Source organism: Geodermatophilus amargosae (assembly GCF_900116515.1).
Taxonomy (GTDB): domain Bacteria; phylum Actinomycetota; class Actinomycetes; order Mycobacteriales; family Geodermatophilaceae; genus Geodermatophilus; species Geodermatophilus amargosae.
Map to the genome: position 1 here is coordinate 110354 of NZ_FPBA01000002.1, position 57101 is coordinate 167454.

The window sequence follows — 57101 nt, forward strand, 5'->3', positions numbered from 1 at the left end:
CCGCGCTACCATGGGAACAGGCGAGCCGCCAGGTTCGCTGGTATCTGTGCGCTGACGAACGTCGGACGACGCCCCGAGGAGCCCCACTGGGCACCGGGTGCGTCCCCCGGATCCCCTCGGTCCGCTGGCCGTGTCGGCGCTGGAGACGCATCCCGCGACAACCGACCGCGGAGCGCCCGGGCGACGACGCCGTCGCCCCTGGCCGCTCCCCCAGCCACCAGAGGCGAGAGCACTGACCTCCACCGAGAACACCCCTGTTAAGAACGTCCCCACCACGCCCGAGCTCGAGCACGCCGAGACCGGCGCGCCCGCTCCGGAGCAGGTCGAGCAGACCGTCGAGCAGCTCGGCGGCGCGCCGGTCGAGGAGACCGCGCCGCTGTTCAGCGACTTCGACGTGCACCCCGACGTCGTCGCGGCGCTCGCCGATGCCGGCATCACCCGCACCTTCGCCATCCAGGAGCTCACCCTCCCCTTGGCGCTGGCCGGCCACGACCTCATCGGCCAGGCGCGCACCGGCACCGGCAAGACCCTCGGCTTCGGCGTCCCGATGCTGCAGCGCGTCGTCCCGCCGGCCGAGGGCGGCGACGGCGTCCCGCAGGCGCTGGTCGTCGTCCCCACCCGTGAGCTCTGTGTGCAGGTCGCCCGCGACCTCGGCACCGCCGGCGCCCGGCGGGGCACCCGCGTGCAGGCCATCTACGGCGGCCGCGCCTTCGAGCCGCAGGTCGCCGCGCTGCAGGCCGGTGTCGAGATCGTCGTCGGCACCCCCGGCCGGCTGCTCGACCTGGCGCAGCAGGGCCACCTCATCCTGGGCAAGGTCCGCGTCCTGGTCCTCGACGAGGCCGACGAGATGCTCGACCTGGGCTTCCTGCCCGACATCGAGCGGATCCTGACCATGGTCCCGACGCAGCGTCAGACGATGCTGTTCTCGGCTACCATGCCCGGCCCGATCGTCACGCTGTCGCGGTCGTTCATGACCCAGCCGACCCACATCCGGGCGCACGGCAACGACGAGGGCTCGACCGTCCCGCAGACCACCCAGTTCATCTACCGGGCCCACAACCTGGACAAGCCCGAGCTGCTCTCCCGCGTGCTGCAGGCGCGCGGCCGCGGCCTGGCGATGGTCTTCTGCCGCACCAAGCGCACCGCGCAGAAGGTCGCCGACGAGCTGGTCGACCGCGGTTTCGCGGCCGCCGCCGTGCACGGTGACCTCGGCCAGGGCGCCCGCGAGCAGGCGCTGCGCGCCTTCCGCAGCGGCAAGGTCGACGTCCTGGTGGCCACCGACGTCGCCGCGCGCGGCATCGACGTCACCGGCGTCAGCCACGTCGTGAACTACCAGTGCCCCGAGGACGAGAAGACCTACGTGCACCGGATCGGCCGCACCGGCCGCGCCGGCCGCGAGGGCGTCGCCGTCACGCTGGTCGACTGGGACGACATCCCGCGGTGGCAGCTGATCAACAAGGCGCTCGACCTGCCCTTCGCCGACCCGCCGGAGACCTACTCCACCTCGCCGTGGGTCTACACCGACCTCGACGTGCCCGAGGGCGCCAAGGGCCGGCTGCCCCGCTCCCAGCGCACCCGCGAGGGCCTCGACGCCGAGGTGCTCGAGGACCTCGGCGAGACCGGCAAGAGGACGAAGGGCGCCGGCCGTGGGCCCGCCCGCGGCGACTCCGGCCCCGAGGCCCGCACCGAGGAGGAGCGCCCGGCCCGGTCCTCCCGGCCCCGCCGCCGGACCCGTGGGAGCGCGGCCGAGGCCGTCGCCGCCGCGCCCACCGAGTCCACCGAGTCCACCGAGTCCACCGAGTCCACCGAGTCCACCGAGTCCACCGGGAGCGGCACCGAGGGCACCGCGGCTCCGGCCGGGGACGCCGCCGACTCCGGCGAGGGTACGGGCACGCCGCGCCGACGCCGTCGCCGTCGTGGTGGCCGTGGCCGCTCCGGCGCCTCCGCCGGGTCCGACGGGGCCGACTCCGGCCGCGGGGACTCCGACGGCTCGGGCGACGGCGGCGACTCCGAGTCCGCCGCCTGAGCCGGTAGGCCGTGGCGCTGCGTCCCCCGCCGCTGCGGGTGTGGGTCTGGACGGCGGCCACGCTCGCGCTGGTCGTCGTCGCCACCCTCCTGTGGCGGGGGTCGAGCGTCGCGGCCACCGACAGCACCACCGCGCCCGCGCCGGAGGCCCTTCCCGGCACCCCGTCCGGGGACCTGGCGCAGGCCTGGTCGGTCGACACCGGCGTCCCGCTGCCCCCCGGCGTCGTCGAGGGCGGCCGGGTGGTCGTGCCCTCCGCCGACGGCGTGACGGCGCTGGACCCGGCAACCGGCGAGGAGGCGTGGCACTACCGCCGCGCCGACGCCGCGCTGTGCGGCCTGAGCGCCAGCAACGGCCTGGTGGTCGCCGTCTTCCGCGCCGGCGACCGCTGTGACGAGGCGCTGGCGCTCACCGCCACCACCGGGGTGCGCGCCTGGACCCGCAACCTCAGCCTGCGCGGCGACGCGACGATCGCCGGCACCGACCAGGTGGTCCTCGCCAGCAGCGACACCGGGATCGTCGTGATCGACCCGGTCGGTGACAACGTCCGCTGGCGGTCGGCCGCCGAGCCGGGCTGCGCGCTGGTGGACACCGCCGTCGGCAGCGCGGGGGTGGCGGTGCTGCAGCGCTGCGACGGCACGGCCGCCGTACAGCTGCGGCTGTTCGACTCCTTCTCCGGCCAGGCCCGCTGGACCCGCGACCTGACCGTCGCCGACGGCTCCGACGTGCGGCTGGCCGGCGTCGACCGGCTCGTCGACGTCGTCGCCGGCGACGCGCTGCTGGTCCACCGTCCCGACGACGGCGCGCAGCTGCAGGAGCTCGCGCTCCCGGCCGCCACCGACGGCGGCGCGGAGGGCGACCCGGTCCTGCAGGGCGGCGTCGGCGACGTCGCCCTGGTGTGGGCGCGCGGCACCCTCTCGGCGCTGGACGGCACCACCGGGGCGCAGCTGTGGCAGGTGCCCGCACTCGGCCTGCCCACCGCGTCCGCCGTGGGCAAGGGCGAGGTGGGACGGGCCGGCGTGTGGGTCCCCGAGTCCGGCAGCCTGGTCCTGCGCGACCCGGCCACCGGCGCGGAGACCGCCCGGGTGGCGGTCGAGGACGCGCTGGAGCCCGGCGGCCGGGCCGCCGTCGTCGGGCCGGTGCTGGTCTACGCCCTCCCCGACCGGGTGGCCGGCTGGTCCTAGGAGGCCTCCCTGCCCCCCGCCACTCGCGAGCTCGCGGCGGGACCCTGCAGGGTCGCCCGGCGGCGCGGTCCCGACAGGCGGGGTTCACTGGGACCATGGTCCTGCCCGGTACCTCCGACAGCCCCGACCTCGCCATCGCCCCCGACGACCTGCGCCAGCTGGCCGAACACGACGCCTCGCCGCGCACCCTGCCGGGCCGGGCCGGGCCGCTGGCCGCGCTGGACACCGGCGGCGACGGGCGCAGCGGCACGGTGCTGCTGGTCGCCGGCTACACGGGCAGCAAGGAGGACTTCGCCCCGCTGCTCGCGCCGCTGGCCGCCGGGGGCCACCGCGTCGTCGCGATCGACCAGCGCGGGCAGTACGAGTCCCCCGGCCCCGACGACCCGGACGCCTACTCGGTCGCCGAGCTCGCCGCCGACGTCGTCGAGGTGGCGCACCTGCTCCGGGAGGAGACCGGCACCCCGCACCTCCTCGGGCACAGCTTCGGCGGGCTGGTCAGCCGGGCCGCCGTCCTGGCCGACCCCGCTGCCTTCCGGTCGCTGACCCTGCTGGGGTCGGGTCCCTCGAAGCTCGTCGGCCCGCGCGCCGACCTGCTCGAGCACCTCGGCCCGCTGCTGGAGCAGGGCGGCGTCGAACTGGTGCACGCCACGCTCGAGCAGCTGGCCATGACCGACGAGCGCGCCCAGGTGGTGCCCGAGGCCACCCGTGCCTTCTACGCCCGCCGGTTCCTCGCCAACACCGCCGCCGGGCTGCGCGGCATGGCCGACGCCATGACCTCCGAGCCCGACCGGGTCGCCGAGCTGGCCGCCACCGGGATCCCGGTGCTGGTCGCCCACGGCGCCGCCGACGACGCGTGGACGCCGGCCGCGCAGGCGGAGATGGCCCGGCGGCTGGGCGCCCGCCACGAGGTCATCGCCGGCGCGATCCACTCCCCCGCCGTCGAGAACCCACCCCGCACCCTCGAGGTGCTCACGTCGTTCTGGTCGTCGCTGTCGGACGACGCCCGGTGACCGGTGCCCGGATCTCGGCCCGCGACTGGTCGGCCGAGGAGGACCTGCTCGGCTTCTTCGGTCCCGACAGCGTCACCTGGAAGGTGCACGCCGACCCCGTCTACAGCGTCGGCGGGCTGCGCGCGCTGCTGCTGCAGGCGCTGCACCCGGTGGCGATGGACGGCGTCGCCCGCAACTCGACGTTCCGCGAGTCGCCGTGGCAGCGGCTGGTGCGCACCGCCGAGTACGTGGACGTGCTGACCTTCGGTACCCGGCGGGAGGCGGTGCGCGCCGTCCGGCGGGTCCGCGGGCTGCACCGGCCGCTGAGCGGCACCGAGGAGACCACCGGGCGCAGCTACCGCGTCGACGACCCCGACCTGCTGCTGTGGGTGCACAACTGCGAGGTCGACTCGCTGCTCGACGTCGCCCGCCGGGTCGGTGTGGTCACCGACGTCGAGGCCGACCGCTACGTGGCCGAGCAGGTGACCGCCGCCGAGCTGATCGGCGTCGACCGCGCCGACGTCCCGGCGTCGGTGGCGGAGCTGGCGGACTACTTCGAGCGGGTCCGGCCGCAGCTCGCGCTCACCCCGGCCGGGCGGGAGGCCTGGCGCTTCCTCGTCGTCCCGCCGATGCCGCGCTGGGTGCAGTTCCTGACCCCGGCCCGGCCGGCGTGGGGCTCGCTGGCCTCGCTGGGTGTGGCGACGCTGCCGCCGTGGGCGCGGAAGCTGGCCTCGCTGCCCGGCCTGACGCTGACCGACGCCGCGGCGACGGCGGCGCTGCGGGCGTTCCGCACCGGGATGCTGGCGCTGCCCGAGCGGGCGCGGCACTCGCCGACCCGGCGGGCCGGGTTCGAGCGGACGGCGTCCGCGGTGGCGGTGGGCGCCTGAGTCACGGGGCGGGACCGCCCCGGGGACCCACTCAGGCCGAGGGCGTCGCCGCCAGGACGTGGTCGACGACGGTCGTCACGTAGGGGACCTTGAGCAACGCGTTGTGGTCGCAGTCGACCTCCACCACGTCGTGCTCCCCGGTGAGCAGCCGATCCCAGCGGCGGGGGTCGTCGGGGTTCTCGTTGGACAACACAGCGAGTGCGCGACCCGGCCACGGCGTGGGGCGGTGGAAGCGGGCCACCCGGGCGCCGAGCTGGTGGAAGACGTCCTTGCGCTCCTCGGCCGAGTAGGCCACCAGGCCCGCGCCGAGGATGCGCAGCCTGGTACGCCACAGCTGCCGCCGGCTCTGCGGCGAGAACTGCGGACCCATGGGGGCCATGCCCGGCCCGACGGTCTCCCCGGGCAGGTAGGTGTCGAGCAGGGTGAGCAGCTCGACCCGCCGACCGCGCGCCGACAACAGGTGGGCCAGAGCGAGGACGACCAAGCCGCCCATCGAGTGGCCGACGAGCTGCACCGGGCCCTCGGGCGCGATCCGCTCGACCACCCGCAGACAGCGGCGGGCGGCGCGCCCCACTGTCCAGTCGGGGATGCCGCGCCCGTCGAAGCCGTGCGCTTGCAGCGCGTACACCGGCTGGTCGGGCCCGAGGGCCGCGGCGAAGGCCTCGAAGTAGGCCGCCTCACCGCCCGCTCCGGCCAGGCAGAACATCGGCGTGCGCGTCCCGGTGGTTCGCAGCCGCACCAGGTCGGGCACCCGATCGGTGCTCCCCCCACGCCGCGCGAGGACGACCCGCCCGGTGAAGTCGGCCAGCGTCGGGTGCTCGGCGAGATCCCCGGCGACCAGAGCGACACCGAGCTCGGCCTGCAGCCGGGCCAGCATCTCCTCGACGGCCAACGAGTCCCCGCCCAGGGCGGTGAAGCTCTCGTCCCGCCCGACGACGTCCAGGCGCAGCACCACGGCCCAGATGCGAGCCACCTGCCGCTCCGCCTCGCCCGCCGGAGGCACCGGTTCCGGCCGCGGCGGCGGCTCGGGCAGCCCGCGGACGTCGACCTTGCCGCGCTCGCTGCGCGGCAGCACCGGCAACAGCACGACGTCGCGCGGGACCATGTAGTCGGGCAGCACGCGTGCGACCGCGCTGCGCAGCGCCGCCGGGGACGGCGTCCGCCGCGCCGGGTCGGGCACCACCCAGGCGACCAGCCGAACCTGCCCCGCCCCGTCGGTCCGGCCTCGGACCACAGCGTCGGCGACCTCGGGCAGGGAGCGCAGCACCGCCTCGACCTCCGCGGGCTCGACCAGGTAGCCGCGCACCTTCACGGCGTCATCGGCGCGCCCGACCAGGTGCAGCACGCCGTCGGCATCGAGTCGCGCTCTGTCGCCGGTGCGGAACCGCGTCCGGCCGTCGGGCAGCGGGGTGAACACGGCCGCGGTCGCCTCGGGGTCCTTCCAGTAGCCGGCGGACATGTACTCCGAGACCACGTGGAGGACGCCCACCTCACCCGGCGGCACCGGATCGCCGCCGGCATCCAGGACGACGAGCTCGCGCAGGGGCACCGCCCGCCCGGCCGGCACCACGCCGTCGGGCAGCGGGTCGCCTGGGCCGATCGGGTGGATGGTGAGGTCGCAGCTCTCCGAGGAGCCCATCCAGTTGGCGAAGACCGCGTCCTCGCGCAGCCGGGGCCGGAACGCGGCGACATCGGCGCCGTGGACCTTCTCCCCGGCCGTGGTGACGATGCGCACCGAGTCCAGGACAGCACCCTCGGGCAGGGCCTCCCCGATCGACCGCAGCAGCGACGGGGTGCAGTGCAGGGTGGTGACGCGGCTGGTGGCCAGCCAGTCGACGAGGTCGCGCAAGCCGTGTACCCGGGGGTCGCGGGTGACCACCGTGGCGCCGTTGAGCAGCGCCGCGAAGACCAGGATCTGACCAGCCGCGAACGACGCCGGCAGCACGAGCGAGACGCGGTCCCCCGGCACGAGCGCCAGGGCGTCGCGGCAGGTGTGACCGATGCCGAGCACGGTGCGCTGCGTGTACACCACGCCCTTGGGCACGCCGGTGGTGCCCGAGGTGAAGATGATCGACGCCGGCGCGTCCAGGCCGGGAGTGGGCAGGTCGGCGGTGTCCCCCGTCCCCGCGCCGGGTAGCAGGCCGCGCACCGACTCGACCCCGGGCAACCGCGCAGCGAGCGCGGAGCGGGCGTCGTCGGCCAGGACGACCTCGACGCCGGCCCGCTCGGCGATGACGCCGATGCGCTCCTCGGGCAGCGCGACATCGAGGAAGACCGCGGGCCGGCCGGAGACGAGGACGGCGGCGAAGGCCGCGATGCTGTCGGTGCCCTGCTCGGCCAGGACGGCGACGGGGCGCGGCGGCACGTCGGGATCGGCGTCCGGCAGCTCGGCGACGAGGGCACGGATGCGGCTGCCGAGCTCGCGGTAACTGAGCGACCCCTCGGCCGACTCGATGGCGGGGATGTCGCCGAAGGCTGCGACGACCTCCTCGAGGCGCTGGCGGACGTCGGTCCAGTACCCGGGCATCACGAGGGGGGTCAGCGCGCCCACGACCTCGGCGTTCGTCGTCGACATGGGCCGACTCTGGGACGCCGACCCCACGCGGTGCAACGATTCCTGCGGAAAGAACGAGCGTTCACCCTTTCGAGGCACCGACTCGTGCCCTGCGGTGGCCGCCCGGAGCGCTCCGCCTGCCCGGTCACCCCGGAGGTGCGTCCTCAGGAGGTAGGAAGCTCCACGTCTCGCGCGGCGGGGTCGCCGCCTGGCCGGCCGGGCAGCTGGGCCGGAAGTCGCACCAGCCGCACTGCCGGCCGGTGACCGTGGGGAACGCCTCGTCCGGTGGCACGCCGTCCTCGAGCGCCCGGGTGGCGACGGCGATGTCGGCGGCCACGTCCTCGGCGCGGCGCACGTGGTTGGCCAGCGACCGCTCGGTGTGCTCGAAGGAGGCCACCGTGCCGCTGGGCAGGTGGTGCAGCTCGACCCGGCTGCACGGCCGGCGCAGCGTGCGCCGCACGCCGAGCACGTAGGCGGCCAGCGCCGCCGACCCGCGGGCCTCGTCGTCGGTGCTGGGCACCCGGCCGGTCTTGTAGTCGACGACGACCAGCTCGTCGCCGCGCTGGTCGATGCGGTCGACCCGGCCGGTCAGCACGAGCCGCTCGGTGGTGCACGAGACCTGCCGCTCCAGCCCGACCGGCTCCTCGGCGGGGTCCAGCGACTCGACGTAGCCGGTGATCCAGCCGGCCGCCGTGGCGCGCCACCGGGCGGCCTGCTCGTCGTCACGGAAGCCGTTGGCACTCCAGACGCCGTAGAGCAGCTGCCGGGCGGCTCCCGCCGTGCGGCGGGCCCGCGGCTGGTCCCACCAGGAGCGCAGCGCGGCGTGCACCGCCGACCCGACCGAGTTGTGCGCCCACGGCGGGCCCTTGGCTGGCGCCGGCCGGTCGACGTAGGCGTACCGGTAGCGGCGCGGGCAGTCGGCGAAGGTGGCCAGCTTGCTCGGCGTCGCGGGGAAGAGCCGGCGCGGCATGCCGGGCATCTCCAGCTGCGCGCCGTCGGACTGCCTCATCCGGTCACGCTAACCGGCAGCGCCGCCTCGGCCGGCCAGTGGCACGCTGCCCGTGGACGCGGCCACCAGCGCCTCGTACTGGGCGGGGTCGGTGGTGCACGCGCCGATCGGCGTCGCCTTGTTGGCGCCGTGGTAGTCGCTGGACCCGGTCACCAGCAGGCCGAGGTCGCCGGCCAGGCCGCGCAGGTGCGCGCGCTCGGCCGGGCTGTGGTCGGGGTGGTCGACCTCCAGCCCGACCAGCCCGGCGCCGGCCATCGCCGCGATCGCGACGTCGTCGACCACCCGGCCGCGCCGGGTGGCCAGTCCGTGCGCGAACACCGGCACGCCGCCGGCGGCGCGGACCATGCGGATCCCCTCGAGGACGTCGGTGTCGGCCTTGGTCACGTGGAAGGGGCTGCCCTGGTGCAGCAGGGTGGCGAAGGCCTGGTCCACCGAGTCGACGACGCCGGCCTCGACCAGGGCGCGGGCCACGTGCGGGCGCCCCACCACCGCGCCGCCGCTGGCGTCCAGGATCCGCTCCCACTCGACCGGGTAGCCGGCCGCGGCGAGCGCGGCGACGATCCGCTGCCCCCGGTCCAGCCGCTCCTCCCGCAGCCGCCGGCGCTCCTCGGCGAGCTCGGGGTGGTCGGGGTCGAAGAGGTAGGCCAGCAGGTGCACGCTGACCGGCCGGCCCTCGGCGGGGAACCAGCGGGCCGACAGCTCCATGCCGGGGACGACGGTCAGCCCCTCCGGCCGGGCCGCGGCGGCGCTCGCCCACCCGTCGGTGGTGTCGTGGTCGGTGAGGGCGACGACGTCGAGGCCGGCGGCGCGGGCGGCGGCCACCAGGGTGGCCGGGCTGTCGGTGCCGTCGGAGACCGACGAGTGGGTGTGCAGGTCGATGCGCATCGGCCTCCAGCCTCCCCCAGCCCCCCGGCCCGCGCTCAGGCCGCGCCGGGTGCCCCGGGCAGGCGCGGGATCGGCTGGGTGTCGCGCCGCTGCCCGGTGGGGGCGGGGTGTCCGTTCTCCGGGTTGCCCTCGTCGTCGCCGCCCGCGGCTCCTCCCCAGTCGCTGCCGAAGAGGAGCTCGCTCACCTCGCGGTAGAGCAGGTCCGCGCGCGGCAGGAAGGTGATCTGGGACAGCGCCTGCTGCGAGCCGGCCGACTCGAAGCGGAAGGTGCCGTAGCCGAGGACCTGGCCGAGCACGGTCTCCTTCCAGGTCAGGTCGGTGATCCTTCGCAGCGGCAGCAGGGTGACGGTGCGCGCGACGATCCCGGAGGTCAGCAGCACGCGGCGGCGCGTGACGATGAAGTGCCGCATCCACCACTCGCCGGCCCGCAGCGCGAACCAGCCGAGGGCGCCGACGACGACGAGCAGGCCGACGCCGGAGCTGAACCGGTTGTCCGGGTCGAGGGTGAGCACCCACAGGCCGACCAGCAGGACGGCCAGGGCATTCGCGCCCGGCCACAGCAGCACCGCCCAGTGCCGGCGGGTGGCCACGACGGCCTGCTCGCCGGGGAGCAGGTACTTGGCGGCGTCCTTGGCCCACCGCGGCGGGCGGCCGCCGCCCGGGCCGGTCACGGCCGCCTAGACGAGCGAGGTGACGAACGCGGCGATGGAGGAGGCAGCGTCGCCGAGTGCCTCACCGGCGCTCTTCACCATCTGCGCCGAGGACTCCGGCTGCTGGATCACGTAGAAGACGACGAAGGCGACGGCCAGCCAGACGAGGACCTTCTTCAGGTTCACCGCCACCTCCGGGGATCAGTTCGGACCGGCGGGCACGGCGCCCACGCGGGTCGGCCCGGAGGCCGTCACATGGGTAACACAGGCACCAGGGCCCACCCGCCGGACACGCCGGGGAGAACCGGGCCGTTCACTCCCCCGGCAGCAGGTGCTCGCTGGGCGGGCCGAGCGGGAGGTCGGGATAGAGGCGGTCACGCAGGTCGAGCAGGCGCAGCTCCTCGGCCAGCAGCCAGCCCGCAGACATCGGCCACATGACCAGCCACAGCCACACGCCGTAGGCCTCGCCGACGAAGGCCGCCCGGTCGTCGGACGTGGGCACCGCCCACAGGGGTGCGCGCTGGCCGGCCGCCTCGACCGCCGCCGACGAGGGGCCGGTGATGACGTCGCCGGGGTCGAGTCCGGGCAGTCCCGCGTAGCCGCAGCCCACGCCCATCCCGGGCTCCTCGGCGACCAGCACCAGCTCCGCCGCCCCGCCCAGCGGCGCCGGGCCGGCGCAGCCGACGACGATCGCCCGCGCGCCGGGCTCCCCACCCCAGGCCAGGCCGGTCACCGTCCAGCCCGACGGCACGGGGTCGGGCACCCAGGCGGGCACCCGGGCGTCGGCGGTGACCGCCGCGATGGCGTCGTGGGCGATGAGCGCGGTGTGGTGCAGCGGGGTGACCGCGCCGTGCAGGTGGCACCAGGCCACCGCCGAGTCCCCGGGGCGCACCACCAGTGCTTCGCCGCAGCGGGGACAGACCGGGGAGGCGCTCATCGGATGACACCGTCCTGTCACGCGGGGCCGACGTCAAGCGCAGTCGGACGGTGCCGGGTCGCGTCACCGTACCCTGCGGCCGTGGCGCCCTCCTCCCCCGGCGGACCGTTGCCGGTGCAGGCCTGCGTGGGTGCCGTGGTCCTCGACGCGAAGGGGCGGCTGCTGCTCGTCCGGCGTCGCAACGCCCCCGGGCGGGGGCTGTGGTCGGTGCCGGGTGGGCGGGTGGAGCCGGGCGAGACGCTGTCCGCGGCGGTGGTCCGGGAGGTCCGGGAGGAGACGGGGCTGGAGGTCCGGGTCGGCGCCCAGGTCGGGCGGGTGACGATCCCCGGCAACGGCGTCGTCTACGAGGTCGCCGACTTCGTCTGCACGCTCGCCGACCCGTCCGCCGTGCCGTTGTCCGGCGACGACGCCGACGCGGTCACCTTCGCCGACGCCGCCGACCTCGACCGGCTGCCGTGCACGCCGGGGCTGGTAGCGACGCTGCGCGGCTGGGGCGCGCTGCCGTCCTGACCTGCGCCGGCAGCGCGCCCCTCGTCCTCAGGAGCGCGGTTTCGGCTCCGGGCGGCCCGGCTGCTCCCCGCCGCGGGCCTCGCCGTAGGAACGCTTGGGCACCATGACCTTGCGCCGGAAGACGCACACGACCGTGCCGTCCTGCTTGTAGCCGATCGTCTCGACGTGGACGATGCCGCGGTCGTCCTTCGACCTCGACTCCGTCTTGTCCAGCACGGTGGTCTCGCCGTAGACGGTGTCGCCGTGGAACGTCGGCGCCACGTGCCGCAGCGACTCGATCTCCAGGTTGGCGATGGCCTTGCCCGACACGTCGGGCACGCTCATGCCGAGCAGCAGCGAGTAGACGTAGTTGCCGACGACGACGTTCTTCCCGAAGTCCGTGGTCTCCGCCGCGTAGTGCGTGTCCAGGTGCAGCGGGTGGTGGTTCATCGTGATGAGGCAGAACAGGTGGTCGTCGTACTCGGTGACGGTCTTCCCCGGCCAGTGCTTGTAGACCGCACCGACCTCGAACTCCTCGTAGTACCGACCGAACTGCACGGTTGCTCTCCCGACGTCGTCGTGCGGTGGACGGGCGACGCGGCACGCGGACAGGGCCGTCCCGGGCCGGGCAGGCCAGTTGCCCACCACGCGGCGTCGGTGACCCATCTGGACGGCCGCCGATCCTACGATGCCCGCGTGATCCAGCCGTCCCGCGCCGGCGACCCCGCCGAGGCGGACGTCGTCGTGCTCTCCCCCGGCGGGCGCCGCGTCCGGTTCGCCGCCACGCTCGTCACCCTCGCGCTGGTCCTCGCCGGGACGCTGTGGGGCACCGACGCCTCGTTCCCGTTCGGCCCGTTCAAGATGTACTCGACCCGCGCCGACGCGAATGCACCGGTCGTCTCCACCCGCGTCGTCGGCCTCACCGGCGCCGGTGAGGAGGTGCGGCTCTCCGGCGGCGAGGTGGGGCTGCGCCGCGCCGAGTTCGAGGGACAGCTCCCCCGGATGGTCGACGACCCCGCGCTGCTGGTGACGCTCGCCGAGACCCACGCGCGGCGCCACCCGGACGCGCCCTCCCTCGTGGAGGTGCAGGTGGTGCAGCGGCACTTCGAGCTCGACGACGGCCTGCCGACCGGTGAGTGGACCGACCGGGTGCTCGTCGGCCAGGACCTGGAGGCCGGCTCGTGAGCACCCCCGCCGTCGGCTCCACCGCCCCCTCCCCCGGCTCCGTCCTCCGTGGCCTGCGCGGCTTCTGGACCCGACCGGTCCCGCTCGCCCGGATCGCGGTCTTCCGCACCATCGCCTACCTGTTCGTCCCGGTCGACGTCTTCCTCACCACCGCGTGGGTGCGCGCCCACGCCGAGGTGCCGACCGTCTGGTACCAGCCGCTCGAGATCGCCCGGGTGCTGCACCTGCCCACGCCGACGTCGACCGTCGTCCACGTCGTGCAGTGGGCCTTGGTGCTCACCGCCCTGGCCGCGGCCACCGGTCGCGCGCCCCGGCTGCTCGGGACCGCGGTCTTCGTGCTGTACCTCGAGTGGATGGTCATCGCGATGAGCTACGGCAAGGTCGACCACGACCGCATCGCCTACCTCGTCGCCCTCGCGGTCCTCCCCACGATCGGCCGGGTGCACTGGCGCGACCGTCGCCGGTCCGAGGCGGCCGGCTGGGCGATGGCGGCGGTGATGGTGACCGTGATGCTCACCTACTTCCTCGCCGCCTGGGCCAAGATGCGCTTCGGCGGGTGGGACTGGGCGACCGGCTCGACCATCACCCGGGCGGTGATCCGCCGCGGCACCGGCCTGTCGGAGTGGACGCTCGACGTGCCCGGCCTGCTCGTGGCGGTGCAGTGGGCGATGCTCGTGCTGGAGTTCGCCGCCCCGCTGATGCTGCTCGTCCGCTCCGACCGGGCCCGTGTGGCGCTCGTGGTCTTCCTGCTCGGCTTCCACCTGATGGTGTTCGGCGGCCTGCGGATCATCTTCCTGCCGCACTGCGTGGCGATCCTGTCGATCCTCCCCTGGGAGCGTGCGCCCGAGGTCCTGGCCGCGGCACGCAGGCGGCTGCAACCGGGGCGGGCCGCCGCACTGGCCACGGCCCCGCCCGGCTGAGCCCCGGTCAGACGAGCGCACCGATGCGCGCGGCCATCTCGGCCTCGTGCTGCTGGTAGGAGGCCGCGACCGCCGACAGCAGTGCGCCCATCCCGGTCAGCGCGTCGCTCACACCCTGCGCCGAGACCCGCCACTGCTCGTAGAGCGCGCTGAACTGCACCGCGGCCTGGCTGTCGGTCCAGCCGTCGAGCACCGAGCCCGTGACGGTGCTCGACAGCGTCGCGTGCCGGGAGGCGGTCTCGGCCGCCTCGCTCTGGCAGCGCCCGGCCATCGACTGCAGGGTGGCGATGTCGACCTTCATGGCTCCTCCTGTCCGTCCCGGGCACCTCCCGGGGTGGTCGCGGACGCTAGGCCGGACCTCCGCCGGGAGCGCTGCGCCGTCCACAGCGCCGCCTCCCGTCCACAGCCGGGCGCCGCGGCCGCCGGACCGGGGGCCGGCAGCGGGAGCGTCGCGCCCGTGTCCGCCCCTCTCCCCGCAGGTGCCGGGACCCGCTGCTGGACCGTGGTCGGCGCCGAGGGTGCCGTCGACGTCGAGATCCGTGCTGCCGACGACGCCCCGCTCGACGTGGTCCTGAGCGAGCTGGCCGCTGCCCTCGGCACCGCGCCGGCCGGGCTGTGGTCCGGCACCACACGGCTCCCCGGGGACCTGCTGCTGACCGACGACCGGCTCCTGCACGGCGCGGTGCTCGGCCTGGGCCGCCCGGTTCCGCGCTCCGGGGCGCCGGCCGCCAGCCCGCTGGAGCTGCACGTCGTGGGCGGCCCGGCAGCGGGCAGCACCGTGCCGCTGGTCACCGGCCGGCACGTCCTCGGCCGGGGCGCCGGAGCCACGCTGCCCCTCCCCGACCCCGCTGTCTCCCGGCGGCACGTCGCGCTCGAGGTCGGTGCCGGCGGGATCACCGTGTCCGACCTCGGATCCACCAACGGCAGCCGGCTCGACGACGCCGACCTGGGCGGTACCGCGCAGGAGTGGCGGACCGGTGCGGTGCTGCGGCTGGGCGCGAGCTCGGTGACCGTCACCGGTCCGCGGGACGGCCGGGCCGGGTCGCGTCCCGCTCCCGGCGGCCGCCGGCTGGTCCGCCCCGGTACCGCTCCCTCCGCGCACCGCCCGGAGGTGGAGGTGCCGCTGCCCGTCCCGCCCGCGGCGCCTCCCCGGCGCCGGCTGGGCTGGGTGGCCGTGGTGCTGCCCGCCGTCGCCGGTGTCGCGCTCGCGGTGCTGCTGTCCACGCCCACCTTCCTGTTCTTCGCGCTGCTGGGCCCGCTGGTGGCGGTGGGTTCGTGGGCCTCGGACCGGTGGAGCGGGTCCCGAACCGGGCGGCGGGCGGCCGCGGCCCACGCCCAGGAGCTGCGGGCGGCCGGCGCCCGGCTGGCCGACGCCGTGCGGTCCGACGTGCGGGCTGCGCGTGCGGAGGCCCCCGACCTCGCGGCGCTGGCCGCCGCGGCGCGCCGGGGCACGACGCTGCTGTGGTCCCGCCGCGCCGGGGACCCGACCGTCGCGACCGTGCGGATCGGCACCGGCGCGGGGACCACCCGGGTGGTGCGGATCGAGGATGGCCGGCGGGTTCTCGAGCCGGCGGCGGACCTGCCGGTGACCGTGGACCTGCGCCGCACCGGGGGTCTGGGTGTGACCGGTCCTCGGGAGCCGGCGCTGGGAGTGGCGAGGGCGGTGCTCGCGCAGCTGGTGACCCTGGCCGCGCCCGGCGAGGTGGACGTCGCCGTCCTCACCACGGCCGGGCGCCGCGTGGACTGGGCCTGGGCGCGGTGGCTGCCGCACCTGCCGGCCGGCGCCGTCTCCGTGCGGCCGGCGCGGGGACCGGCGGCCGCTGCGGCGGACGGGGCACTGGCGACCTGGCTGGCCGGGGTGGCCGAGGGGCGCGCGCCGTCCGGCCCGGCGGCGGGGGTGCTCGTCCTCGTCGTCGACCGGCCGGTCGATGCGGCGCTCGGGGATCAGCTGCGCGCGTGCCGGGAGCGGGGTGTGGTCCTGCTGGCGCTCGCCCGCCGCGGCGAGGACCTCGGTGGCTGCGTCCACGCGGTCCTCGAGGCGGGTGGCGAGACCGGGGACACCGGGCTGCTCGCCCTCGGGGACGACGCGGCGCCCGGCGAGGTCGTCGTCGACCGGCTGCCGCCGGCGGTCGCCGCCCGTCTGGCCCGCGACCTGGCTCCGCTGGCGCCCGCCCGGCGGGCCGCGGGGCTGCCGCGCACCGTGCGGCTGCTCGACCTCGTCAGGGGCGGTACGGCGGACGTCCCGGTCGCCTGGTCCGGCACGCGGTCGTCGCTGAGCGCCCCGCTGGGGGTCACCGCGGACGGCGTCGCCGAGGTCGACCTGGTGCGCGACGGGCCGCACGCGCTGGTGGCCGGCACGACCGGGTCGGGGAAGTCGGAGCTGCTGCAGACGCTGGTGGCCGGGCTGGCGCTGGCGCACCCACCGGACCGCTGCTCCTTCCTGCTGGTCGACTACAAGGGCGGAGCCGCCTTCGCCGAGGCGGTCGCGCTGCCGCACACCGTGGGGCTGGTGACCGACCTGGACGCCCCGGCCACCGCCCGGGCGCTGCGGTCGCTGACCGCGGAGCTGTCCCGCCGCGAGGCGCTGCTGGCGGCGGCCGGCGTCCCGGACCTCGCGGCTCTGCCGGCGGAGGTCGGGCTCGCGCGGCTGGTGATCGTCGTCGACGAGTTCGCCGGGCTCGCCGAGGAGCTGCCGGAGTTCGTCAGCGGGCTGGTGGGCATCGCCCAGCGCGGCCGCTCCCTCGGCGTGCACCTCGTGCTCGCCACGCAGCGCCCGGGCGGCGTCGTGTCCCCCGAGATCCGGGCCAACTGCTCGCTGCGGCTGTGCCTGCGCACCACCGACGAGTCCGACTCGCGTGACGTGCTCGGCAGCGCGGTCGCCGCGACCGTGCCGGCGGACCGTCCGGGACGCGGGTACGTCCGGATCGGCGGCGGGCGGCCGGTGTCCTTCCAGGCGGCGCGGGTGGCGCTCGGCGCGGACACGTCCTCCGCGGGCCCGGCCGTGACCCGCTGGTCGTGGCCGGGGACACCGGCTCGGGCGCCGACCGGAGCCACCGCCGGACCGACCGACCTGGCCCGGATCACCGCGGCGACCACCGCACGCGCCGGGGCTGCGGGCCTGGACCGGCCGCACCGGCCGTGGCAGCCGCCGCTGCCCGACCGGCTCGACGCTGCTGCCGTTCCCGCCGAGGGCGAGTGGCTGACGACCCGGCTGCCGCTCGGACTGGTCGACCGTCCCGACCGGCAGTCGCGCGAGCCGCTGGTCCTCGACCTCGCCCGCGGCGGAGGATGGCTGGCCGTCGGCGGACCGCGCAGCGGGCGCACCACCCTGCTGCGGACGGTGCTGGCCGAGGCGGTCGAGCGACTGCCGTCGGGGCGGCTGCACGTGCACGTCCTCGACCACGGCGGGGGCGCCCTCGCCGCGGAGGCAGGCGGACTGGCGCACGCCGGCACGGTCGTCGGTGCGGCGGACGCCCTGCGCACCGTCCGGCTGGTCTCCCGGCTGGCCGACAAGGTGGCCGGGCGGCGGGCCGGACCCGACGCGGACGCACCGGCGGTGCTGCTCCTCGTCGACGGCGTGGACGGGCTGCTGGCCCAACTCGACGAGGCGGTGCCGGGGTCGGGGTCCGCCGACTTCCTGCGGCTGGTCCGCGACGGCGGTGCCGCGGGCCTGACCTGCGTGATGACCGCCGACCGGGCGGTCCCCGGCGGGCGGCTGGCCGCGGCGGCGGGCACCCGCCTGGTCCTCCCCCTGCCCGACCGCGCCGACTACGCGGTGGCCGGCGTCCCGGTGCGCGCGATCCCCGGCTCCCGCCCGCCGGGCCGGGCGCTGCTGGGTGAGGAGGCACGGGAGTGCCAGGTCGCGCTGCCCCGGCCGCTGCGGCGGACGGCGCCCGCAGCCGCCCCGGGCAGCCGGGCGCTCACCATCCCCGAGCTGCCCGCGGATCCGGTGCCGGACACGCTCCCGCCCGGGACCGGCGTCGCCGACCTGCTGCGCGGGGTGCCGCTCGGTCCTGGCGGCGACGAGGGCGACGTGCTCCTCGTCGACCTCGCCCGTGCCGGCGGGCTGCTCGTCGTCGGCCCGTCCCGCAGCGGCCGCACCACCACGCTGGCGACCCTCGGGGCCATCCTCACCGGGGCCGGGGTCCCCGTGCTGCGCGTGACCCGCAGCGGCCGCGCCCGCGGAGGCGAGCTCCCGACGACGGCCGCCGACGACGTCCGCGGCTGGCGGGCGTGGTGCGAGGACCTGGGCGGGCGGCCCGGCGTGGTCCTCCTCGACGGCGCGGACCCGCTCGCCGACTCCCCCGTGGGCACGGCCCTGGCGGCCGGCGACCGTGGCGGGGTGGACGGGGGCGTCCTCGTCCTCGCCGCCGGGACGGCGGGTGAGCTGGGTGCCGCCTTCCGGGGCCCGGTCGCCGAGCTGCGCCGCAGCCGCAGCGGCGTGCTGCTCTGCCCGGGTCCCGGGGACGCCGACCTGCTCGGCATCCGGCTGCCCCGGACGCCGGTGCCGGTCCGGCCGGGCTCGGGCTGGCTGGTCACCGCGGGGGTCCCGCAGCGAGTCCAGGTCGCCCGCGCCCGGCAGGCGGCGTCGTGACCGTCCGGTCAGAGCAGGTCGAGCGCCGGGCCGATCTCCTGCGTCGCGTACCAGGCCAGCTCGTGCCCCTCGGCCTGGTCGACGACGAACTGCGCCTCGTCGCTGCCGAGGTCGGCCTCGAGCACCACGGCCACGGCGGCCCGGACGTCGTCCTCGGCCTCGGCGCCGTCGACGTGCGCGCTGGCCACGTCGGCGAGCGGGACGTCGACGGTCACCCGCACCGCACCGGGGTCGGTGTCGGGGTCGTCGACCGGGGTGACCGCCGCGTCCGGCACGTCGGCGGCGAGAACGACCCGGCGGCGGGCGGCGGTGGGGTCGACGTCGACGAGGCGCAGGCTGGCGCGGGCGGCCGTGAGCAGCGCCGCGTACTCCAGCTCCTCGAGGTCGGCCGCCGCGTCGCTGACCGCGTAGTGCTCGCGCAGTTGCGAGGTGACGGCGAAGCCGGTGTGCGGCCCGTGGAGCCGGCCCTCGTCCACCAGCGTGCGCAGCACGCTCGTCGTCGCCGGCAGGTAGATCCGCACCCGGCCGCTCCTCTCCTGTCGGGAAGGGCGACCGTATCCCGCGCGACCGGCCGGAGGGCCGCCGCCGGGTCAGCGCACCGACTCGACGAGCGCCCCGACCTCCTGCTCGACCATGTCCGCGAGGACGTCCACGTCGCCGACGCCGTCCCGGTCGGCGTTGAGCCCGACGTAGACGCGGCCGTCGTAGCTGGTCATCCCGACAGCCAGCCCCTGTCCACCGACCAGCGGCACGACCGGGAACACCTCGAGCATCCGGCTCCCGGCGGCGTAGAGCGGCACCTGCGGGCCCGGCACGTTGGTGACGACCAGGTTGAACAGCCGCCGCGACAGGCCACGGGCCGCGCGGGCGCCGAGCGCGTGCAGCGTCGGCGGGGCGAAGCCGGTCAGCGCGATGAGCGTGTCCGCGCGCACGGAGCGGCCCGAGCCGGTCACCCCGCGCATGGCGTAGCTGAGCCGCGCCAACCGCACCCACGGGTTGGGCTCCCCGACGGGCAGGTCGACCAGGTAGGCGGCGACGCTGCTGCCCGGCGCCTCCTGCTCCTCCCCCTGCACCGACACCGGGACCAGCGCCCGGACCGCGGTCGAGCCGAGGACCGGCTCGCCGCGGGACAGCAACCAGTCGCGCAGCGCGCCGGTCAGCACGGTGAGCAGGACGTCGTTGATCGTGCCGCCGTGCGCCTTGCGGATGGCCTTGAGGTCCTCGAGGTCGGCCCGGGCGACGGCGACCCGCCGCTGGGTGCCGACCGTGCGGTTGAGCGGGCCGTGCGGTGCCGGGAGGACCGCCGAGCCGGCCGCGCGTACCAGTCCCCCGGCCACGCCCCGCACCCGCGACACGGTGGAGCGCAGGTCCCCGACCGCCGCTCGCGCCGTCTCCAGCACCGCCGTCGGCCGCTGCACGTAGTCGACCAGCGCGTCGGCGATCAACTCGGCCCGGCCCGGTACGCGGTGCGGCGCCCACGGGTCGGCCGGCGGCACCGCCGCATCCGGCGACGACTCCAGCAGGACCTGCGCGATGTCGACGGTGCCCAGCCCGTCGACCAGCGCCGGGTGGGTCTTGGTGACCACCGCGACCCGGCCACCCGCCAGCCCCTCGACCAGGTAGACCTCCCACAGCGGCCGGCTCCGGTCCAGGGGGCGCGAGGTCACCCGGGAGACCAGGTCGAGCAGCTGCGTCTCGGTGCCCGGGCGCGGGACCGCCGAGCGCCGGACGTGGTAGGCGACGTCGAAGTCGGGGTCGTCGGCCCACACCGGGTTGGCCAGGTGCCCGGGCACCGGCACGATCCGCTGCCGGTAGCGCGGCACCAGCGGCAACCGGGCCTCCACCAGCGCGGCCAGGGCGTCGAGTCCGCCCTCGACAGGCTCGAGGACCAGCACACCGGAGAGGTGCATCGGCGCCCCGGCGTCCTCGAGGTAGAGGAACGACGCGTCCAGGGTGCTCAGCCGCTCGGCCATCGTCCTCCTCAGGATCAGTGGCCCACCGTACGTGGCGGACCGCAGCGGGTGCACCCGCCGAGGTGGGGACCGACCACCCCCGGTGCCGGCCTCATCCGGCCCTGCGGCGCGCGCGGCCCCGCCGTCGGGCGGCCGGCTCGGGCACCCGTGCCAGTCCCGCGGCCAGCGACCGCAGGGCGGCGCGCAGCGGGGACCCGGGGGCCACCTCCGCCAGCGTCCGACCGGAGGCGAGCGCGGCGTCGGTGGCGCGGCGGTCGGCGGGCAGGAAGGTCCGGACCGCACGTCCGGCGAACCGCTCGAGCGCGCCGGCGATCTCCTCGCGCGGGTCCCCGGGCACCGGCCCGCGGCGCACCTGGTTGACCACGACGGACGGCTCCACCTCCGGCAGCAGGTCGCGCAGCTGGCCGAGGGCGCGGATGGTGCGCTGCAGCGCCACCGGGTCGGCGCCGCTGACGCACAGGACGTCGTCGGCCTGCTCGAGGACGGTCACCGTGGCGCCGTTGCGCCGGGGCGCGGCCGTGTCGAAGGACAGCTCCTCGTCCTCCTCGAGGTTGAAGGCGCAGTCGACGACGACGAGGTCGGCGGTCCGCCGGGCCTCGGTGAGCACCGCGGCGACCGCGCCGGGCCGCAGCTCGGGCCAGCGGTCGGCGCGCGCCAGCCCGGTCAGAACGGCCAGGTGCGGGCGGACCGACCACGCCAGCCGGGTCAGTGCGGCCTCGTCGAGCGTCCCCGCGGCCGCCTGCCGCGCCGCGCCGGCCAGTCCCGGGGACTCGTCGAGCAGCCCGAGCACCTGCGCCACGACGCCGCCGTACACGTCCGCGTCGACGAGCAGCGTCGGCACGCCCATGCGGGCGGCCTCGTCGGCCAGGCCGACCGCGACGGTGGTCCGGCCCGGGGCGCCGGTCGGGCCCCACACCGCCACCACCCGGCCGCGCGGGGAGCGCCGCTCCTCCGCCTCGTCCCCCGACCGGGGCGGGACGGGGAGCGCCGCCCGCGGGTCGGCGACGTCGTGCCCGGCTCCCGGGACGCCGTCGACAGCGTCGCGCAGCGCGCGGACGACGTCCTCGGCGGCGGCGTCGGCCGGCAGGACCGTGAGCACGCCGAGGGCGCGCAGCCGGTCGCCGGCGCGCTCGTCCGCGGGGTCGGCCAGCCCGACGACCGCCACGCCGGCGGCGGTGAGCCGGGCGACGGCGTCGCCGTCGAGCCGGTGCAGGTCGGCGGACAGCAGCGCGGCCTGGGCGGTCCCGGTGGCCGCGGTGGCGAGCAGGTCCGAGGCGTCCACGCACCGCCGCACGACGGTGACGCCGTGGTCGGCGCGGTCGAGCGCGCCGACCAGCGCCGCCTCCCAGGCTGCTCCGGTGACGGCGGTGACGACCTGCAGCGCCATTAGGCGACGGGGGCGGCGGGCACGCCCGCCGCCGGGTCGGCGGGTGGGACCGCGGGGGCGCCCGGCGGGGCGGCGGGGTCGACCGCCACCGGCGGGACCGCGGGCGGACCGGGCTCGACGGGCGGCGGCGCGGTGCTCCGAGCCGGCGACGAGGAGGCGGTGGAGGAGGCCGGTGACGAGGACGCGGCCCCGGGCCGTGGGGCCGACGTCGCCGCGGCGCGCTCGACCGACCCGTGCACCACCACCACGAGCGGACGGCCACCGATCGCGGCCAGCACGTCCGGCGCGTCGGCGGCGGGCACGGCGACCACCACCTGCACGGACGTGGCCGTCGTCGACAGCACGCCTTCGGCCCGGCCACTGACCGCCTGCACCGGCGCAGCACCGACGACGAGCACGACCCCCTCCCCGGTCGTGGTGCCCGCAGGGTCGGTGACGCCGTAGACGTCCACGACCGCACCTCGGGCCAGGCCGGGCGGCACGTGGCCGGCCTGCACCGGCAGGGCCACCTGCACCAGGTCCTCCGGCTCCTCGAGGACGGTGCGCGGCAGGAGCTCACCGGCCCGCACCGCCCGGGCGAGCGTGCGGCCCGCCGGGTCGGTGCCGGTGGAGAGGTACGCGCCCGCGGCGTCGCCGAGCCGCACGTCCACGGCGGCAAGGTCCTCGGGGCCGAGCACCGTGCCGGCGGCGAGGTCGGCGGTCACCGACCAGACCGGCACCGTGGCGTCGGCGGTGGCCAGCACGCGGGCGCCCAGCAGGACCGAGCCCAGGACGAGGAGGACGCCGAGCACCAGGCGCAGGTCCAGCCACCGCGGTGGGCGTACCCGGCGCGGGACCGGGCCGGCCGGCGTCTCCCCGGCCGGCGCCGCCGGCACCGTGCGCGTCGCACCGCTCACCGCAGCGCCCCTCTCTCCGCCGGCCGGGCTCGCCCGGCGGCCCGCCGATCCGGCGGACGTCCGATCCGACCGGCGCAGCGAGGCACGGTCGGACGCAGATGATGCGGTACGGACGCGGATGCGTGCACCGGTTGTCCACACGTTCGGGTGTGGACGGGAGGCGTGCGGGTGAGTGCGTCCTGACAGACTGGCGGGGACCGGACGGAGAGCCCATGCCCACGCCACGTTTCCTGACCCTCGACGACGTCGCCGAGATCCTCAACGTCTCGTGGTCGCAGGCCTACGCGCTGGTCCGGCGGCGGGAGCTGATCGCCATCCAGATCGGCGGCCGCGGGCAGTGGCGGGTCGAGGTCGACGAGCTCGAGCGCTTCATCCAGCAGAAGTACGCCGAGGCCCGCGCCGGCGCGGTGCCCCCACCCGAGGAGCCGGCGGAGGTCCCTGCCGGACCCGCCACCGACGAGGAGGCACCTGCCGAGCCCGCCGCGCGCGGGCGGCGCGGCAGCCGCTGACCTCAGGCGGCGCCGGGCGCCAGCGTCCGCACCACCGCGACCGCCGACAGCCCCACCGCCCGCACGCCGCGCACGGAGCCCGCGCGGCGGAAGTCGTCGGCCGCGTGCTCGGCGAGCTCCACGAAGTCGGCGCCGACCCGATCGACCGTCCCGGTCAGCACCCCGCCGTCGTCGAGGACGACGGTCACCGCGCTGCGGTCGCGCGCGAGCCCGCGCAGCGCCCGGCGCAGGTCCAGCGCGGCCCGTACCGCGGAGGCGGGCCCGGCCGGCACGGTCGTCCGCACCAGCCCCGACACGGCGACGACGGACGGCAGCGCGACCAGCGCCTCGCGTCCCGATCCGTCGTCGAGCAGCGCCCAGTCCGGGCCGGTGTCGGTGAGCACGCCGGCCACCTCGCCGGCGCCGCGGCAGCGCAGCGACACCCGTCCGCCGACCGCGCCGCCGAGCCGGTCGGCCAGCCGGAGGGCACCCAACTCCGCCCGTGACCGGGCCGGGAGCTGAGCCCGCTCCTCGGCGGCCTCGGCCTCCTCGAACTCCGCCTGCAGGTCGGCGAACAGCTGTTGCCAGCGCATGCCGCAGAGCCTAGATGCACAAGGAAACTTGCGTTTGATGGCGTTTGCTTGCTTCAGTACGTCGACGTCAACTCAGAGGAGGGCTCGTGTCGGCACGTCGGCTCGTCGTCACGACTGCGGCCATGGCCGCGGTCGCGGTCGGCCTGCGCGCGCTCACCCCGGACCTCGCCGCGGTGGTGCACGGCCGCGGGGACCTACAGTCCCTCGTCGACACGGCCGGACCCGAGGCGCTGCTGCTCGCCGGGGTCGCCGCCCTCGCGTGGGCGGTCTGGGCCTGGGGCGCGCTCGGCCTGGCGCTCACCGCGCTGTCGGCGCTACCCGGGCTCGCCGGAGCCGCCGCCGGCCTCGTGCTGCGCTGCATCGTCCCCGCGTCCGGGCGGCGGGCGGCTGCCCTGGCCCTCGGGATCGGCCTCGCCACGGCACCGGCCTTGGCCGGCTGCGCGACCACGGCGCCGCCCCCGGCCGTCGTCGTCACGGCCACTGCGGAGACGACGGGGCAGGCGGCGAAGGAGGTCCCGGACTGGCCCGCCGCGGCACCCGCCGACGCCGTACCCGCTGACGCGGCACCCGCCGACGCCGCACCCGCACTGCCCGACTGGCCGGCTCCCGCGCCCGGCGACCACGTCGTCCTGCGCGGCGAGTGCCTTTGGACCATCGCCGCCGCCGACCTGCACACCCGCACCGGCGCCCAGCCGACCGACGCCCAGGTCGCCGCCGCCGTCGGCCGCTGGTGGTCGGCCAACGCGACCGTCATCGGGCCCGACCCCGACCTGCTGCTGCCCGGTCAGGTGCTGCGCCCGCCGCCCTGAGAGCCGGCAGCGCCGTCATCTCGTCCAGCCACACCGCCCAGCCGCACCGCCCAGCCACTCCGCCCGGCCGCTCCCCCGGCCCGCGTCGTCCCCGCCACCGACCCGACCCCGGGAGCTCCTGTGACCGCGTCCCCCCAGCCCACCGCGCCCACTCCGGTGCCCGCTGAGGCCCCCGCTGCTCCGCTCCGGACGCTGCGGCTCAGCATCGTCCCGGCGCTGCACCCGCCCCTGACCGGACCCGCCGTCGCCCTGGTCGACCCCACCACCCCGCCGCCCCGCCCACCGCACCGGCCCGGTCCGCGCCCCGCACCGGAAGGGCGTCGCAGCCGGTCGCAGGACCTGTTCGGCCCCGCGTGGTCGGTGCGGGCCGACCTGCCCGACCCGCGTGCCGCGGGCCGGCTGCTGTTCACCACCGCACTCGAGGCGCTGGCCGGACAGCGGCCGCTGACCCAGGTGCAGCGGCTGACCTCGCCGGGCGTCTACGCCGCGCTGGTGTCCGGACGGCGGCCCGCCTGGTGTGCCGCCGGCACCGGGCCGCTGCTCGTCGGGCCCGTGCACGTGTGCGAGCCGGTCGACGGCGTGGCCGAGGTCGGCACGGTGGCGCGGCGGAGCGGCCGGGCGCACGCGGTGGCCGCCCGCCTCGAGGGCGTCGACGGGCGGTGGCGATGCACCGCGCTCTCCATCGGCTGACGGACCACCGCCCCCTGCCGGGTGGCCGCGACGGCACGGCGCCCCGCCGACCACACGGGTCGGCGGGGCGCCGGGGCGGTGCGACGGAGGTGTCAGCGCGAGGCCGCTCCGTGGCAGACCTTGTACTTCTTGCCCGAGCCGCAGGGGCAGGGGGCGTTGCGCGCCGGCTCCTTGGTGCCGGTGACCGTCGCGGACTTCGCCGCCTTGGCCGGGCCGCTCTCCTTCGGGGAGGCGTCGAGCGAGGGCGCCGAGTAGGTCAGCTCCTCGGCGGGCCGGTGCGGCTCGTCGAGGCCCTTGACCGCCAGCTGCGGCCCGGTGCCCGACGGGGTCGGGGTCTCAAGCTCCGCGGCGGGCGCGGCGGGCGCCGCGTGCCGGGGGCCGGTCTTGCGGGCGGTCGGCCGCCCGGCCGGGGCGCCGGTCGAGGGCCGGGCCCCCGGCCCGCCCGCCGGCTTGGCCATCGACACCGGCGCGGAGCCGTCGCCGGAGACGGGAGCGGGGACGGCGGGAGCGGAGGCGGCGGCGGGAGCCGGGGCGGCAGGAGCGGGCGCAGGAGGAGCCTCGGCGGCCGGCGCCGGGGCGACCGGTGCCGGAGCGGCAGCGGCAGCGGCAGCGGCAGCGGCAGCGGCAGCGGCAGCGGCAGCGGCAGCCTGACGGGCGGCGGCCTCCTGCGCCTTCTGCCGGGCGAGCACCCGAGCGGTGCCCTCCTGCGCGGCGGCCAGCGCCTTGGCCTCGGCCTCGGCCTGCGAGGCCTTGGCCTCGGCCTCCTGCTGCTCCTTGGTCTTGACCTCCAGGTTGAACAGGAAGCCGACCGACTCCTCCTTGATGCCGTCGAGCATCGCGGTGAACATGTCGTAGCCCTCGCGCTGGTACTCCACGACCGGGTCGCGGTTGGCCATCGCGCGCAGGTGGATGCCGGCCCGCAGGTAGTCCATCTCGTAGAGGTGCTCGCGCCACTTGCGGTCGAGCACGCTGAGCAGCACCCGCCGCTCGAGCTCGCGCATGACCTCCGAGCCCAGCGCCGTCTCACGCGCCTCGTAGGCGCGGTGCGCGTCCTCGAGCAGCTCGGTCTTGAGCACGTCGGCGGTCAGCGCGGCCTGCTCGCCGTCGGCCACCCGGTCGAGCAGCTCCGTGCGGTCCAGGCCCACCGGGTAGAGCGCCTTGAGGCCGTTCCACAGCACCTCGAGGTCCCAGTCCTCGGCGTAGCCGGTCTCGGTCGCGCCGTCGACGTAGGCGGCGACGACGTCGTCGAGCATGTGCTGCACCTGCTCGTGCAGGTCCTCGCCGTCGAGGACCTTGCGGCGCTCGTCGTAGATGACGGTGCGCTGCCGGTTGAGGACCTCGTCGTACTTGAGGACGTCCTTGCGGACCTCGAAGTTCTGCTGCTCGACCTGCGTCTGCGCCGAGCGGATGGCCCGGGAGACCATCTTCGACTCGATCGGCTGGTCGTCGGGGACCCGCAGCGTGGTCATCATCGACTCGAGCATCGGGCCGTTGAACCGGCGCATCAGGTCGTCGCCGAGGGAGAGGTAGAACCGCGACTCCCCCGGGTCGCCCTGTCGGCCCGAGCGGCCGCGCAGCTGGTTGTCGATGCGGCGGCTCTCGTGCCGCTCGGTGCCGAGCACGTACAGCCCGCCGGCCTCGGCGACCTCCTCGTGCTCGGCCTTCACCTGCTCCTTCGCGGCGGCGAGCGCCTCGTCCCAGGCGGCCTCGTACTCCTCCGGCGTCTCCGACGGCGACAGCCCGCGGGCGCGCAGCTCCTCGTCGGCGATGAACTCGGGGTTGCCGCCGAGCTGGATGTCGGTGCCGCGGCCGGCCATGTTGGTGGCCACGGTGACCGCGCCGAGCCGCCCGGCCTGGGCGACGATGTGTGCCTCGCGCGCGTGGTTCTTCGCGTTGAGGACCTCGTGCGGGATCCCGCGGCGGAGCAGCAGCTTGGACAGGACCTCGGACTTCTCGACGCTGGCGGTGCCGACGAGGATCGGCTGGCCGGCCTCGTGCCGCTCGGAGATGTCGTCGATGACCGCGTCGAACTTGGCCTTCTCCGTCTTGTAGATGACGTCGGAGCGGTCCTCGCGGACCATCGGCCGGTTGGTCGGGATCGGGACGACGCCCAGCTTGTAGGTCTGCGAAAGCTCGGCCGCCTCCGTCTGGGCGGTGCCGGTCATCCCGGAGAGCTTCTCGTAGAGCCGGAAGTAGTTCTGCAACGTGATCGTGGCGAGGGTCTGGTTCTCGTCCTTGATCTGCACCTTCTCCTTGGCCTCGATGGCCTGGTGCATGCCCTCGTTGTAGCGGCGGCCGGCCAGCACGCGGCCGGTGAACTCGTCGACGATGAGCACCTCGCCGTTGCTGACGATGTACTGCTGGTCGCGGTGGAAGAGCTCCTTGGCCTTCAGCGCGTTGTTCAGGTAGCCGATCAGCGGGGTGTTGACCGCCTCGTAGAGGTTGTCGATGCCGAGCTGGTCCTCGACGAACTCCACGCCCTCCTCGCTGACGGCGACCGTGCGCTTGGCCTCCTCCACCTCGTAGTGCACGTCCCGCCTCATCAGCGGCACGATCCGCGCGAACTCCACGTACCACTTGCCGGCGGACTCGGCCGGGCCGCTGATGATCAGCGGGGTGCGGGCCTCGTCGATGAGGATCGAGTCGACCTCGTCGACGACCGCGAAGTGGTGGCCGCGCTGCACGAGGTCGGCCTTGCTCCAGGCCATGTTGTCGCGCAGGTAGTCGAAGCCGAACTCGTTGTTCGTGCCGTAGGTGATGTCGGCGGCGTACTGCTCGCGGCGGTGCGCCGGCTTCTCGCCGGAGAGGATCGTGCCGACCGACAGGCCCAGGAAGCGGTGCACCCGGCCCATCCACTCGGCGTCGCGCTTGGCCAGGTAGTCGTTGACCGTGATCACGTGCACGCCGTCGCCGGTCAGGGCGTTGAGGTAGGCCGGCAGCACGCCGGTCAGGGTCTTGCCCTCACCGGTGCGCATCTCGGCGATGTTGCCCAGGTGCAGCGCGGCGCCGCCCATGAGCTGCACCCGGAAGTGCCGCTGGCCGAGCGTGCGCGTGGCCGCCTCCCGGACGACGGCGAAGGCCTCCGGCAGCAGCTGGTCGAGCGTCTCGCCGTCGGAGTACCGCTCCTTGAACTCGTCGGTCTTCGCCCGGAGCTCGGCGTCGGTGAGCGGGGAGACGTCGTCCTCGAGGGACTCGATCGCGTTGGCGATCCGGTCCAGTCGTCGGAGGATCTTGCCCTCACCGGCTCGCAGAAGTCTGGAGAACACCACGCCACCAGCGTAGGCGGCGGTGCCAGCACCCCGGGGACGCCGCACGTGCCCGGCCGCAGCCGGGCGGGGTCACCGGACGACGAGCCGCCGTTCCCGCGGGTCGACGACGACCTCGCGCGCGCCCTGCCGCATGCCGTCGAGCACCGCGGACACCACCTCCCCGAGGTCGTGCCCGGCGGGCAGCCGCGGCGGCGTCCCGGCCAGCGCCCGGTCCACCAGGCCGGTGTCCACGTGCGGCGGCCGGACGTCGAGCACGCCGATCGACCGGCCGCGCAGCTCGCGCCGCAGCACCCCGGCCCACGCCGACAGCGCCGCCTTGCTCGCCGAGTACTCCGCCATGCCCAGCGTCGGGGCGTCGGCCACGACCGCCGACAGCAGCACGACCGCGCCGCCGTCGGCCAGGTGCGGCAGCGCGGCGCGGACCAGGCTCATCGGCGCGAGCGTGTTGACGGCGAACAGCTCCTCGGTGACCGCGTCGTCGGCGTCGGCTGCCGGACCGAAGGCCACCACGCCCCACGCGACGACGACGGCGTCGAGCCCGCCCAGCGCCGCGGCCGCGGCGTCGACCGCGGCCCCGACGGAGTCGACGTCGACGGCGTCCGCGGCCGTCGCCGGCACGCCGCCGAGCTCGCCGGCCAGCGCCTGCAGCCGGTCGGCGTCGCGCCCCGACAGCGCCACCCGCGCGCCGGCCGCGGCCAGCGCCCGGGCCAGCGACCCGCCCAGCACGCCCGTCGCACCGGCGACCAGCACCCGCGCACCCGCCAGCTCCACGCGCCGCCGGTGCCCGCCCCGGGAGCGACCTAACCTCGTCGGCGTGGCCCACGACCCGCACGACCTCGCGCCGGAACTGCTCGTCTTCCTCACCGAGCGCCACCTGGCCACGCTGACCACCCTGCGCGCCGACGGCTCGCCGCACGTGGTGCCCGTGGGCGTCACCTACGACCCGGGCACGGGCACCGCCCGCGTCATCACCTCGGGGACCTCGGCCAAGGCCCGCCACGTCCGCGCGGGGCAGGCCCGCGTCGCGGTCTGCCAGGTCGACGGCCGCCGCTGGCTGACCCTGGAGGGGTCGGCGGTGGTCCGCGACGACGCCGCGTCGGTGGCCGACGCCGAGGCGCGCTACGCGCAGCGCTACCGCACACCCCGGGAGAACCCGGCACGGGTCGTCGTCGAGATCTCGGTCGACCGGGTGCTCGGCAACGCCTGAGGATGGATCCGTGGAGCTCCCCGGCACCGACCTGACCACCGAGGTGGTGCGCACCGCCCGCCTGGTCCTGCGGCCCTTCACCGACGACGACGTCGACGCCGTGCACCGGGCGACGCAGGACCCCGAGGCGCAGCGCTGGATCACCGGGGCCCCGGTGCCCTACACGGTCGCCGATGCCCGCGCCTTCGTGGACACGGTCGTCCGGCAGCGCGCGGAGGGCACGGGCCTGTCGGTGGTGGCCGACGCCGGCGACGGACTCGTCGGCACCGGTGGACTGCTCCTGGGCGGCCGGCACCTCGGCCCCGAGATCGGCTACTCGGTGGCGCCGTGGGCCCGGCGCCGCGGGTACGCCACCGAGATCGCCGACGGCCTCGCCGCCTGGGCGTTCGCGCACGGCGCGCCGCGGGTGCACCTGGTGGTCGACGTGGACAACGGCGCCTCGCAGGAGGTGGCCGCGCGCGCCGGGTTCACCCGCGAGGGCGTCGTCCGCGCGGCGCTGCCCCGGCGGGACGGCACCCGCGGCGACGCCGTCCTGTTCGGCCGGCTGGCCACCGACTGAGGACCCGGACCCGCGCGGACACGGCGCAGGGGCCGTGCCGGTGCGGCACGGCCCCTCCCCCGGTACGGGTCAGCGCGGGACGACGGCGGGCTCGGCCGGTGCCTCGCTCTGCTCGTACACGGTCCCCAGAGGCGGCTCGACCAGCCGGATGAGGCCGTAGTCGAAGGCGTGCCGGCGGTAGACGACGGTCGGCTGGCCGGTGTCGGCGCACTGGAACAGGAAGAAGTCGTGCCCTACGAGCTCCATCTCGTGCAGGGCCTGGTCGACGGTCATGGGCACGGCCGGGTGGTGCTTCTCTCGCACGACACGGCCGGGCAGGTGCTCGTCGAGGTCGGTGACCAGGGGTTCCCCGTCGAACTGCTGCTCGACGTCGGGGATGCCCAGCGCCGGGGTCTCCAGCGGCGCGGCGGGGTGGCCGGACACGCGCACGGTGGGCGGGGTCCGCCGGCCGTGGTGCACGCGGCGGCGGTCGTTGGCCCGCCGCAGCCGGTTGTCGAGCTTGGCGCAGGCCAGGTCGAGCGCTGCGTGGAAGTCGGGCGCGCTGGCCTCGGCACGGACCACGGGTCCCTTGCCGCGGAGGGTGATCTCCACGCGCTGACAGTTGGCGGACTGGCGGGGGTTCTTCTCGTGGAACAACTCGACGTCGATGCGGGACAACTTGCCGTCGAACCGTTCGAGCTGGCCGACCTTGTCCTCGACGTGCTGCCGGTAGTGCTCCGGCACCTCCACGTTGCGGCCACGGACCACGATCTCCATAGGACCTCCCGGTCGTCGGGTGTGACCAATGGCACGCTAGTCGCTGTCACGTGGACCGGACAGTCGATCGAGACGCCCCGGCGGAGCACCGCACGGACCCTGCCCTGGACCGCCCGGGGAACGTCCCCGCGCGCCGGGCCGCGGCGTCGCGGCGACCACCGCGGCCAGCACCGGCGTGTCGTGGTCCCGGCGGGTCCCGCCCAGCGCGGCGGCCGCCTCGCTGAGCGTCGCGCCGCTGGTCACGACGTCGTCGACGACCACGAGCAGCGCTCCGGCGGGGAGCGTCCCCGGGCGGACGGCGAAGGTTCCGGCCAGGTTGGCCCGCCGCTGCGCCACCGACAGCCCCGCGGAGTCCCGCACCCGCCCGGCCCGGGTCAGCAGCCGCGCGGAGCCGGCGTCCACCCCGGCCGCGCGCAGGTCCGCGACGGCGACGGCGGCCAGCTCCCGCACGCAGTCGCGGCCGCGCGCCCGCAGCGCCGCCCGCGACGCCGGCACCGGGACCAGCAGCACCGGCCGCCCGGGCAGCAGCACGGCGTGCACCCCGACGGCGAGCGCCAGCGCCGCCCCGAGCGGGCCGGCGAGCTCGGCGCGGCCGTGCTCCTTGAAGGCGGCGACGGCAGGACGTACCGGCCCGGCGTAGGCGCCGGCGGCCACGGTGGGCGGCAGCCCCGGTGGCGGCCGCCGCGGCGTCGCCTCGCGCGGGGACGCGAGCGCGGCGGTGCAGCGCCGGCACAGCGCCGGTCCGGGCACGCCGCACCCGGCGCAGGTGCGCGGCAGCACCAGGTCCACGAGGCTGCCGGCCAGCGCCGCGCCGGGTCCTCGCACCGTCCCAGCCTGCGGCAGGCGCCGGCACACCGGAGCGGCCCGGCCGGATCTGTGGACGGCTACGCGGGGTAGAAGGGCTCGGTGCCCGGCACCGGCGCCTGGCCGCGGATGAGCGTCACCCACGTGCCTCCGGTGAGCCCCCACACCGCCCCGCCGGCGCTGACCAGCGCGTCCTGGCCGGGCGCGGCGGCCAGCGCGGTCGGCGGGCTGGGCAGGCCGGAGGTGGGCACCGTGGACAGCCCCCACCCGTCGACGCCGACGACGTAGGGCACCACGCCGTCCTCCCCGCCGTCGGCGAGCACCATCAGGCTGCCGGCCGTGCGCCAGGCGACGTCCACGACGGCGGGCAGCGACGGCGCCACCTCGCGCAGGTCGCGCAGCGCCACCGGCCCCTCGTCGGAGCGCACCACCGTGCCGACGAGCAGCACCGCGTCGTCCCCGCGGCTGACCACGACGGCGGCGCGCACGCCGTCGGGCGAGAGCTGCAGCACCTCCGTCCGGCCCAGACCGGCGAGGGTCGGGGCGTTCACCGGCTGCGGCGAGCCGGTGGCCGGCACCCGGACGACGGTGCTCTCGTCACGGACCACCCAGAACTCCGGGCGGGTCGCGGCGACCGTCGGGACCGACAACCGGCTCGCGCCGGTCACCGCCGGCGCGAGGTCCCCGTTGTAGGGGCCCAGCAGCAGGGACGCGGTGCCACCGGCGACGGAGACGCCGGCCATCGTGGTCAGCGCGCTGGTCCGCGGGTCGGCCGAGACCGCCGCACTCGTCAGCCCGTACACGCCCTGACCGGCGGGCCCCGGCGCCGGCTGCCCGTCGACGGTCATCAGCCGGCCGGCGTCGAGGTAGTGGCCGGCCGCGTCGGCGGGGACGGAGTCGGGACTGAAGGAGGCCCAGTCGTCGGTGCGCTGGACGGTCGGCACGCCCTCGGTGGTCACCGGCTCGCCGTTGGTGCGGACCTCCACGGAGCTGGTGCCCTCGACCTGGTCGAGGGTGAACACCAGCTGCGCCGACAGCTGCGCGAGCTGCTGCGGCGAGAGGTCGTCGAGACCGGCGAGGTCGACGACGACCGTGGACCCGGAGAGGGTGACCGCACGGGTGAGCGTGACGCCGCCGAGGGCGTTGCCGACACCGGCGGCCAGGGCCGGCGAGGGACCCTCGACCAGCCGCTGCACCAGCGTCGTCGGCTGGGCCTCCCCGGAGATCAGGTAGCGCGGGTCGGGCACGACGCGCGTCTGCAGCGGGTCCACGAAGTAGACGGCGAGGTCGTCGTAGAGGCGCTCGAAGTCGGGCACGAGCATGACCAGCCCGTCGGGCGGGTTGGTGATCCGCCACTCGCCGTCGACCTCGGTCAGCGTGAACTCGTGGGTGAAGACCGTGTCGGTGGCGGCCGTGAAGACGCCGCGCGGGTCCACCGTGCCGACCTGGTCGCCGGTCATGACGACGGCGCCGGAGCCGGTGGCCACCGTGGCGTAGTCCGGGCCCACGAGGGTGATGCCGGCCTCGTCGCTCCAGGTCGCGCCCGCCTCGGGGGTCAGGTGCTCGACGGCGACGGGGTGGCCGTTGACGGAGCTGGCGGCGGCGTCGACGAACCCGCGGACGATCTCCTCCGTCGTCGCACCGGCGCGCGGGCCGAGCGGCTCGATCCCGACGTCGCCGGTGGGCCGGGCCTCGGCGTCGGTGATGGCCTGCGGCGCGGAGCCGGTGGGCACGGTCGAGCACGCGGCAAGCAGGGCCAGCAGGAGGGCGGCCAGCGCCGCGGGCAGCCGCCTCACGGGCGCACCCCGGGACGGCGCACGATCGTCGGCCTCAGCGGCAGCGGGGAGCTGGTGAGGTCGGTGCCCGCCACCAGCGGGACGGTGAGCCGGAACTGCGCACCGAGCCCGGGCTGTCCCCACACCTGCAGCCAGCCGCCGTGCAGGCGGGCGTCCTCCAGGCTGATCGACAAGCCCAGGCCGCTGCCGCCGACGGTGCGCACCCGCGACGGGTCGGCCCGCCAGAACCGGTCGAAGACGTGCTGGGCCTCGGCGGAGGAGAGCCCGACGCCGCGGTCGCGGACGGTGACCGCGGCCGCCGTCCGGTTGGCCGCCAGGGTGACCTCGATCGGCTGCCCGCTGCCGTGCTCGACGGCGTTGCCGACCAGGTTGCGCAGGATCCGCTCCACGCGCCGCGCGTCGACCTCGGCGATCACCGGGTCGGCCGGGCCGGTCACCCGCAACTCGCAGCCGTGCCGCTCGGCCAGCGCGCTCATCCCGTCGACCACCCGCCCGACCAGTGAGCCGAGGTCGGTGGGCGCCCAGTCGAGGACGGCGGCGCCGGCGTCGTAGCGGCTGATCTCCAGCAGGTCCGACAGCAGCCGCTCGAAGCGGTCGAGCTCCTCGTGCAGCAACTCGGCCGAGCGGGCCACGTGCGGCGGGAAGTCCCCGCGCGACTCGTGCAGGACGTCGGCGGCCATCTGCACGGTCGTCAGGGGGGTGCGCGCTCGTGGCTGACGTCGGAGGTGAACCGCTGCTGCAGCTGGGACAGGCCCTCGAGCTGGGTGATCTGCCGCTGCAGGCTGTCGGCCATCGCGTTGAAGCTGGTGGCCAGCCGGGCCAGGTCGTCCTCACCGCGGACGGCCATCCGTTCCTCGAGCTGCCCCTCGGCCAGCCGTTGCGCGGTACCCGCCGCCCGGCGCACCGGGTCCACGACCAGCCGGGTCACGAGCACGCCGATCCCGGCCACGAACAGGGTGAGCGCGATGCCGCTGATCGCCACGGTGCTGCGGATCAGCGAGAGCGTCTCGTCCTCCTGGTCGAGGGGGAAGGCGTAGTACAGCTCGATCTCCTCGGAGGAGGAGACGTCGCCGGGCACCGGGGCACCGACGAGCAGCGTCGGCCGGGGCTCGCCGGCGTCGTCGGGCACCGGCGCGTACTGCGTGTACTGCCCGCCGCCCTGCACGCCGGCGCGCAGCTCGTCGGGCAGCGCCGGGTACACACCCGCCCGGCTGACCGCGGGCGGCCGCTCGGTGTTGCCCGTCCGGTAGACCATGACGACGTCGAAGTCGCCGGCCGAGCCGCCGCGGGTGAGCAGCCCGTTCACGGTGCGCCCGAGGGTGGCGCGGACGCTGGCGGCGTCACCCGCGGCGATGCCCACCACCTCCGACCGGGCGTACACGACGCCGGCCTGCGCCTGGTCGATCGCCGCCTGCTGCTTGACCGACAGCAGCTGCGTGCGGATCTGGCTGAACAGCACCAGGCTGACGATGACGACGACGGTGCCCGCCACGACCATCGTGATCGCGCCGATGCGGACGTGCAGCGACTTCCGCCAGGCCGAGAGCGCCCGGCCGACCAGCCGCCGGGTGCGGATCCGCGCCCGGACCGCACGCCGCCGCAGCCCGCGCCGCACGGTGCGCAGGTCCCGCGGGCGCGGCCGGCGGCGGGCCGGGACGGGGGCGCTCCCCGTCCCGCCCGCGGCCGCGGCCGGCGGCGCCGGGTGGGTGGTGCTCACCGGCGGCCCGCGGCAGGGCTGCCCGCGGTGGTCACGGGGGGCCGGCCTTGTACCCGACCCCGCGGACGGTCAGCACGATCTCCGGCTTCTCGGGGTCGCGCTCGATCTTGGCGCGCAGCCGCTGCACGTGGACGTTGACCAGCCGCGTGTCGGCGGCGTGCCGGTAGCCCCACACCTGCTCGAGCAGCAGCTCGCGGGTGAACACCTGGCGCGGCTTGCGGGCCAGGGCGACCAGCAGGTCGAACTCCAGCGGGGTCAGCGGGATGGGCGTGCCGTCGCGGGTGACCTGGTGGGCCGGGACGTCGATCTGCACGTCGCCGATGGACAGCGACTCGGCCTGGCCGGTCTCGCCGCGGCGCAGCTGCGCGCGCACCCGGGCGACGAGCTCCACGGGCTTGAACGGCTTGGTGACGTAGTCGTCGGCACCGGCCTCGAGCCCCTGGACGACGTCGATCGTGTCGCCCTTGGCGGTGAGCATGACGATCGGGACCGCCGACTGGTTGCGGATGTCCTGGCAGATCTGCAGGCCGTTGCGGCCCGGCAGCATCAGGTCGAGCAACACGAGGTCGGGGCGGGTCTGCTGGAAGACCGACAGCGCCCGGTTGCCGTCGGAGACGAAGGCGGGGTCGTACCCCTCCCGCCGCAGCACGATGCCGAGCATCTCGGCGAGGGCGGCGTCGTCGTCGACGACCAGGACGCGGCCGCGACTGGGCCCGTTGTTCGCTGCGGTCGGAGGCACGTGACCATTCTGCGACGTCACGAGCGGATAACGGTGGCGCCGGACCGGAGAACCCGGTCCGGCGCCCTCTTCTGTCCCAGCTCCACGCCGGAGAGCGACCCTGGCGACGTGCTGGAACGGCCACCCTCCAGGGTCCCGCGCCGAGTGTGCGAGGCGTGGGGGGAAGGGTGGTCCTCCTAGTAGCGGTAGTGCTCGCTCTTGTACGGGCCCTCGACCGGCACGCCGATGTAGTCGGCCTGCACCTTCGACAGCTCGGTGAGCTTCACGCCGAGCGCGTCGAGGTGCAGCCGGGCCACGTGCTCGTCGAGCCGCTTCGGCAGCACGGTGACCGTCGGGGTCTTGCCCTCGTAGGCCGCGCGGTTGCCCCACAGCTCGATCTGGGCGAGCACCTGGTTGGAGAACGAGGCGCTCATGACGAAGCTCGGGTGCCCGGTGGCGTTGCCCAGGTTCAGCAGCCGGCCCTCGGAGAGCAGGATGATCGTGTGGCCGTCGGCGAAGCGCCACTCGTCGACCTGCGGCTTGATCGTCGTCCGCTCGATGCCCGGGGTGCGGGCCAGGCCGGCCACGTCGATCTCGTTGTCGAAGTGGCCGATGTTGCCGATGATCGCCTGGTGCTTGGTCTGACCGAGCTGCTCGGCGCTGATGATGTCGCGGTTGCCGGTGGCCGTGATGATGATGTCGGCCTTGCCGATGACCTCGTCGAGCGTGGTCACCTCGTAGCCGTGCATCGCCGCCTGGAGGGCGTTGATCGGGTCGATCTCGGTGACGATGACCCGGGCGCCCTGGCCGCGCAGCGACTCCGCGCAGCCCTTGCCGACGTCGCCGTAACCGCAGACGACGGCGACCTTGCCGCCGATCATCACGTCGGTGGCGCGGTTGATGCCGTCGATGAGGGAGTGCCGGCAGCCGTAGAGGTTGTCGAACTTGCTCTTGGTCACCGAGTCGTTGACGTTGATCGCCGGGAACAGCAGCCGGCCGTCGCGGGCCAGCTCGTAGAGGCGCATCACGCCGGTGGTGGTCTCCTCGGTGACGCCCTTGATGCCCTGGCCGATGCGGGTCCAGTAGCCGGCGTCGGCGGTCAGCGAGCCGCGCAGGACGTCGAGGATGACGCCGTACTCCTCGGAGTCGGCCTCGGTGGTGTCCGGGACGGCGCCGTCGGCCTCGAAGCGGGTGCCGAGGTGCACCAGCAGCGTGGCGTCACCGCCGTCGTCGAGCAGCGTGTTCGGGCCCACGACGTCGCCGTTCGCGTCGCGGAACTCGAAGAGCCGCTGGGTGCACCACCAGTAGTCCTCGAGGGTCTCGCCCTTCCAGGCGAAGACGGGGACGCCGGCGGGCTCCTCGGGGGTGCCCTCCCCCACGACGATCGCCGCGGCGGCGTGGTCCTGGGTGGAGAAGATGTTGCAGGAGACCCAGCGGACGTCGGCGCCGAGCGCGGTCAGGGTCTCGATGAGGACGGCGGTCTGCACGGTCATGTGCAGCGAGCCGGCGATGCGGGCGCCGGCCAGCGGCTGCGCGTCGCCGTACTCCTCGCGCAGCGCCATCAGGCCGGGCATCTCGTGCTCGGCGAGCCGGATCTCCTTGCGGCCGAACGGGGCCAGGGAGAGGTCGGCGACCTTGAAGTCGGTCTCGCCGTCGGAGGTGGTCAGGGGACGGGTGCCGGTAGAGGCGGTCATGTCGCTCCAGGGTCGATGCCCCTGCCGCGGGCGGCGGGGGCTCGGGGTCACTGAGATGAGCGAGCATGCCGAGGCTTCGGCGGGGCTCGTGCCGTCCTCCAGGATAGCCGTGGGGTGCAATCCGGGGTGCCGGTCCGGGGTCAGCCCTCGCAGCCGTCGCCGTCGCCGTCGCCGTCCAGCGCCGGGTTCCAGCCCGGGTCCCCCTCGCGGATGGGTGCGGCGCCCGCGGCGCGCACCGCCGTGCAGTCCGGATAGGGCGGGACCGGCGCGGGCGGCCCGGTCGTGGGCGGCACGGTCGCGGGCAGCTGCGGGGCCGGCCGCGGGTCGCGGGAGGGCAGCGGCTGGTCGGGGCAGGTGCCGAGCACGCCGGCGACGGCGTCCCGCTCGGCGCGGGTCATCCACAGCTCGTAGGTGACCTTGACCGCGACCTGGCGGGCCACGTAGGCGCACCGGTAGGACCGGGTCGGGGGCAGCCAGGTGGCGGCGTCGGAGTCGCCCTTGGACTGGTTGAGCGGCCCGTCGACGGCGAGCAGGTTGAGCGGGTCGTTGGCGAACTCGGTGCGGCGGTCGGCGTCCCACTGCTGCGCGCCCTTCTGCCACGCGTCCGACAGCGGGACGACGTGGTCGATCTGCACCGCCTCGCTGGTCCCCTCACCGCGGCGGAACTCGATGGTGCGGCCGGAGTAGGGGTCGGCGAGGGTGCCGGCCTCGACGACGCAGTCCCGGGTGCCCGGCGCGAACACCTCGCCGGTGAGGTCGCGCGCCAGCACGTCGTTGCGGGTGTCGCAGCCGTTGTGGTCGGTGTCGACCCACCCGCTGCCGAACTGGTCGCGGGAGTAGCCGGTCTGCGGCGCACGGCCCCGGACCTGCACGGAGTCCAGCGTCTCCAGGGCGCTGCCGGCGGGCGGGACCGGCGGCTGGTCCCCGAGGAGCCCGGCGCAGCCCGCGGTCAGCGCGGCCGCCAGGACGAGCGTCACCGCCGCGCGCAGCGGGGCCGGGCGGAGGGGCACGACCGACGCTACGTCCGCCGTCGCGCCGTCCTCCGCCGCGACACGCGGCCCGCCTCAGCGGAGGTCGGTCACGAGGTCAGCGCAGGTTGGTGGTGGCCCGGTAGAGGACGGCGGGACCGCGGGCGCTGACCGGGGCGCCGGCCGGCACGAAGGCCGACTGACCCTTCTGCAGCCGGACCTCCCCCTCCGCGGACTCGAGGACCGCCTCGCCCTCCGTGCACAGCAGGACCTGCGGGCCGCGCGTGCCGAGGGAACCGGCCAGCTCGTCGAGCTGGCAGCGGGTGAGGTCGAAGTCGTCGACCGGCACCGGGTAGCGCAGGCCGCCGGGACCGAGCACGGGGTGCAGCACCGGGACCTTGCCGTCGGAGAAGTCCAGCACCTCGATGAGCGCGGCGAGGTCGACGTGCTTGTTGGTCAGGCCGCCGCGCAGCACGTTGTCCGAGCTGGCCATGACCTCCACGCCGGCCCCGGACAGGTAGGCGTGCAGGTTCCCGGCCGGCAGGAAGACCGCCTCGCCGGGCGCCAGCTTGAGGTGGTTGCACATCAGCGAGATGACGACGCCGGGGTCGCCCGGGTAGGCCTCGGCCAGCGTCGTGGCCCAGCGGTAGGTGTTGATGAACTCCGGGTCGTGGGCGGCCACGAAGGACGCCGCCTTCTGCGCGACGACCTCGACGAGGTGGGTGCGCCGCTTGCCCGACAGCGCCAGCAGCTGCGGGATGGCCGCCTGGAGACCGCCACGGGCCAGCGCCGCGATCGTCGGCTTGAGCTCGGGCAGCTGCAGCTTGGCCAGGCAGTGCAGCGACTCCTCCACCGGGCGGAAGCCGCACAGCGCCTCGAAGGTGGTCAGCGCCAGCAGCAGCTCCGGCTTGTGCCACGGGTCCTTGAAGGTCCGCGTCGGGTCGTCCTTCGGGACACCGGCGGCCTCCTCGGCGGCGAAGCCGGCCCGGGCCTGCGCCATGGTCGGGTGGGCCTGCAGCGACAGGGGCGCGTCGGCGGCCAGCACCTTCATGAGGAACGGCAGCCGCGCACCGAAGCTCTCGGCCACGTCGGGCCCGAGGAGGTCCGCGGGGCGCTCCGCGATCGCCTTGTCCAGCGGGATGCCGGTGGACAGGACGCTGGGCTGGTCGGGGTGGCCGCCCATCCAGAGCTCGGCGTAGGGCCGGTCGGCGGGGACCGGTTCACCGAGCAGGTCGGGGATGACCGTCCGGGAGCCCCAGGAGTAGTGCCGGACGGCGTTGCTCATCTGCCACATCGCCCCGGAGGCTACCGGCGTGCACGTCGCGGCCGAGCACGTCGTCACCCGGCCGTGGTGGCCGGGACGCGTCAGTGACCAGCGCTCTCGGGCTGGCGCGCCTCCGTCTTGGCCTTGCGGCGGTGCAGTGTGAGGCTCAGCACGAGCACGATCAGCGCGCCGACGACGAGCCCCACGATCGCGCTGGCCACCGTGTTGACCAGCCAGCCCACGACCCCGCCGAGGGCCCCGGTGGCCTCGTGCGCGAGCTCCTCCAGGTGGTGCACGAAGCCGTAGACGGCGTGCAGCCCGAGCTCGTCGCTGCCGACCAGCAGGATGTGGCCGCCGACCCACAGCATCGCGGCGGTCCCGATGATCGTCAGGGCGCTGAGCAGCTTCGGCATGCCCTTGACCAGCCCGCGGCCGAAGGCGGCCACGCCCTTCTTCCCGGTCTGGGACAGCCGCAGGCCGGCGTCGTCCATCTTCACGATGAGGGCGACGACGCCGTAGACGAGGATCGTGATGGCCAGCCCGACGACCGCGAGGATGATTGCGCGGGACCAGAAGCCCTCGCTGGCGACCTCGTTCAGCGAGATCACCATGATCTCCGCCGACAGGATGAAGTCGGTGCGCACGGCCCCGGACACGATGGTCTTCTCGTCCGGCATCGCCGGCTCGGCCGAGGCGTGGTCGTCGTGGTGGCCGCTGAACCGGTGCCAGATCTTCTCGGCGCCCTCGTAGCAGAGGTAGGCGCCGCCGACCATGAGGATCGGGGTGAGCAGCCAGGGCAGGAACTGGCTGAGCAGCAGGATCGCCGGGAGGATGATCAGCAGCTTGTTGCGCAGCGATCCGAGGGCGATCCGCCGGATGATCGGGATCTCGCGGTCGGCGGACAGGCCGCGCACGTACTGCGGCGTGACGGCGGTGTCGTCGACGACGACGCCGGCGGCCTTCACACCCGCCCGCCCCGCGGCGGCCCCGACGTCGTCGATGGAGGCAGCGGCGGCGCGGGCCAGCAGCGCCACGTCGTCGAACAGGGCCACGAGTCCACCGGCCACGGGAGGTCCTTCCAGTCGGTCAGCAGTCGAGTCAGCGCACGGTCGGGTCGGTGCGCCCCGTGCCGGTACCCCGGGCCGGCGCATCGGACACCGGCCACCGGGTCACCGCCGGAGCGCCCTCTCCTGGTCGAGGACCAGCGCCAGGTAGACGGCGCTGAAGTCGGCCACCGCCAGCTGCCGCGCGAGGCGGGGCAGCCGGCCATGACGGTCGGGGTCGCCGTGCTCGGCCAGCCCGCTGACCGGCACGTTGCTGGCCGCCGCGGTGCGCAGGACCTCGGTCATCGCCTCGTGCGCCGAGCGGGGTTCGCGCTCGCCGGCGCCGTCGTGGTGGGCGGCGTCGGTGTCGCGGATGGTGAGCAGCCGAAGCCGGCGGCCCTCGTCCTCGGCGCGGTCGCGGAAGAAGTCGTCGGCCTCGCGCGGCGCCAGCGGGCCACCCAGGACGGCGCAGGCGGCCACCCGCTGGTCGGGCAGCCGGAAGCCGCTGGTGGGGAGGCCGGCGAGGGTGGCGAGCTGGTCGGCGAAGCGGGCCGCCGCGGTGTCGGCCAGGGGCCCCTCGGCGGCGATGACCGGGAAGGCGTCGAGCAGCTCGAGCGCCAGCGTCTTGGCCGGGTTCGTGAACGACTCGCGGGCAGGGCCGCACTCCTCGGCGACCTCGTCGAGGGCCGAGGCGACCGCCTCGAGGTCGGCGGCCTCCGGGCGCAGGAGGCCGAGGTCGGTGGCCAGCCGCAGCAGCGGGGTGAGCAGTGACCACAGCGTGGCGTGCCGGACCCGTGCGCGCGGCAGCGGGACGTAGGGCATCCGCGCGGTGGAGCAGGCCGCCCGCAGCGGTGCGTCCTCGGCGCCGATGCCCAGCAGGGTCACGCCGCGGCGGGCCGCCTCGTAGGCCGGGGTGACCGCGTAGCGGCCGGCGCCGGTCCGGGTGGCGACGACGGCGATGTCGGTCGGGCCGGTCCACACCGGCAGGTCCGGGCCCGGGACGACGTCGACGGTGACCGGGCTGGACGGGCCGAGCAGCGCGCGCAGCACCGATGCGGCCACCGCGCCCTCGCGCCGGGCGACGATGACCAGGCCGCGCGGGCGGCCGCCGCCGGTGACGCGGTCGAGCCCCGCCTCCTCGGTCAGCCGCGCGGTCTCGCGCACCTGCGCACCCGCACCGGCGACCGCGGGCAGCAGGCCGCGCGGGTCGCGGGCGCGCAGCACGTCGAGGTCGTCGAGGACCTCCTCGGCCAGCTCGGGCGAGGTCACGGAGTTGCCGTTCCCGTTCCGCCGCGCTGTCGCGCCTCGTCCAGCAGCAGCACCGGGATGCCGTTCCGGACCGGGAACGCCCGGTCGCAGGTGGTGCACACCAGCTCGCTCGCCGCCTCGTCGACGGTGAGCGGGCTGTGGTGGGTGTCGGGGCAGGCCAGGATCTCCAGCAGCAGCAGGTCCAGCCCCAGCGGTCCCGACGTCGTCCCCTGCGTCATGAGCGCACCATCCCCAGCACCCGGTCCCTGAGCCGTTCCATCCGCGCCTGGTCGGGCGCCTCCACGTTGAGCCGCAGCAGCGGCTCGGTGTTGCTGGCACGCAGGTTGAACCACGACCCGTCGGGCAGGTCGACGGTCAGGCCGTCGACCTCGTCGAACGTCGCGCCCTCGGCCTCGAAGGACCCGCGCACGGCGGCGGTGCTCGCGGCGGCGTCGGCCACCGTGGAGTTGATCTCCCCCGAGGCGGCGTAGCGGCTGTAGGCGGCGGTCAGCTCCGACAGCGTCCGGCTCTGCTCACCGAGGGCCGCCAGCACGTGCATCGCGGCGAGCATGCCGGTGTCGGCCCGCCAGAAGTCACGGAAGTAGTAGTGCGCCGAGTGCTCGCCGCCGAAGACGGCGTCGGTGCGGGCCATCTCGGCCTTGATGTACGAGTGGCCGACCCGGGTGCGCACCGGCTGCCCGCCGTGCTCGCGGACGATCTCGGGCACCGCGCGCGAGGTGATGAGGTTGTGGATGACCGTCGTCCCCCGGCCCTTGGCCAGCTCGCGGACGGCGACCAGCGCGGTGATCGCCGAGGGGCTCACCGGCTCGCCGCGCTCGTCGACGACGAACACCCGGTCGGCGTCACCGTCGAAGGCCAGGCCGATGTCGGCGCCCTCGCGGCGGACCGCCTCCTGCAGGTCGACCAGGTTGGCCGGGTCCAGCGGGTTCGCCTCGTGGTTGGGGAACGTGCCGTCGAGCTCGAAGTACAGCGGGACGACGTCGAGCGGGAGGCCGTCCAGCACGACCGGGACGGTGTGCCCGCCCATGCCGTTGCCGGCGTCGACGACGACCCGGAGCGGGCGGATCGCCGACAGGTCGACCAGCGAGCGCAGGTGGGCGGCGTACGCCGACAGCAGGTCGCGCTGGGCGATCTCGGCAACCCGCGCGGGGGCGCGGTCGTAGCTGTCGCGCTCGGCCCACTCGCGGATGGTGACCAGACCGGACTCCTGCCCCACAGGGGCGGCTCCGGCGCGGCAGAGCTTGATGCCGTTGTACTGCGCCGGGTTGTGGCTGGCGGTGAACATCGCGCCGGGCACGTCGAGGGAGCCGGCGGCGAAGTACAGGAGGTCGGTGGAGCCCAGCCCCGCCTCGACCACGTCGACGCCGCGGGAGAGGACGCCCTCGGCGAAGGCGCGGGACAGGGGCACCGAGGAGGGGCGCATGTCGTGGGCGGTGACCACCGCGGTGGCGCCGCTCTCGACGCTCACGAACTCGGCGAAGGCGGCGCCGATGCGCCGCGCGACGTCCTCGTCCCACTGGTCGGGGACCACGCCCCGGACGTCGTAGGCCTTGATGATCGCCGACAGGTCCGTCACTGCCCACCCTCGCCTGGACTGGCCGGAGGCGGTCCCCCGGTCCGGACGACCCTAACGGCGGGCGCGGGACCCGGCTCCCGGTGGCCCTGCTGCGGGTCCCGCCCCGGGCTTCGAGGGGTGGTGGCAGCGGGTCCTCTACTCGAGGTCGGGCAGGACCCGGAGGTGTCCGCGGCGGGTGCCGCGGCCGTCGTCGGCCGGGGGCCGCGGCGGCTCGGGGCGGGCCGCCTCGCGGACGGCGTCGGCGAGGGCGAGCAGGTCGTCACCGGTCGGGCCGGAGTCCTCGACGTCGATCTCGTGCCGGACGACCTCCCACCCGCGCGGCACGGTGAGCCGCTCGGCGTGGAACTCGCAGAGGTCGTAGCTGTGCGGCTCCGAGTACGTGGCCAACGGACCGACGACCGCGGTCGACTCGGCGTACACGTAGGTCAGGGTCGCCGCAGCCGGTTGCGCGCAGCCGCTGCGACTGCAGCGACGTGACTGCCTCACCACCGGTTCCTCACGCAGGGCACAGTAGCCGCCCCGGGAGTCGGCGACAGACTCACCGAGTGGGAGTCCCTCGGATCCCATCCAACCCGACGTCCCCGCGCGCCCCGTCACCGGGGTGGACGAGCCGCCCGCCTCCGGAGTTCCCGCTGACCGCCTCCCCCGGCGCGCCGTAGGCTCCTCCCGCCATGAGCCGACCCGTCCGCCCCGACCGCTCCGGGCCCGCCCGGTCCCGCCGCGACCGGCACGGCCGGGGACTGCGCGGGCGCCTCGTGCCCGACGAGGTCCCCCTCGCCCGCAGCCGCGCCGAGCAGTTCGACGACCTCGTGCTCGACGTCGTCGAGGACCTCGAGCACCGCTGGGAGCGGGAGCTCGCCGGGGTGGAGTTCGCCGTCGAGGACGTGCCCTGGGTCGACCACACCGACCCCGACGAGGTCGTGCTCGACCCCGACGTGCTCGACGACGGCACCGTGCCGCTGGCGCGGGTGCTGCCGCCCCACCGCGAGGACGGCCGGGAGGTGCCGGCGCGGATCATCGTCTACCGGCGGCCCCTCGAGGTCCGGGCGCACGACCGCGACGACCTCGCCGACCTGGTGCGCGACGTCGTCGTCGACCAGGTGGCGGTGCTGCTCGGCCGCGACCCCGAGGAGATCGACCCGACGGGCTGACGACGGGGGCGGGTCACCTCCGGTCGACCGGGCTGCCGAGCTCGCGGGCCATCGCGCGCGCCTCGTCGAGGCGAGCCCGGGCGAAGGCGGCGTCCAGGCCGTCCCCGCGGTCGGCCCGCGTCAGCCGGGCCACCAGCTGCTCGAGGGCGACGGCGTGCCACAGCAGGCCGACGTCGGGCTCCTCCCAGCCGGCGGTCCGCGACAGCACCACCTCGCCGATCTGCGCGCGGTCCTGCGCGTCGGGGGTCGTGGCCCACAGGGTGAGCAGGTCGCGGTGCCGTGGGGCGGAGCGGACGCCGGACCACTCGAGGACCACCAGCCGCTCCTCGCCGTCGGCGTCCCCGGCGTCGATGACGGCGTTGGCCGCGCGCAGGTCGCCGTGCGCGACCTCGGACAGCGGCAGCTGCGCCGCGGCCGCCCGGACCGCCCGCAGCTCACCGATCCGCACGCCGCCGCGGACGAGCCGGGAGCCGTCCTGCAGCGTCCCCCGGGTCCGGCGCAGTGCCCCGCCGGCCGGGGGCTCCCACGGCTCGCCGGCCGGGGCGGGCAGCGGCGCGATGCGCACCGCGGCCTCGACCGCCGCGGCGGTCCAGCGGGGCCCGCCGGAGGGGGCGGGGTGGACGCGGCGGGACAGCAGCCACCGGCCGTCGTCGGCGGCGGCGACCACCTCGGGCACGCCGACCCGCCGCTCCTCGGCCCAGCGCCGGCCGCGCAGCTCGGCCAGCAGCCGGCCGCGGCCGCTCTCGGTGACCGCGAGGTCCAGGACCCGGTCGGCGAGCACGCCCTGGACCACGCCGAGGCGGGCGGACAGGTCAGCCACGGCGACGACCGGCTCGGCCACCCCCAGTTCGGCGAGCAGCGAGACGACCCGCTCGCCGGCTGCCGCCGCCGTCCCCGACGAGGTCGACCCCGGCCCGTTCTGCATCACCGGGGGATCCTGGCAGGAGCCCCGGCGCGCCGCTCGGAGGTCCCCGGCAGGGCGCCCTGCGATGCTCGTCCGGATGGACTCCGCCGTGCCGCTCGCCGCCTGGGTCGTGCTCGGCGCGGCCCTGCCGGCGCTCGGGGCGGTCGTCGCGGGCCTGCTGCTCACCCGCCGGCGTGGCGGACCCGCGCCGGCCCCGGCACCGCCGGCGCCGGCCCGCTCCCCCGGCCCGCGCTGGGCGGTCGACGACCTGCCCGGCTTCCTCGAGGCGCCCCCGGGCATCCCCGGCCCGCCGCCTCGGGTGGCCGGCCCGCCGCCCGCGCCCCTGGTCCCGGCGGGTCCGGACCCGGCGCCGCGCACCGTCGCCGGACTCGCCGCCGCGGCGCTGGCGCTGGTCGCCGTCCTCGCCGGCCTCGCGCTGGGCGGCGGGGCCCCGGAGCAGGCCGCCGGCGCTCCCCCGGCGGCGACCGCACCGCCGGCGCCGGCCGCCCCGACGACGGCCCGTCCCGACCTCCCACCCGTCCCCGGCGACCCGCTGCCCGGCGAGCGCGGTGCGGGCCTGCTCGCCGCGCGGTCGGTGCCCCTCGGCCGCGACGGTGCCACCGCACGGCTGGCCCTCGGCGGGCTGGTGCTCGAGCAGCGCGCCGTCGGGGTCACCGTCGGCTACCCGTCGGTGAGCGTCAGCGTGGGGACGGACGGGACGGCGCTGGCCCACGTGCGGCTGCCGACCTGGAACTGCCTCGGGACCACCGCGCCGGCCGATCCGCGCGCGGCCGGCTGCAGCCCCGCCGGGACCGAGTACGCCGACCTGCCCTCCCCCGCGCTCCGCGTGACCCGCGACGGCGACGCGCTCCGGCTCACCGGCCGCTTCCCCACCTACGCCCGCCCCTCGGGGACGCCGCCGGCCTACACCGGGCGGGTCTACGAGCTGACCGTCACCGTCGCCCCGGACGGGCCGGCCGTCGACGGCGAGGCACCCGCGGGCGGTGCGCTGTTCCTGGGCACCGAGCGGGCCGAGGCGCTGCCCGACCCGCTGCTCAGCCGGATCCGCGTCGCCGGCTGACCGGCACCGGCGGGACCAGCCGTGCCGCCCGGTCGAGCACCGGCCGTAGCACCCGGCCCCGGCCGGAGACGGTGACGCCGACGAGGGGCGCGCCGCGCACGGTGTCCAGCCCGCCGACCTCCGAGCGGCCCCGCCACGGCAGCCGGTCGGCACCGTCGACCAGCGTGAGCAGCCCGGCGCGCGACCGGCCGCCCGCGCCGACCGTGGCGACCTCGACCTGCCCGAGGGCGGCGTGCAGCCGGGACGCCGCACGGACCAGGTCGCGGGCGCGGACGTCGGGCTCGGCGGCGAGCAGGTACGGCAGCACCCGGTCCAGCACCCGCGGGTCCCGGCTGCGCAGGACCGGTCCGGCGGCGGCGGCGTCGAGGCGGTCGACCAGCAGCAGGCTGCGGGAGGTGGCCACCCGGGCGTCGGGCCGCAGCCGCGCCAGCGCGCGCACCACGGGGTCGCCGAGCGGCAGCCCGGCCAGCCGCAGCCGCCAGGGCCGGCACAGCCCGGCGAGCAGGTCCAGCACGCCCGCGGCGAGCCGATCGGCGGCGTCGTCGTCCCGGGCGAGCAGCCGGGCCGGCGGCCGGCCGCCGGGGACCGGCAGGCCGTCGCCGAGCAGGGTCGCGGTGACGACCGGGCCGGCGGTGGCCAGCGCCAGGAGGGCCAGCGCGTCGGGCCGGCCCGGGCCACGCGGCCCGACGACGACCGCGACGGGCCGCAGCCGGGGCCGGGGACGGGCCGCCTGCACCGAGAGGACGGCGGTCAGCCAGGGCGCCGCGGCGGTCACCGGGGCGGCCAGGTCGCGGGCGAGCGGGACGGCGGCGCGGACCTCGGCGGCGACGCGCGCCCGGCCCAGCGCCGTGCGCGTGTCCCTGTCGCCGGTCACCGGCCCATCCGACCACACGGACCGGCCCGCCCCGGGAACGCCGCAGCCCCCGACGGCGGTGCCGTCGGGGGCTGCGGTGGTGGACTGGGGGGTCGCACGTCGGTGTGCAGGACGTCCCGTCAGGCCCCTGGCGAGGGGCCGTCGTTCAGATGGCGCGGCGGCGCAGGCGGCGGCGCTCCCGCTCCGAGAGACCGCCCCAGATGCCGAAGCGCTCGTCGTTGGCGAGGGCGTACTCGAGGCACTCGGCCTTGACCTCGCAGCCGGTGCAGATCTTCTTCGCCTCGCGCGTGGAACCGCCCTTCTCGGGGAAGAAAGCCTCCGGGTCGGTCTCGGCGCACAGTGCGCGCTCCTGCCAGGACTGCACGTCGTCGGTCAGGCCCGTGCCGAGCATGCCCATCAGCCCCTGGTCGGCCGACCCGCTCCCCCGGGAGACCCGCTCCGACCCGCCGACGTAGTCGCTCAGCCACGAGACCTCTGCCATGACGATGCGTCCCCTCTCGCTCTCGTCCGCGACGCGGATCCCCGGGCCTGCCCCGACGTCATCCGTGCCGTACACCGCCGGAATTACACGCGTGTCGTTGCCCGAGCGTCAACTTCGCCCGGTGTAAGCGGTCGACCACACCGACCCCACGCGTCACACCTCGTTCGTCACATCTCGTGCACTCCCTCGACACGCCCGTCGAACAGTGGACAACTGCCCATGGGGCACGATGAGTTTCGTGGAGATCGTCGTGCTCGCCGGTGGTGTCGGCGGGGCCCGGTTCCTGACCGGTCTGCGGGAGGTCGCACCCCCGTCGTCGGTCACCGCGGTGGTCAACACCGGTGACGACGTGACGATGCACGGGCTGCGCATCTGCCCGGACCTGGACACCGTCGTCTACACCCTCGGCGGCGGCATCGACCCCGAGCGCGGCTGGGGCCGGGCGGGCGAGTCCTGGACGGTCAAGGAGGAACTGGCCGCCTACGGCGCCGAGCCCACGTGGTTCGGCCTCGGCGACCGCGATCTCGCCACGCACCTGGTCCGCACGCGGATGCTCGACGCCGGCTACCCGCTCTCCGACGTCACCGCGGCCCTCGCCGACCGGTGGCAGCCGGGGGTCACGGTGCTGCCGATGAGCGACCAGCGGGTCGAGACGCACGTCGTCGTCGACGACCCAGCCACCGGCCGGCGCACCGCCGTCCACTTCCAGGAGTGGTGGGTCCGCCACCGCGCCGAGCCGCAGGCGCACGCCTTCGTGCAGGTCGGCGCCGAGCAGGCGCGTCCGGCCCCCGGCGTGGTCGAGGCGCTGGCCCGCGCCGACGCCGTCGTGCTCGCGCCGTCGAACCCGGTCGTGTCGGTCGGCACGATCCTCGGCGTGCCCGGCCTGCGCGACGCGCTGCTGGCCACCCCCGGCCGCGTCGTCGGGATCTCCCCCGTCGTGGACGGTGGGGTGGTGCGCGGGATGGCCGACCGCTGCCTGCCGGTGCTCGGCGTCGAGGTCAGCGCCGAGGGCGTCGGCCGGCACTACGGCGCGCGCTCCGACGGCGGCCTGCTCGACGCCTGGCTGGTGCACACCGGCGACCCCGCGCAGGTCCCCGGCGTGGACGTGCGCGCCGTGCCGCTGCTGATGAGCTCCCCCGAGGCCACCGCCGCGATGGCCCGGGCCGCCCTGGACGCCGCCGGTGTCCGCCTCGATGGCTGAGGAAGGGCCCTCCTGCCCCCCGCCGCTCGCGAGCTCGCGGCGGGATCCTGCAGGAGGGCCGGTCGGCGGATTGCACGTGCTCCCCGTGCGGGGGCTGCCGGAGTTCACCGCCGGTGACGACCTGGCCGCGGCCGTCGCCGGGGCCGCGCCGTGGCTGGCCGACGCCGACGTCGTCGTCGTGACCTCCAAGGTCGTGTCCAAGGTCGAGGGCCGCGTCGTGCCGGTGCCGCCGGGCGCCGACCGCGAGGCCGTGCGGCAGCGCGCCATCGACGAGGAGACGGTGCGCGTGGTGGCCCGCCGCGGGCCGCTGAAGATCGTCGAGACGCGGCACGGCTGGGTGGTCGCCGCGGCCGGCATCGACGCCTCCAACGTGCCCGGCGACTCGCTCGTGCTGCTCCCCGCCGACGCCGACGCCTCCGCGCGCGGGCTGCGCGACCGGCTCCGGGAGCTCCTCGGTGTCGAGGTGGCGGTGGTCGTCAGCGACACCTTCGGCCGCACCTGGCGCGAGGGGCTCACCGACGTCGCGGTGGGGTCGGCCGGCATCACGGCACTCACCGACCACCGCGGCGCCGTGGACTCGCACGGGAACCGGCTGGAGACCACCCAGACGGCCGTCGTCGACGAGGTGGCCTCGGCCGCGGACCTGGTGAAGGGCAAGCTCGACGGCGTCCCGGTCGCCGTCGTCCGCGGGCTGCCGTTCGCGGCACCGGCCGAGGACACCGGGACCCGCCCGCTGGTCCGGCTCGGCCCCGGCGACCTGTTCCCCTACGGCAGCCGCGACCTGGTGGCCAGCCGGCAGCCGGCCGCCGACCTGGTCCCCCGCGACGGGGACCGCGAGGCGGTCGCCGAGGCCTTCCGGGTGGCCAGCGCCGCGCTGCCGGAGTTCCCGGTGGTGCTCCGGCACGGTGGCGAGGGCGACGGCGTGGTCGACGTCCACCTGCCGCAGCGCGCCGCCACCACCGGCGAGCGGATCGCCGCCGCGCTCAACCTCGGCGCGCTGCTGGGCGCCGTCGTCGTGCAGCTGCACGCGGAGGGCTGGGCGACCCGCTGGGAGCCGGTCGGCACGCAGGGCGGGTCGTCACTCGTCGGGAGGTTGTGGCTCGGCTCCCCCCGGGACTGAGCGGCCGGGTCTCGGTAGCGTCCGCCCCCATGCGGGGGATCATCCTGGCCGGGGGCACGGGCAGCCGCCTGTTCCCCATCACGCAGGCGGTCAGCAAGCAGCTCATGCCGGTCTACGACAAGCCGATGGTGTACTACCCGCTCTCGACGCTGATGATGGCCGGCGTCCGCGAGGTGCTGGTGATCACCACGCCCGGCGACCAGGCCGCCTTCCGCGCCCTGCTCGGCGACGGGGGCCGGCTCGGGATGCGGATCGAGTACGCCGCGCAGGAGCGGCCCGAGGGCCTGGCGCAGGCGTTCCTCATCGGCGCCGGTTTCGTCGGTGATGAGTCGGTCGCCCTGGTCCTGGGCGACAACATCTTCTACGGCGCGGGGCTCGGGACGGCCCTGGGACGGCTGCCCGACCCCGACGGCGGGCACGTCTTCGCCTACCACGTGGCCAACCCGCAGGACTACGGCGTCGTCGAGTTCGACGGCGCCGGGACGGTCCTCTCCATCGAGGAGAAGCCGGCCTCGCCCAAGAGCTCCTACGCCGTGCCGGGCCTGTACTTCTACGAGTCGTCGGTGGTGGAGGTGGCCCGCGGCATCCGGCCCAGCGCCCGCGGCGAGCTCGAGATCACCGCGGTCAACGAGCACTACCTGCACCAGGGCCGGCTGACCGTCACCGTCCTCGACCGCGGGACGGCGTGGCTCGACACCGGGACGTTCGCCTCGTTGCGTCAGGCGACGGAGTTCGTCTCGGTGGTCGAGGAGCGGCAGGGCCTCAAGATCGGCTGCATCGAGGAGGTCGCCTGGCGGCAGGGCTGGCTCGACGACGACGGCCTGCACCGCGCCGCCGAGCCCCTGGCCAAGAGCGGCTACGGCGACTACCTGCTGGGCCTGCTCGAGGACGGCCGCCGCTAGACGCGGCGGTAGTCGGTCGGCGCGGTCCGCGGGCCGCGCCGGGGCGGCATGCTCCCGCCGAGGTGCAGCAGCCGCACCACCCGCTGACGGTGCCCGTGCCAGGGCTCGAGCAGCTCCATCATCCCGTCGTCGTCGGTCTTGCGGCCGGCGAGCGACCAGCCCACCAGGTTCTTCAGGTGGTAGTCGCCGTAGCTGACGGTGTCCGGGCAGCCGAACGTGCGCTGCACGACCTCCGCGGCCGTCCAGACACCGATGCCGGGCACCGTGCGCAGCTTGCGCTGCAGGGTCGGTGAGTCGCAGTCGACGTCAGGCTCCAGGGCGTGCGCGACCGACGCGACGTGCAGCAGCGCCCGGCGGCGGGCGCCGTCGAGGCCGCAGCGGTGCCACTCCCAGTCGGTGATCCCGCGCAGGCGCCGCGGCGAGGGCAGGACCCGCATGCCCTCGGGCGCGGGGCCGGGCGCGGGGTCGCCGGCCAGCCGCAGCAGCGCCCGCCACACGCGGTGCGCCTCGACCACGGTGACCTTCTGCTCGAGCACCGCGGGGACCAGGGCGTCCCAGGTGCGGCCGGTGCGCCCCAGCCGCAGGTCCGGTGTGCGCCGCGCGATCTCGCCGACCAGGCGGTGGTGTCCCGGCTCGAAGCCGTCGGGGTCGTCGTCGGCGCCCAGCCACCCGGGCACCGCCGTCCCCGCCCACTCCGCCCCGGGGCCCCACGCCTGCACCCGCACCTCGCCGCAGCGGTGGGTGATGCGGACCGTGGCCGGGCCGCACGGGGTGGTCGTCGTCCGCCAGACGGCGTCCCCGTCCCACTGCATCGCCGGGTCCCCGGCGCTGCGCTGGTGCGGCCGCAGCACCGCCTTGAGGTCGAAGCCCCAGTCCGGCCGCCAGCAGTCGGTGAAGTCCGGATCGGTACCCGTGCCCGAGGGTGCCGTGCCCGAGGGTGCCGGGCCCCGGGGGGCCGGGAGCGCGGGTGCCGGCGGGGTCGGGGCCGGCAGTGCAGTGGTCACGCGGGGTCTCCGGGGAAGAGGGAGCCGTCAGGTCGGGAGACGGTCGGGGCAGCAGGCGGTCGGGTCAGCGGGGCGCCATGCGCAGGGCGCCGTCCATCCGGATGACCTCGCCGTTGAGATAGCCGTGCTCGATGATGCCGAGCGCCAGCCGGGCGAAGTCGTCGGGGCGGCCCAGGCGCTTGGGGAACGGGATGCCGTCGGCCAGCGCGGTGCGGGCCTCCTCGGGCAGCGCGCCCAGCAGCGGCGTGTCGACGAGGCCCGGCGCGATCGTGCAGACCCGCACGCCGACGGTGGACAGGTCGCGCGCGGCCGGCAGCGTCATGCCGACGATGCCGCCCTTGGAGGCGCTGTAGGCGACCTGGCCGATCTGGCCGTCGTAGGCGGCGATCGAGGCGGTGTTGACCACCACGCCGCGCTCGCCGTCCTCCTCCGGCTCGGTGGCGGCCATCGCGGCGGCGGACAGGCGCAGCACGTTGAAGGTGCCGACCAGGTTGACCATCACGGTGCGGAGGAACGGGTCCAGGTCGTGCGGGGTGTTGCCCTTGCCCACGGTGCGCTGCGCCCACCCGATGCCGGCGCAGTTGACCGCGATCCGCAGCGGCCGGTCCTTGCCGGTGGCGTCGGCGACCGCGGCGGCCACCTGGTCCTCGTCGGTGACGTCAGTGCGCACGAACGTCGTGTGCCCGCCCAGCTCGGCGGCCAGCGCCTTGCCGCGCTCCTCGTTGAGGTCCAGGACGGTCACCGCGGCACCGCGCGCGGCCAGCGCGCGGGTGGTGGCCTCCCCGAGGCCCGAGGCCCCACCGGACACGACAGCTGCGACGTCGAAGTTCTGCATGAGCGGCATCACACCACGCCCGGCGTCGCGCTCGGCAGACGCCTCCGGGCGCTCAGCCCTGGGAGACCTGCCGCTGGTCGGGCGGGGTCGCCACGGTCGCGCCGGCCGGTGGCAGCAGGACGGCCTCGCGCTGGAGGGCCTCACGCTGGAGGGCCTCACGCTGGTCGGTGCCCCGCTGGTCGGCCCCCCGGTGCCGCGGACCCCGGAAGTCCGGGGTCACCCCGAGCCCGATGCGGGCCTCGGCCTCGGCGAGCGCCACCTGCCGGGACAGTCGCACCAGGCGGGACTCCTGCTCGCGGAACCGGACACTGGTGCTGCCGACCAGGTAGATGAGGACCAGCGCCAGCCCGTAGAGCAGCAGGTCGGTGCCGCGGGTGACGCCGACGGCGTCAGCGGCGTACTGGGTGTAGTCCGGGAAGATCACCGCCAGCACGCCGGCGACGACGGTCAGCCCGGCGAGCAGCTTGCGGCGGGCCTGGCCGCGCAGCGAGGCGCGCGAGCGCAGCGAGGCCCAGACGGCGATGATCAGGGCCGGGACGAGCAGGAACTTGATGATCACGACCGACCTCCGTGGCTGATCCGGTGGGCGATCGTGTCGGCCAGGATGTTGACGCTGTTGAGCAGCGGCTGGCCCTTCGCCCGTGAGTAGTCGGTGTAGAGGATGTGCACCGGGTGCTCGACGACCCGCAGGTCGGGGCTGGTCAGCTGCTCCTCGAGCTCCGAGGCGTAGGCCATGCCGGTGTGCGAGAGGCGGATCCTCGCGGCGACGTCGCGGGTGATCAGCCGCAGGCCGTTGTGCGCGTCGGTGAGCCGGTGGCCGGACCTGCGGTTCATCACCCGGGTCGCCACCCGCAGGATGAACCGGCGCAGCGGGCTCATGTGCGTCCGCGAGTCGAGGAACCGCGAGCCCATGACGACGTCGTAGCCCTCGCGGATGCGCTCGATCATCGACAGCAGGTCCGACAGCTGGTGCTGGCCGTCGGCGTCGAAGCAGCCGATGTAGCGCGCGTCGGTGAAGCGCAGCGCGGCCTCGTAGCCGGTCTGCAGCGCACCGCCGGCGCCCAGGTTGACCGGGTGGCTGACCCGCAGCGCGCCGGCGGCGTCGATCTCGCGCGCCGAGGCGTCGGTGCTGGCGTCGTCGACGGCGATGACCGACAGGCCCGCCTGCACGAGCTCCTCGATGACGCTGCGGACGACGGTGGCCTCGTTGTAGACGCGCACCACCACGACCGTGTCGTCCCACGGCCCGGGTGCGCGCCCGTCGCGCTGGTCGGAGGTCGCCAGGTGCAGCTGCGGCTGGAGCCCCAGCTGTCCACGGTCGCCGTGCGCTGCAGCCATCGCCCGGGATGCTAGCCCGGTACGGGCGGCCGGCCGGACCACGGTCGCGGCGGCCTCCCCCGTCGACGGCGTCGCGGTCGGCGACTCCTCGGTGCTGATGGCGGTCACACGAGCTCCTCGAGCAGGAAGGGCGCCAGGCTGCGGCTGTACTGGGCGGTCAGGTGGTTGGCGTCCCAGTACACGACCGCCCCGCCGATCGCCGTGTAACAGGTCGTCTCGTCGCAGAACAGGTCGGTCAGGTCGACCAGGTGCAGCCCCGGTGCAGGGGTCCGCTCCACCGCGAGCGTGGCCGCGTCGGGGACCACGGCGTCGGCGCGTGGCCGCGAGCAGGCCAGCGGGTCGCCGGGGTGGGCCTGCAGGCACTCGGGCACGTGCGGGAGCCCGGTCGTCGGCACGTCGCGGAGCACGTCGACCTCCAGGCCGGCCTCGAGCCAGGTCGACCAGGTGGCCTGGAAGCCCTGCACACCCGCCTCGAGCGAGTCGGCGCCGTCGAAGGTGAACGCGGTGGTGAAGGAGGACGTGACGACGGCGTCCACGTCGTGCGAGGTGAGCCAGTCGGTGACCTCGCCACCCCAGCGGGCGCAGCCGTCGGTGTCGGTGTCCGCGCCCTGGAAGGCGAGCACGCGGGCCTCGGTGACCGGGCAGGCGCCGCGCAGGATCTCGACGAGCTCCCAGTTCTGCCGGCGGGCGACCTCGTGCACCGCGCCGCGCCAGTGCTCCGCGTGCGAGTCGCCGACCAGCGCGACCCGCCGGGTCGGCGGCTCGCTGCCGAAGCGGCAGGTGGTCACGTCGAGGTCGGTGTCGCTCCGCCCGCCCTCGGTCAGGCGGCAGGCCGGGTCGATGAACCACGGCTGGTCGTCGTCGGTGAGCGTGAGCGACGCGGGCGGCCCGTAGACGTCGCCGCAGCCGGTCGCCCCGGGCGCCAGGGAGCCGGCGCCGAAGCACGGGTCGTCCTGCGCGGCGGCCAGGGCGTCGCGCGCGTCCGCCTCCGCCATCGCGACCCGGTGGTACTGCCAGCCGGCGACACCGGCGACCAGCGCCATCGCCGCGACGGTCGACACGCCGACGACCAGCGGCCGGCGCAGGCGGCGCCACTGCAGGGCCGGCTGCTCGACGAGCCGGCGGGTGAGCCAGGCGAGCACCAGGGAGGCGGCGAGAACGGCGATCTTGTCGACGGTGGTCAGCGGCCGGGCGAGGGCGAACGGCGCGAGCACGATGAGCGGCCAGTGCCAGAGGTAGACGGCGTAGGAGACGTCGCCGACGAACTGCGTGGGGGCGAAGGAGACCAGCCGCGACGAGGGGTCGCGCGGGCCGGTGTCGCCGGCGGCGATGACGGCCGCGGTGCCCAGCACGGGCAGCAGCGCCAGGTAGCCCGGGAAGGGGGAGCTGCTGGAGAGGGTCACGGCCGCCACGGTGATCGCGGCGAACCCGGCCCAGCGCAGCACCAGCGGCGCGGCCGTGCCGGCGCGCAGCCAGGTGGCCAGGCGCCTGCCGGTCAGCGCCAGGGCCAGGACCGCACCGACCCCGAGCTCCCAGACGCGGGTCGGTGTCTGGAAGTAGGCGGCCGCGGGCTCGGTGGCCGTCCAGTACACCGACCAGGCCAGGGATGCGACCGTGACGACCGCGATGCCGGGCAGCAGCAGGGAGCGGCCCGGCCGGGTGCGCCCGGCGAGCCAGACCAGGAACAGCACGAGGAGCGGCCAGACGGCGTAGAACTGCTCCTCCACCGACAGCGACCAGTAGTGCTGGACGACCGAGGCCGCGTCCTGGGAGGCGGAGTAGTCGACCGCGCGCCCGGCCAGCGCCCAGTTCTGGGCATAGAAGGTGCTGGCCAGGACGTCGCCGGCGGTGGCGGCCCAGCGGCTGACCGGCAGCAGCAGGCCGGAGGCCAGGGCGGTGACCAGCAGCACCAGCAGGGCCGCGGGCAGCAGCCGCCGCGCGCGCCGGGCGTAGAAGGCCCGCAGCGACAGCGTCCCGGTCCGCTCCACCTCGCGCCGCAGGTGCGAGGTGATGAGGAAGCCGGAGATGACGAAGAAGACGTCGACCCCGACGTAGCCGCCGGTCAGCCGGTTCGGCCACAGGTGGTAGACGACCACCAGCAGGACGGCGAGGGCACGCAGCGCCTGGACCTCGGGCAGGAAGGTCCGCTCCCGGGGGAGGGCGGGCGCTTCGGGCGCGCGGAGCGAGAGCACTGGCGATCTCCGTGGAGGGTGCGTCCGCCGTCGGCGGTCGGGGGCCACCGGAACAGGCGGCCCCGGCCACGGTAACGGCCCTCGGCCGTCCGGCGGGGACGCGGCGGGTCGGGTGTGACGGAAGGGTCACACGCGCCGGGAGCGCGCTCGGGCGACCCCGGCGACGGTCAGCTGAACCGCGCGCCGTGCCGTTCCTCGACGGCGGCCAGCAGCTGCTTGACCCGCTCGGCGTCGGA

The 57101-nt window shown here is 76.0% G+C and carries 56 protein-coding genes (1 of these 56 cut by a window edge); 18 read left to right on the forward strand and 38 right to left on the reverse strand.

Annotated features, from left to right (window positions below):
* Positions 1–130: 130 nt before the first annotated feature.
* From BM414_RS03165 to BM414_RS03180, 4 genes are all read left to right on the forward strand, one after another.
* A complete protein-coding gene (locus tag BM414_RS03165) occupies positions 131–2026 on the forward strand; it encodes a DEAD/DEAH box helicase (RefSeq protein ID WP_245784443.1) in 1896 nt (631 codons plus the stop codon).
* Positions 2027–2037: 11 nt separating this feature from the next.
* Positions 2038–3207 (forward strand): outer membrane protein assembly factor BamB family protein, encoded by a 1170-nt coding sequence (locus BM414_RS03170; protein WP_093578003.1) that lies wholly within the window; start codon positions 2038–2040, stop codon positions 3205–3207.
* Between the two features lie 95 nt (positions 3208–3302).
* Positions 3303–4217 carry an alpha/beta fold hydrolase gene (locus tag BM414_RS03175; RefSeq protein ID WP_093578004.1) on the forward strand — a complete coding sequence of 305 codons (915 nt, stop codon included), beginning with the start codon at positions 3303–3305 and terminating at the stop codon, positions 4215–4217.
* Positions 4214–5083 carry an oxygenase MpaB family protein gene (locus tag BM414_RS03180; RefSeq protein ID WP_245784444.1) on the forward strand — a complete coding sequence of 290 codons (870 nt, stop codon included), beginning with the start codon at positions 4214–4216 and terminating at the stop codon, positions 5081–5083. Before BM414_RS03175 ends, BM414_RS03180 begins: the two co-directional genes overlap by 4 nt.
* Positions 5084–5114: 31 nt before the next feature.
* Here the strand turns inward: BM414_RS03180 and BM414_RS03185 are convergent, their stop codons facing one another.
* The 6 genes from BM414_RS03185 to BM414_RS03205 form a co-directional block, all read right to left on the reverse strand.
* The gene (locus BM414_RS03185) at positions 5115–7658 is read right to left on the reverse strand and encodes an alpha/beta fold hydrolase (protein ID WP_093578005.1); all 2544 of its coding nucleotides are present in this window, start codon (positions 7656–7658) and stop codon (positions 5115–5117) included.
* Positions 7659–7782: 124 nt separating this feature from the next.
* Complete coding sequence (locus BM414_RS03190; protein WP_245784445.1) at positions 7783–8646, reverse strand: RecB family exonuclease; 864 nt, start codon at positions 8644–8646, stop codon at positions 7783–7785.
* 9 nt (positions 8647–8655) lie between these two features.
* Positions 8656–9531 carry a PHP domain-containing protein gene (locus BM414_RS03195; RefSeq protein WP_093578006.1) on the reverse strand — a complete coding sequence of 292 codons (876 nt, stop codon included), beginning with the start codon at positions 9529–9531 and terminating at the stop codon, positions 8656–8658.
* 35 nt (positions 9532–9566) lie between these two features.
* On the reverse strand, positions 9567–10202 hold the full coding sequence (locus tag BM414_RS03200) for a PH domain-containing protein (protein WP_093578007.1): 636 nt from the start codon (positions 10200–10202) through the stop codon (positions 9567–9569).
* Between the two features lie 6 nt (positions 10203–10208).
* Positions 10209–10367 (reverse strand): hypothetical protein, encoded by a 159-nt coding sequence (locus BM414_RS29065; protein WP_175551401.1) that lies wholly within the window; start codon positions 10365–10367, stop codon positions 10209–10211.
* Between the two features lie 127 nt (positions 10368–10494).
* On the reverse strand, positions 10495–11118 hold the full coding sequence (locus BM414_RS03205; protein ID WP_093578008.1) for a DUF6758 family protein: 624 nt from the start codon (positions 11116–11118) through the stop codon (positions 10495–10497).
* A gap of 81 nt (positions 11119–11199) precedes the next feature.
* Between BM414_RS03205 and BM414_RS03210 the strand changes: the two genes are divergently transcribed.
* Positions 11200–11628: an NUDIX hydrolase gene (locus BM414_RS03210; protein ID WP_245784446.1), complete on the forward strand. Its 429-nt coding sequence runs from the start codon at positions 11200–11202 to the stop codon at positions 11626–11628.
* Positions 11629–11655: 27 nt separating this feature from the next.
* Here the strand turns inward: BM414_RS03210 and BM414_RS03215 are convergent, their stop codons facing one another.
* On the reverse strand, positions 11656–12165 hold the full coding sequence (locus BM414_RS03215) for a MaoC family dehydratase (RefSeq protein ID WP_093578010.1): 510 nt from the start codon (positions 12163–12165) through the stop codon (positions 11656–11658).
* Between the two features lie 138 nt (positions 12166–12303).
* On the opposite strand from BM414_RS03215, the gene BM414_RS03220 reads away from it, so the two are divergent.
* Both BM414_RS03220 and BM414_RS03225 read left to right on the forward strand, forming a co-directional pair.
* A complete protein-coding gene (locus BM414_RS03220; RefSeq protein WP_175551402.1) occupies positions 12304–12792 on the forward strand; it encodes a hypothetical protein in 489 nt (162 codons plus the stop codon).
* Positions 12789–13712 (forward strand): HTTM domain-containing protein, encoded by a 924-nt coding sequence (locus tag BM414_RS03225; protein WP_245784447.1) that lies wholly within the window; start codon positions 12789–12791, stop codon positions 13710–13712. Before BM414_RS03220 ends, BM414_RS03225 begins: the two co-directional genes overlap by 4 nt.
* Positions 13713–13719: 7 nt before the next feature.
* Here BM414_RS03225 and BM414_RS03230 read toward each other — a convergent pair whose 3' ends face one another.
* Entirely contained in the window at positions 13720–14013 is a 294-nt protein-coding gene (locus BM414_RS03230; protein ID WP_093578012.1) for a WXG100 family type VII secretion target, read from the reverse strand.
* Between the two features lie 156 nt (positions 14014–14169).
* Here BM414_RS03230 and BM414_RS03235 point away from each other — a divergent pair, with 156 nt between their 5' ends.
* Positions 14170–18306, forward strand: a complete 4137-nt coding sequence (locus BM414_RS03235) for an FtsK/SpoIIIE domain-containing protein (protein WP_175551403.1) — start codon at positions 14170–14172, stop codon at positions 18304–18306.
* Positions 18307–18314: 8 nt separating this feature from the next.
* Here BM414_RS03235 and BM414_RS03240 read toward each other — a convergent pair whose 3' ends face one another.
* The 4 genes from BM414_RS03240 to BM414_RS03255 form a co-directional block, all read right to left on the reverse strand.
* Positions 18315–18827 carry a DUF6912 family protein gene (locus BM414_RS03240; RefSeq protein ID WP_093578014.1) on the reverse strand — a complete coding sequence of 171 codons (513 nt, stop codon included), beginning with the start codon at positions 18825–18827 and terminating at the stop codon, positions 18315–18317.
* 69 nt (positions 18828–18896) lie between these two features.
* Entirely contained in the window at positions 18897–20279 is a 1383-nt protein-coding gene (locus tag BM414_RS03245) for a WS/DGAT/MGAT family O-acyltransferase (RefSeq protein ID WP_093578015.1), read from the reverse strand.
* Positions 20280–20370: 91 nt separating this feature from the next.
* Entirely contained in the window at positions 20371–21666 is a 1296-nt protein-coding gene (locus BM414_RS03250) for a CpaE/TadZ family protein (protein WP_093578016.1), read from the reverse strand.
* Positions 21666–22562 carry an SAF domain-containing protein gene (locus tag BM414_RS03255; protein WP_093578017.1) on the reverse strand — a complete coding sequence of 299 codons (897 nt, stop codon included), beginning with the start codon at positions 22560–22562 and terminating at the stop codon, positions 21666–21668. Before BM414_RS03255 ends, BM414_RS03250 begins: the two co-directional genes overlap by 1 nt.
* A 212-nt stretch (positions 22563–22774) precedes the next feature.
* On the opposite strand from BM414_RS03255, the gene BM414_RS30555 reads away from it, so the two are divergent.
* On the forward strand, positions 22775–23071 hold the full coding sequence (locus BM414_RS30555) for a helix-turn-helix domain-containing protein (protein WP_245784448.1): 297 nt from the start codon (positions 22775–22777) through the stop codon (positions 23069–23071).
* A 2-nt stretch (positions 23072–23073) separates the two neighbouring features.
* On the opposite strand, the gene BM414_RS03265 is transcribed toward BM414_RS30555, so the two are convergent.
* A complete protein-coding gene (locus tag BM414_RS03265; protein WP_093578018.1) occupies positions 23074–23643 on the reverse strand; it encodes a hypothetical protein in 570 nt (189 codons plus the stop codon).
* An 86-nt stretch (positions 23644–23729) separates the two neighbouring features.
* On the opposite strand from BM414_RS03265, the gene BM414_RS03270 reads away from it, so the two are divergent.
* Together BM414_RS03270 and BM414_RS03275 are read left to right on the forward strand one after the other, a co-directional pair.
* On the forward strand, positions 23730–24452 hold the full coding sequence (locus BM414_RS03270) for a LysM peptidoglycan-binding domain-containing protein (RefSeq protein WP_093578019.1): 723 nt from the start codon (positions 23730–23732) through the stop codon (positions 24450–24452).
* Positions 24453–24572: 120 nt separating this feature from the next.
* Positions 24573–25142, forward strand: coding sequence for an Rv3235 family protein (locus BM414_RS03275; RefSeq protein WP_245784449.1), 570 nt, complete (start codon positions 24573–24575; stop codon positions 25140–25142).
* Between the two features lie 92 nt (positions 25143–25234).
* Here BM414_RS03275 and secA read toward each other — a convergent pair whose 3' ends face one another.
* Both secA and BM414_RS03285 read right to left on the reverse strand, forming a co-directional pair.
* Positions 25235–28411, reverse strand: coding sequence for a preprotein translocase subunit SecA (gene secA / locus BM414_RS03280; protein ID WP_093578020.1), 3177 nt, complete (start codon positions 28409–28411; stop codon positions 25235–25237).
* 69 nt (positions 28412–28480) lie between these two features.
* Positions 28481–29182 carry an SDR family NAD(P)-dependent oxidoreductase gene (locus BM414_RS03285; RefSeq protein ID WP_093578021.1) on the reverse strand — a complete coding sequence of 234 codons (702 nt, stop codon included), beginning with the start codon at positions 29180–29182 and terminating at the stop codon, positions 28481–28483.
* A gap of 43 nt (positions 29183–29225) precedes the next feature.
* On the opposite strand from BM414_RS03285, the gene BM414_RS03290 reads away from it, so the two are divergent.
* Entirely contained in the window at positions 29226–29618 is a 393-nt protein-coding gene (locus BM414_RS03290; RefSeq protein ID WP_093578022.1) for a pyridoxamine 5'-phosphate oxidase family protein, read from the forward strand.
* A 10-nt stretch (positions 29619–29628) separates the two neighbouring features.
* Positions 29629–30177 carry a GNAT family N-acetyltransferase gene (locus BM414_RS03295; RefSeq protein ID WP_093578023.1) on the forward strand — a complete coding sequence of 183 codons (549 nt, stop codon included), beginning with the start codon at positions 29629–29631 and terminating at the stop codon, positions 30175–30177.
* 69 nt (positions 30178–30246) lie between these two features.
* Here BM414_RS03295 and hpf read toward each other — a convergent pair whose 3' ends face one another.
* The 14 genes from hpf to BM414_RS03360 form a co-directional block, all read right to left on the reverse strand.
* Positions 30247–30933, reverse strand: a complete 687-nt coding sequence (gene hpf / locus BM414_RS03300; protein WP_093578024.1) for a ribosome hibernation-promoting factor, HPF/YfiA family — start codon at positions 30931–30933, stop codon at positions 30247–30249.
* A 36-nt stretch (positions 30934–30969) separates the two neighbouring features.
* On the reverse strand, positions 30970–31758 hold the full coding sequence (locus tag BM414_RS03305) for a ComF family protein (RefSeq protein ID WP_245784450.1): 789 nt from the start codon (positions 31756–31758) through the stop codon (positions 30970–30972).
* Between the two features lie 59 nt (positions 31759–31817).
* On the reverse strand, positions 31818–33533 hold the full coding sequence (locus tag BM414_RS03310; RefSeq protein WP_093578025.1) for an LpqB family beta-propeller domain-containing protein: 1716 nt from the start codon (positions 33531–33533) through the stop codon (positions 31818–31820).
* The gene (locus tag BM414_RS30560; RefSeq protein WP_245784451.1) at positions 33530–34213 is read right to left on the reverse strand and encodes a sensor histidine kinase; all 684 of its coding nucleotides are present in this window, start codon (positions 34211–34213) and stop codon (positions 33530–33532) included. The genes BM414_RS03310 and BM414_RS30560 overlap by 4 nt, the downstream gene beginning before the upstream one ends.
* 11 nt (positions 34214–34224) lie before the next feature.
* The gene (locus tag BM414_RS30565) at positions 34225–35250 is read right to left on the reverse strand and encodes a HAMP domain-containing protein (protein WP_245784452.1); all 1026 of its coding nucleotides are present in this window, start codon (positions 35248–35250) and stop codon (positions 34225–34227) included.
* Between the two features lie 31 nt (positions 35251–35281).
* Positions 35282–35989 carry an MtrAB system response regulator MtrA gene (gene mtrA, locus BM414_RS03320; protein ID WP_093578026.1) on the reverse strand — a complete coding sequence of 236 codons (708 nt, stop codon included), beginning with the start codon at positions 35987–35989 and terminating at the stop codon, positions 35282–35284.
* A 176-nt stretch (positions 35990–36165) separates the two neighbouring features.
* Positions 36166–37662 carry an adenosylhomocysteinase gene (ahcY, locus tag BM414_RS03325; RefSeq protein ID WP_093578027.1) on the reverse strand — a complete coding sequence of 499 codons (1497 nt, stop codon included), beginning with the start codon at positions 37660–37662 and terminating at the stop codon, positions 36166–36168.
* A 140-nt stretch (positions 37663–37802) separates the two neighbouring features.
* Positions 37803–38672 carry a GmrSD restriction endonuclease domain-containing protein gene (locus BM414_RS03330; RefSeq protein WP_093578028.1) on the reverse strand — a complete coding sequence of 290 codons (870 nt, stop codon included), beginning with the start codon at positions 38670–38672 and terminating at the stop codon, positions 37803–37805.
* Positions 38673–38748: 76 nt separating this feature from the next.
* Entirely contained in the window at positions 38749–39924 is a 1176-nt protein-coding gene (gene manA, locus BM414_RS03335; RefSeq protein WP_093578029.1) for a mannose-6-phosphate isomerase, class I, read from the reverse strand.
* Between the two features lie 71 nt (positions 39925–39995).
* Positions 39996–40961, reverse strand: a complete 966-nt coding sequence (locus tag BM414_RS03340) for a DUF808 domain-containing protein (protein WP_093578030.1) — start codon at positions 40959–40961, stop codon at positions 39996–39998.
* A 102-nt stretch (positions 40962–41063) separates the two neighbouring features.
* Positions 41064–42206: an SIS domain-containing protein gene (locus BM414_RS03345; protein ID WP_093578031.1), complete on the reverse strand. Its 1143-nt coding sequence runs from the start codon at positions 42204–42206 to the stop codon at positions 41064–41066.
* On the reverse strand, positions 42203–42424 hold the full coding sequence (locus BM414_RS03350; RefSeq protein WP_093578032.1) for a Trm112 family protein: 222 nt from the start codon (positions 42422–42424) through the stop codon (positions 42203–42205). Before BM414_RS03350 ends, BM414_RS03345 begins: the two co-directional genes overlap by 4 nt.
* Positions 42421–43782 carry a phosphomannomutase/phosphoglucomutase gene (locus BM414_RS03355; protein ID WP_093578033.1) on the reverse strand — a complete coding sequence of 454 codons (1362 nt, stop codon included), beginning with the start codon at positions 43780–43782 and terminating at the stop codon, positions 42421–42423. The genes BM414_RS03350 and BM414_RS03355 overlap by 4 nt, the downstream gene beginning before the upstream one ends.
* Positions 43783–43917: 135 nt before the next feature.
* Positions 43918–44271, reverse strand: coding sequence for a DUF3499 domain-containing protein (locus BM414_RS03360; RefSeq protein WP_217644527.1), 354 nt, complete (start codon positions 44269–44271; stop codon positions 43918–43920).
* A gap of 182 nt (positions 44272–44453) precedes the next feature.
* Between BM414_RS03360 and BM414_RS03365 the strand changes: the two genes are divergently transcribed.
* Positions 44454–44933, forward strand: a complete 480-nt coding sequence (locus tag BM414_RS03365; RefSeq protein ID WP_093578035.1) for a metallopeptidase family protein — start codon at positions 44454–44456, stop codon at positions 44931–44933.
* 13 nt (positions 44934–44946) lie between these two features.
* On the opposite strand, the gene BM414_RS03370 is transcribed toward BM414_RS03365, so the two are convergent.
* Positions 44947–45861 carry a hypothetical protein gene (locus BM414_RS03370; RefSeq protein WP_093578036.1) on the reverse strand — a complete coding sequence of 305 codons (915 nt, stop codon included), beginning with the start codon at positions 45859–45861 and terminating at the stop codon, positions 44947–44949.
* A 73-nt stretch (positions 45862–45934) separates the two neighbouring features.
* Between BM414_RS03370 and BM414_RS03375 the strand changes: the two genes are divergently transcribed.
* Complete coding sequence (locus BM414_RS03375) at positions 45935–46918, forward strand: hypothetical protein (protein ID WP_139245703.1); 984 nt, start codon at positions 45935–45937, stop codon at positions 46916–46918.
* Here BM414_RS03375 and BM414_RS03380 read toward each other — a convergent pair.
* Positions 46893–47792 carry a hypothetical protein gene (locus tag BM414_RS03380; protein ID WP_175551404.1) on the reverse strand — a complete coding sequence of 300 codons (900 nt, stop codon included), beginning with the start codon at positions 47790–47792 and terminating at the stop codon, positions 46893–46895. The genes BM414_RS03375 and BM414_RS03380 overlap by 26 nt on opposite strands.
* Positions 47793–47937: 145 nt before the next feature.
* A complete protein-coding gene (locus tag BM414_RS03385) occupies positions 47938–48189 on the reverse strand; it encodes a WhiB family transcriptional regulator (protein ID WP_175551418.1) in 252 nt (83 codons plus the stop codon).
* A 322-nt stretch (positions 48190–48511) separates the two neighbouring features.
* Between BM414_RS03385 and cofD the strand changes: the two genes are divergently transcribed.
* From cofD to rfbA, 3 genes are all read left to right on the forward strand, one after another.
* Positions 48512–49474 carry a 2-phospho-L-lactate transferase gene (gene cofD / locus BM414_RS03390; RefSeq protein ID WP_093578038.1) on the forward strand — a complete coding sequence of 321 codons (963 nt, stop codon included), beginning with the start codon at positions 48512–48514 and terminating at the stop codon, positions 49472–49474.
* A gap of 76 nt (positions 49475–49550) precedes the next feature.
* Positions 49551–50594, forward strand: a complete 1044-nt coding sequence (locus BM414_RS03395) for a coenzyme F420-0:L-glutamate ligase (RefSeq protein ID WP_245784454.1) — start codon at positions 49551–49553, stop codon at positions 50592–50594.
* Between the two features lie 29 nt (positions 50595–50623).
* Positions 50624–51496 (forward strand): glucose-1-phosphate thymidylyltransferase RfbA, encoded by an 873-nt coding sequence (gene rfbA, locus BM414_RS03400; RefSeq protein WP_093578039.1) that lies wholly within the window; start codon positions 50624–50626, stop codon positions 51494–51496.
* Here the strand turns inward: rfbA and BM414_RS03405 are convergent.
* From BM414_RS03405 to BM414_RS03430, 6 genes are all read right to left on the reverse strand, one after another.
* On the reverse strand, positions 51493–52500 hold the full coding sequence (locus BM414_RS03405; protein WP_245784455.1) for a DNA-3-methyladenine glycosylase family protein: 1008 nt from the start codon (positions 52498–52500) through the stop codon (positions 51493–51495). The genes rfbA and BM414_RS03405 overlap by 4 nt on opposite strands.
* Before the next feature lie 64 nt (positions 52501–52564).
* On the reverse strand, positions 52565–53335 hold the full coding sequence (locus BM414_RS03410; protein WP_093578350.1) for an SDR family NAD(P)-dependent oxidoreductase: 771 nt from the start codon (positions 53333–53335) through the stop codon (positions 52565–52567).
* A 52-nt stretch (positions 53336–53387) separates the two neighbouring features.
* Positions 53388–53894 carry a DUF2304 domain-containing protein gene (locus BM414_RS03415; protein ID WP_093578040.1) on the reverse strand — a complete coding sequence of 169 codons (507 nt, stop codon included), beginning with the start codon at positions 53892–53894 and terminating at the stop codon, positions 53388–53390.
* Positions 53891–54781 carry a glycosyltransferase family 2 protein gene (locus BM414_RS03420; RefSeq protein WP_217644530.1) on the reverse strand — a complete coding sequence of 297 codons (891 nt, stop codon included), beginning with the start codon at positions 54779–54781 and terminating at the stop codon, positions 53891–53893. The genes BM414_RS03415 and BM414_RS03420 overlap by 4 nt, the downstream gene beginning before the upstream one ends.
* The gene (locus BM414_RS03425; RefSeq protein WP_175551405.1) at positions 54778–56865 is read right to left on the reverse strand and encodes an acyltransferase family protein; all 2088 of its coding nucleotides are present in this window, start codon (positions 56863–56865) and stop codon (positions 54778–54780) included. The genes BM414_RS03420 and BM414_RS03425 overlap by 4 nt, the downstream gene beginning before the upstream one ends.
* Before the next feature lie 167 nt (positions 56866–57032).
* On the reverse strand, positions 57033–57101 hold the 3' end of the coding sequence (locus BM414_RS03430) for a mannose-1-phosphate guanylyltransferase (protein ID WP_093578042.1). Its footprint extends 1038 nt past the window's final position; only the last 69 of its 1107 coding nucleotides appear in the window; its start codon lies beyond the right edge, outside the window; its stop codon occupies positions 57033–57035.

Excerpts from the sequence above, each read along its gene's own strand:
- BM414_RS03175 (WP_093578004.1), top strand. The coding sequence starts at position 3,303 with ATGGTCCTGCCCGGTACCTCCGACAGCCCCGACCTCGCCATCGCCCCC.
- BM414_RS03185 (WP_093578005.1), bottom strand. The coding sequence starts at position 7,658 with ATGTCGACGACGAACGCCGAGGTCGTGGGCGCGCTGACCCCCCTCGTG.
- BM414_RS03190 (WP_245784445.1), bottom strand. The coding sequence starts at position 8,646 with ATGAGGCAGTCCGACGGCGCGCAGCTGGAGATGCCCGGCATGCCGCGC.
- BM414_RS03195 (WP_093578006.1), bottom strand. The coding sequence starts at position 9,531 with ATGCGCATCGACCTGCACACCCACTCGTCGGTCTCCGACGGCACCGAC.
- BM414_RS03205 (WP_093578008.1), bottom strand. The coding sequence starts at position 11,118 with ATGAGCGCCTCCCCGGTCTGTCCCCGCTGCGGCGAAGCACTGGTGGTG.
- BM414_RS03230 (WP_093578012.1), bottom strand. The coding sequence starts at position 14,013 with ATGAAGGTCGACATCGCCACCCTGCAGTCGATGGCCGGGCGCTGCCAG.
- BM414_RS03245 (WP_093578015.1), bottom strand. The coding sequence starts at position 20,279 with ATGGCCGAGCGGCTGAGCACCCTGGACGCGTCGTTCCTCTACCTCGAG.
- BM414_RS03250 (WP_093578016.1), bottom strand. The coding sequence starts at position 21,666 with ATGGCGCTGCAGGTCGTCACCGCCGTCACCGGAGCAGCCTGGGAGGCG.
- BM414_RS30555 (WP_245784448.1), top strand. The coding sequence starts at position 22,775 with ATGCCCACGCCACGTTTCCTGACCCTCGACGACGTCGCCGAGATCCTC.
- BM414_RS03265 (WP_093578018.1), bottom strand. The coding sequence starts at position 23,643 with ATGCGCTGGCAACAGCTGTTCGCCGACCTGCAGGCGGAGTTCGAGGAG.
- hpf (WP_093578024.1), bottom strand. The coding sequence starts at position 30,933 with ATGGAGATCGTGGTCCGTGGCCGCAACGTGGAGGTGCCGGAGCACTAC.
- BM414_RS30560 (WP_245784451.1), bottom strand. The coding sequence starts at position 34,213 with ATGGCCGCCGACGTCCTGCACGAGTCGCGCGGGGACTTCCCGCCGCAC.
- ahcY (WP_093578027.1), bottom strand. The coding sequence starts at position 37,662 with ATGACCGCCTCTACCGGCACCCGTCCCCTGACCACCTCCGACGGCGAG.
- manA (WP_093578029.1), bottom strand. The coding sequence starts at position 39,924 with ATGTGGCAGATGAGCAACGCCGTCCGGCACTACTCCTGGGGCTCCCGG.
- BM414_RS03350 (WP_093578032.1), bottom strand. The coding sequence starts at position 42,424 with ATGACGCAGGGGACGACGTCGGGACCGCTGGGGCTGGACCTGCTGCTG.
- BM414_RS03365 (WP_093578035.1), top strand. The coding sequence starts at position 44,454 with ATGAGCCGACCCGTCCGCCCCGACCGCTCCGGGCCCGCCCGGTCCCGC.
- BM414_RS03375 (WP_139245703.1), top strand. The coding sequence starts at position 45,935 with ATGGACTCCGCCGTGCCGCTCGCCGCCTGGGTCGTGCTCGGCGCGGCC.
- BM414_RS03385 (WP_175551418.1), bottom strand. The coding sequence starts at position 48,189 with ATGGGCATGCTCGGCACGGGCCTGACCGACGACGTGCAGTCCTGGCAG.
- rfbA (WP_093578039.1), top strand. The coding sequence starts at position 50,624 with ATGCGGGGGATCATCCTGGCCGGGGGCACGGGCAGCCGCCTGTTCCCC.
- BM414_RS03410 (WP_093578350.1), bottom strand. The coding sequence starts at position 53,335 with ATGCAGAACTTCGACGTCGCAGCTGTCGTGTCCGGTGGGGCCTCGGGC.